The organism is Pseudomonas sp. Van50, from assembly GCF_055390755.1.
Window position 1 is genome coordinate 6,067,437 of record NZ_AP024343.1, and the last position, 56,057, is coordinate 6,123,493.

Here is a 56,057-nt window from a genome sequence, read left to right on the forward strand (position 1 = left end):
GCGTGCCGCTGGTCGAAGCCCTCGACTCGGTATCGGGCGCCACCGGCAACGTGGTGTTCAAGCGCGCTGTGCAGCGCATCCGCCAGGACGTCTCCACTGGCATGCAGTTGAATTTTTCCATGCGCGCGTCAGGGATCTTTCCGAACCTGGCCATCCAGATGACCGCCATCGGCGAGGAATCCGGCGCGCTGGACGACATGCTCGACAAAGTGGCGAGTTTTTATGAGGCCGAAGTGGACAATCTGGTGGACAACCTCACCAGCCTGATGGAACCCTTCATCATGGTGATCCTGGGGGTCGTCGTGGGTGGCCTGGTAGTCGCCATGTACCTGCCCATCTTTCAACTCGGCTCTGCGATCTGACATGCCCCTGAGCGAATTTCTCGTGCTGTATCCCGTGGCTTTCGTGCTTGTTGCGGCATTGCTCGGCCTGATCGTCGGCAGCTTCCTCAACGTGGTGGTGTGGCGCCTGCCGAAGATGCTCAACCGCGAATGGCGCCTGCAAGCCCACGACCTGTTGGGCCTGCCGGCCGAAACCCCGGGCCCGGTCTACAACCTCATGCTGCCCCATTCCCAATGCCCGCACTGCGGCCATCGCATCCGCGCCTGGGAGAACATTCCGCTGTTGAGCTACCTGATGCTGCGTGGCCGCTGTTCGAGCTGCGCCGCGCCCATCGGCAAGCGTTACCCCCTGACCGAAGTGGCCTGCGGCGCATTGTCGGCGTTCGTCGCCTGGCATTTCGGCTTTGGCTGGCACGCCGCGATGGTGATGGTGTTGACCTGGGGCCTGCTGGCCATGAGCCTGATCGACGCCGAGCATCAACTGCTGCCCGATACCCTGGTGTTGCCGTTGTTGTGGCTGGGCTTGATCGTCAACAGCTTCGGGCTGTTCGTTTCCCTGGACCAGGCGATGTGGGGCGCGGTGGCCGGCTACCTGGCGCTGTGGTCGGTATTCTGGGTGTTCAAGCTGATCACCGGCAAGGAAGGCATGGGCTACGGGGATTTCAAGCTGCTGGCGATGCTGGGCGCCTGGGGCGGCTGGCAGGTCCTGCCGCTGACGCTGCTGTTGTCGTCGCTGGTGGGCGCCGTTATCGGGGTCATTGTGCTGCGCTTGCGTGATGCGCCCGGGTCGACGCAGATCCCCTTCGGACCTTATCTGGCCATTGCCGGCTGGATTGCCTTGCTCTGGGGTGGTCAAATAACCGACTTCTATTGGCAGTCTGTCGGTTTCTAATGAATACCCCTCTGGAAAAACCCTGGATTCTCGGCCTGACCGGTGGCATCGGCAGCGGCAAGAGCGCGGCGGCCCAGCATTTCATCGATCTGGGTGTGCACGTCATCGACGCCGATCATGCGGCACGCTGGGTGGTCGAGCCCGGGCGCCCGGCGCTGGCGAAAATCGCCGAGCACTTCGGCCCTGGCGTATTGCAGGCCGACGGCGCCCTGGACCGGGCGGCGCTGCGCAAGCTGATTTTCGAGCATGCCGATGAACGCCGCTGGCTCGAAGCACTGCTGCATCCGCTGATCGCCGAGGAAATCGCCCATCACCTGGCTCAGGCACAATCGCCCTACGCGATCCTGGTGTCGCCGCTGCTGATCGAGTCAGGGCAGTACGCCATGACCCAGCGGATCCTGGTGATCGATGCGCCGGAACAACTGCAGATCGAACGTACGTTGCAGCGCGACCAGACCAGCGAACAGCAGGTCCAGGCGATCCTCAAGGCCCAGTCCAGCCGCCAGGATCGCCTGAGCCATGCCGACGACGTGGTGGTCAATGATCGCGACCTCGCCTGGCTGCACAGCGAGGTCGAGCGCCTGCATCACTTTTACCTTACTTTGCGTGGAGGCCACTCATGAGCCAAACCCCAACCGTTGATTGCCCAACCTGTGGCGCCCCTGTGGAATGGAGCCCGCAGAGCACATTCCGGCCGTTCTGTTCTGATCGCTGCAAACTGATCGACCTCGGCGCCTGGGCGTCGGAAGAACACAAGATCCCGGTCAGCCCCGACGCCGAGGATGAGCTGTTCAGCGAAGATTTCGAGCCTCGCTCACATCACTAAGGCCGCATGAAACCGTAGTCCTGTTCGTCGTCGAGGTTTTCCGCCAGGAAACTCAACTCGTCGGCCAGGTCTTCAGCGCTGCGTACTGTCTTGCTCTGCTGCACGATCGCACTGAGCAAGGCACGCAGGCTCAAGCCCGGGTCGAAACCGATCTCCATTGCGGCATCGTGGCTACGCCTGATCTCTTGCCTGGCCCACTCATAAACACTCATGGTTGTACTCCTGGAAGTTTTCCAGAGCATGCAGGGCGTGCGGTGGGGCAGCCTTGACGTGAATCAAGGCTTGTCATCATCGTTCCACGGTGCCGACAGGTAGCGCGTGCGGTTGAAGGTCTCCAGCCATTCGGGGCTGAACACCACCAACGCACTGATCACCATGCCGTTGATGAACGCTTCGGGAAAAATGATCAGCCAGAGGTAGCCGATGAAGTCCTCCAGCCAGTAAGGCATGGCAAACAGGCCGTCGTACCAGAGCAAACCGAGCCCCAGCAGCAGGCAGGCCAATGCCGAAAGCGCGGCAGCCAGGAACCCCGAACAGAAGATATACACAAACAGGTTACGCGGCTGGGCGCGCTCCACCAGGATTGCGCAACATTCAGTGATCAGCACCGGCAGCAGGATCAGCAGCGCACCGTTGACTCCGACCGCCGCCATGTCCTGACGCCCCAGCAGCACCAGCGCCATCTGCGCGCACAGGCCACCCAGGATCGCCAATGGCCAGTCCAGCAGCAGCGTCACGGCAGTCATGCCAATGAAATGATACGAGACACCCGTATCGAAATCCCGTCGCACCAGCCACAGCATGAACAACGCCAGCACCGTGCCGAACAGCAAATGCTGGCGACGGCTGTCCGTGAACAGCTCGACCCACGGTGCCCGCGCCACAGCCCAGGCCAACACCGGCACATAAACCAGCCAACCGACCGCCAGGGTTTGCGGTGATAGCAGTTCAGCACCGATCATGGACTACTCCTTTCGCTTGCCCTTGTCTCAAACAGGGGTTACTTCAAACCAGCAGTCTACACCCCCACCCATAACGTCCATTAATCCACGCAACGCTTTCAGCTTGTCGCAATTGAACGCTAAGCTTGGGCTCATGGATGATTCCGATTATTTACGCCTGCTGACCATCGCGGCCGAGCAAGCCAACGCCTTTCTCTCCAATGCCCGCAAATGGGAGCGTGAGCGTTGGGTCTGCCAGCGTCTGCTGCAAGGGCTGAACGTGCCTTATCGCGCCGACGAGTTCGCCCCGGCCGGCGAGCCACCGGACGTGCTGTTTCGGGATGCCAATTTCGAGGTGTTTTTCGTGCTCGACGAGGGCCGCCGTCTCAATGACGAATGGCGCGATGAACTGCAACGTCGCCGCAGCGCCTTTTCCCTCAGCCAGCTGGTGCGCCGCGAGGCCAAGCCCCGGCGAATCCCGGCCAATGAATTCCTGATGCGCCTGGCCCCGACCCTGCGCAAGAAAGCCCACAACTACACCGAACGCGGCATGGACCTGGGCGACCTGGACATCATCGCCTTCGCCAGCCTCAAGCGCGAAGTGTTGGACCTCAACAGTCACTTTCCACCGCCGACCGAATACCTGCGCCAGGGCTGGCGCTCGCTGTCGCTGGTGGGGCCGACGTTTGCCCGGGTGCTGTTCGCCCACCCCGACGCGCCGGATTTTTTGCGAGGCAACCTGGGGCGCAGCATCGTGTTCGACGTCGGGATCAGCCTGTGAGCCCATTGCAGGAACTGATCGCCGCCGTGCCGCAGCAGGGCCGCGTACGCTGGATTGGCGTGCGCCCCCAGGGTCACGCGCCGATGATCGAACTGGACGCCGTGGAGGCCCGCCTGGAAGCCGGACTGACCGGCGATCATGCCCGCCCCGGTGTACGCAATGCGCGACAAGTGACGTTGATCCAATGGGAACACCTGGCCGTGATCGGCTCGCTGATGGGCCGCCCCGAGGACCAGCCGGTGCTGCCACAGGAGCTGCGACGCAATATAGTGGTCAGCGGCATCAATCTGTTCAGCCTCAAGGGCCGGCGCTTTCGCATCGGCCAAGCCATCTTCGAAACCACCGGCTGGTGCCAGCCTTGCGCCCGATTGGAGCGCAACCTCGGCGAAGGTACGTTCCAGGCCGTACGCGGCCATGGCGGAATCACCGCCCGGGTGTTAAAAAGTGGAATCATTCGCCTGGACGACAGCCTGAGCGTCGAACCTGTGCCGGCGAGCGGCTACGCTGCTTTCAATGCCGGCTAGCCGGACGCTGTAACGCCTTCACCTTTCGCAACGTCTACCTGACGAGGCCTTTATGACCAGCCGCCTGAACCCAGATGACCAGAAGCATGTCGAAGAGTACCTGCAACTGTCCCAGCACCGAGTCGAGCGCCGGCCTTTCCGGCCGTGGATGCTCCTGGTGGTGGTACTGGCCATCACGATTGGCCTGGGCCTGTTGAGCCGACTGATCAGTTACCTGACGCTATGAGCCGCTTGGCGCTCGCTCGGGTAACGGTACCGAATTCCTTTAGCCTTGCGAGATATCCCCATGACTCATCGTATTGTCATCGTTGGCGGCGGCGCCGGCGGTCTGGAGTTGGCTACCCGTCTGGGTAAGACTCTGGGCAAGCGTGGCACGGCCAGTGTGATGCTGGTCGACGCGAACCTGACCCACATCTGGAAACCCCTGCTGCATGAAGTGGCTGCCGGCTCCCTGAACTCTTCCGAAGACGAACTCAACTACGTCGCCCAGGCAAAATGGAACCATTTCGAGTTCCAGCTTGGGCGCATGAGCGGCCTGGACCGGGAGCGCAAGAGAATCCAGCTGGCCGCCACCTATGACGAGGCGGGCGTCGAGCTGTTGCCGGCTCGGGAATTGGGCTACGACAGCCTGGTGATTGCCGTCGGCAGCACCACCAATGACTTCGGTACCGAAGGCGCGGCGCAGCACTGCCTGTTCCTCGACACGCGCAAGCAGGCCGAGCGCTTCCATCAGCAATTGCTCCACCACTATCTGCGTGCCCACGCCGGACAGACCGATATTGTCGAGCGCATCAGCGTCGCCATCGTCGGCGCCGGTGCGACCGGTGTCGAACTGGCGGCCGAACTGCATAATGCCGCTCACGAACTGCACGCCTATGGCCTGGACCGGATCAAGCCGGAGAACATGCACATCACCCTGATCGAGGCGGGTCCACGGGTCTTGCCAGCGCTGCCGGAGCGTATCGGCGGGCCGGTGCACAAGACCCTGGAGAAACTCGGGGTCAACGTCATGACCAACGCCGCCGTCAGCCAGGTGACCGCCGACAGCCTGATTACCGCGGACGGCCAGGTGATCGACGCGAGCCTGAAAGTCTGGGCCGCCGGGATTCGCGCCCCGGACTTCCTCAAGGACATCGACGGACTGGAGACCAACCGGATCAACCAGTTGCAAGTGCTGCCGACGCTACAAACCACCCGCGACGAGAACATCTTCGCCTTCGGCGATTGCGCCGCCTGCCCGCAACCCGGCAGTGATCGCAATGTTCCGCCCCGCGCCCAGGCCGCGCACCAGCAGGCCTCGCTGCTGGCCAAATCCCTGAAGCTGCGAATCGAAGGCAAGGCCCTGCCCGACTACAAATACACCGACTACGGCTCGCTGATTTCGCTGTCACGGTTCTCGGCGGTGGGCAACCTGATGGGCAACCTGACCGGCAGCGTAATGCTCGAAGGCTGGTTGGCGCGGATGTTCTACGTCTCGCTGTACCGCATGCACCAGATGGCGCTGTACGGGATGTTCCGCACGGCCATGCTGATGCTGGGCAGCAAGATCGGGCGCGGGACCGAACCTAGGCTGAAGTTGCACTGAGGCCTGACTGACGATTGCGCTGGATCAGCAATATCGAGGCTGAATGATCCATCGCAATCGCGAGCAAGCTCGCTCCCACAGTTGATCGCGGTCATCCTGTGGGAGCGAGCTTGCTCGCGATGAGGGCGGCACAGCCAGTGCTTAACCCTCAATCAAACCTGAAACCGCTGCACCATCGTGCGCAGCGAATTCGCCAGTTGCGACAACTCATGGCTGGAGGCACTGGTCTGGTCCGCACCGGAGGCCGAGCGCACCGACAAATCACGAATGTTCACCAGGTTGCGATCCACCTCGCGGGCCACTTGCGCCTGTTCTTCGGCGGCGCTGGCGATGACCAGGTTGCGTTCGTGGATTTCATTGACCGAGGCCGTGATGGTCTGCAGCGCGTCCCCTGCCCGCTCCGCCATGGCCAGGGTGCTGGCGGCGCGACTGGAACTGGCCTGCATGGAATCGAGTGCCTGGGTGGCACCGCTGCGCATGCCCTGGACCATTTGCTCGATTTCCTGGGTCGATTGCTGCGTGCGATAAGCCAGCGCCCGGACTTCGTCCGCCACCACCGCAAACCCACGTCCGCTCTCACCCGCCCGGGCCGCTTCAATGGCGGCGTTGAGGGCCAGCAGGTTGGTCTGCTCGGCGATGGCGCGGATCACGTCCAGCACCTTGCCGATATCCTGCGATTGGTTGGCCAACGATTGCACCAGGCCACCCGTCACCTGCACATCGCTGGCAAGGGCACCGATGGCATCGACTGTGTCGCTGACCCGCTGCTGCCCCAGGGACGCCGATTCACTGGACTGACGCGTGGCATCGGAGGTGGAAACCGCATTGCGCGCGACCTCTTCCACGGCCGTGGTCATTTCAGTGACCGCCGTGGCAGCTTGTTCAATTTCATTATTCTGTTGTTGCAGGCTGTGGGTGCTGTCGAGCGTGACGGCGTTCAGCTCATCAGCGGCGGTGGCCAGCTGTGCAGCCGAGCCGCTGATGCCCTGCAGGGTTTCCCGCAGGTTCTGCTGCATGGTCGCCAGCGCCTTGAGCAAGCGGCTCACTTCGTCGTTGCCATGGGTCTCGATCGGTCGGGTCAGGTCACCTCGGGCCACGCTCTCAGCGGCATTCAGCGCCTCGCCCAAGGGTTTGACGATACTGCGGGTGAGCAGCATGGCCAGCACGACCGTGGCCAGGGCCGCGAGCACCACGAACAGGCTGACGATCATCCGGGAGTTGGTGTAGTGCTCCTGGGACTTCTGGCTCTCGATGGACACCTGTTTGGAGAACAACTCCGCCAGATCGTTGAGCTGCTTGCCGGAACCATCCACCACGGTCTTCATGTCCACCAGCAACAGCTTGATCAGCTCGTCCCGACGCCCCTGCTCCGCCAGGGTGAAGGATTGCGCGATACCGGTACGGTAAGCGGCAAAGGTCTGCTTGAATTGGTCGTAAAGGGCCCTGCCTTCAGGCGTCACGACAAGCTTTTCGTAAGCCGCGATTTTTTCGCCCAGTTCTTTGTCACGGGTGTCCATTTGTCCGCGGTACACCGGGATATTCTTCGGGTCCTGGTCCAGGGCCATGCGCAGGGAAATCGTGCGGATACGCAGCATCCACTCGCGAATCTCATCACCTCCACGGATGCTGGGCAGCCATTGGGTTTCCACGGCGACTTCACTGTCACGGATGCTCGACATCTGCCCCAGCGCGAATACCCCGAGCAACGCCACCAACACGGCAATCAAGGCAAAACCCAACGCGGCACGCGGGGCAATATTCAACTGACGAAGAACCATAAGGGGTGCCTTTTTTTATTGTTGGCCTGAGATGGGGCCACGCCCCTGTCGCTGGGTTATCGGCAGGTCGTACGACGACTTAAGTCAGTCCACTTTATTACGGGCAAAAAAAAATCCCCGTATCTTTCGATACGAGGATTTTCAATATGGTCGGGGTAAGGGGATTCGAACTCCTGACATCCTGCTCCCAAAGCAGGCGCGCTACCGGACTGCGCTATACCCCGGTAAAAAAAAGGCGACCTTCGCAAGTCGCCTTCTCGATCAGCGCTTTTGGCCTCTGATCTTAAGATTCGATTCCAGCGAACTGGTTTCAAAAATGGTGGGTCGTGTGGGATTCGAACCTACGACCAATTGGTTAAAAGCCAACTGCTCTACCAACTGAGCTAACGACCCAAATATGGTCGGGGTAAGGGGATTCGAACTCCTGACATCCTGCTCCCAAAGCAGGCGCGCTACCGGACTGCGCTATACCCCGATTGAAATGGCTCCGTGACCAGGACTCGAACCTGGGACCCAATGATTAACAGTCATTTGCTCTACCGACTGAGCTATCACGGAACTGATATTTCAAGCTACAACGTTGAAGCTAGCTTCAACCTCTTCTACCCTTACGCATCGCTGCGTTCGTGTGTCTGAGGCGCGCTATTCTACAATCTTCAAAACCTCTGTCAACCCCTTAAATTGCTTTCAAGACAATGATTTGCAACTTATTTTGGATTCCTTCTCAGTGAGAAGTCGCCCTTGGGGTGACGTACTGCGGGGCGCACTTTACAAGCCTTTTCCTTTGAGTTCAACGGCCTGATGAAAAAAATGGCCTTGCAAGGCAAGGCCATTTCCATCGCCGACAGAGCCGCCCTTCAGTTGAAGACGATTTCGTCGTTCTCCACCGTACCGGTTACGGTTTCGCCCGGCATGAAGCGACCGGACAGAATCAACTGCGCCAGCGGGTTTTCGATCCAGCGCTGGATCGCTCGTTTGAGCGGCCGCGCACCGTAGACCGGGTCGTAACCCACCGCGATCAGCTTGTCCAAGGCCTCGTCGCTCAATTGCAGCTTGAGCTCGCGCTCGGTGAGACGGCTGCGCAGACGACCCAATTGGATCTCGGTAATGCCGGCAATCTGATCCCGGGCCAACGGCTCGAAGATCACCACCTCGTCGACCCGGTTGATGAATTCCGGGCGGAAGTGGGTAGAGATCGCATCCATCACCGCCGCGCGCTGCGCCTCACGGTCGCCCACCAACTCCTGGATCTGTGTCGAGCCCAGGTTGGAGGTCATCACGATCACCGTGTTGCGGAAGTCCACCGTACGTCCGTGGCTGTCGGTCAGACGACCATCCTCCAGCACTTGCAGCAGGATATTGAACACATCCGGGTGCGCCTTCTCGACCTCATCGAGCAGGATCACCGAGTACGGCTTGCGACGCACAGCCTCGGTCAGGTAACCACCCTCTTCATAGCCGACATAACCCGGTGGCGCACCGATCAGCCGTGCCACGGAATGCTTCTCCATGAACTCGGACATGTCGATGCGCACCATGGCCTCTTCGGTGTCGAAGAGGAACTCGGCCAGCGCCTTGCACAGCTCGGTTTTACCGACGCCGGTCGGGCCGAGGAACATGAACGAGCCACTTGGACGATTAGGGTCCGACAACCCGGCGCGGGACCGGCGCACAGCGTTGGAGACCGCCACTACCGCTTCTTCCTGGCCAATCACGCGCTGGTGCAGCAGGCTTTCCATCTTCAGCAGCTTGTCGCGCTCGCCCTCGAGCATTTTCGAGACCGGAATGCCGGTCCACTTGGACACCACCTCGGCGATTTCTTCCTCGGTGACCTTGCTGCGCAGCAACTGGTTTTCGCTCTTGCCGTGCTGGTCGACCATCTGCAGGCTGCGCTCCAGGTCCGGGATCACCCCGTACTGCAGCTCGGCCATGCGGTTGAGGTCGCCTTTGCGGCGAGCCGCTTCCAGTTCCTGGCGAGACTGTTCGATCTTTTGCTGGATCTGCGCCGAGCCCTGGACCTCGGCTTTCTCCGAGTTCCAGATTTCCTCGAGGTCGGAATACTCGCGTTCGTGACGAACGATTTCTTCCTGCAACCTTTCCAGACGTTTCTTCGCCGCTTCGTCGCTTTCTTTCTTCAGGGCCTGGGACTCGACCTTGAGCTGGATCAGGCGCCGCTCCAGGCGATCCAGCACTTCCGGCTTGGAGTCGATCTCCATGCGGATGCGGCTGGCCGCCTCGTCGATCAGGTCGATGGCCTTGTCCGGCAATTGACGGTCGGTGATGTAGCGGTGGCTGAGCTTGGCCGCGGCGATGATCGCGCCGTCGGTGATCGCCACCTTGTGGTGAACTTCATAGCGCTCTTTAAGGCCGCGCAGGATGGCGATGGTGTCTTCTTCGCTCGGTTCCTCCACCAGCACTTTCTGGAAGCGCCGCTCCAGCGCCGCATCCTTCTCTATATATTGGCGGTACTCGTTGAGCGTGGTCGCGCCGACGCAGTGCAACTCGCCCCGGGCCAACGCAGGCTTGAGCATGTTGCCGGCGTCCATCGAACCCTCGCCCTTGCCCGCACCGACCATGGTGTGCAGTTCGTCGATGAACAGGATGATCTGCCCTTCTTGCTTGGACAGTTCATTGAGCAAAGCCTTGAGCCGTTCTTCGAACTCGCCACGGTACTTGGCACCGGCGATCAAGGCCCCCATGTCCAGGGACAACAGGCGCTTGCCCTTGAGGCCGTCCGGCACTTCGCCGTTGATAATGCGCTGGGCCAGGCCCTCGGCGATGGCGGTTTTACCCACGCCTGGCTCACCGATCAGCACCGGGTTGTTCTTGGTGCGGCGTTGCAGCACCTGGATCGTGCGGCGGATTTCATCGTCGCGACCGATCACCGGGTCGAGCTTGCCTTCCTCGGCGCGCTTGGTCAGGTCGACGGTGTATTTGTCCAGCGCCTGGCGTGACTCCTCGTGATTGGCGTCGTTGACCGCTTCGCCGCCACGCAGGTTGTTGATGGCATTTTCCAGGGCTTTCTTGCTCACCCCTTGGCCGAGCAGCAGCTTGCCGAGCTTGCTGTTCTCGTCCATGGCGGCGAGCAGCACCAATTCGCTGGAAATGAACTGGTCGCCCTTCTGCTGGGCCAGGCGGTCGGCCTGGTTGAGCAGTCGCGCCAGATCCTGGGACATGTTCACGTCACCGGTCGGATTCTGGATCTTGGGTAACTGGTCGAGCTCCTTGGCCAGTTCTTTGCGCAGGCTGTTGACGTCAAAGCCGACCTGCATCAACAGGGGCTTGATGGAGCCGCCCTGCTGTTCAAGCATGGCCTGCATCAAATGCGCCGGTTCGATACCGGGGTGGTCCAGGCCGACGGCCAGGGACTGGGCATCGGACAGGGCCAATTGTAATTTGCTGGTTAAACGATCAATACGCATGGGTCACCTTCCTTTTGAGCAGGCCGGACCTAAACACATCCTGAATGAAGAAACCTGCCAGATACCCTTATAGATGTGGTCGATTCTGGAAGTTTCAAGCAGCGCAGCCTTGATGCAGATCAGGGAAGTCTAGCGTTCGATCCAGATCAACGAGGCAAAGCGGCCGGTGCGCGGGTTGCGCCGGTAGGAGAAGAAACGCGGGTCGTTCACGGTGCAGAGGCCCCCACCGTACACCGCGGTGACACCGCGCGCCGCCAGCCGCAAGCGGGCCAACTGATAGATGTCAGCAAGGAATTTGCCAGCATTGGGGCTCGCGGCAAAGGCTTTTACCGCCTCAGGCAGTTGCGCGATGAAGGCTTCACGCACTTCCGGCCCGACTTCGAACGCTTGCGGCCCGATGGCCGGGCCGAGCCAGGCCAGGATTTCATTCGCGGGCACGGCAAGGTTGTCGAGGGTGGCTTCCAGCACACCGTTCGCCAGCCCACGCCAACCGGCATGGGCCGCCGCGACACGGGTGCCGGCACGGTTGCAGAACAGCACCGGCAGGCAATCGGCGGTCATCGCCGTGCAAGCGATACCCGGCGTGGCGGTCCAACTGGCATCGGCGGTCGCCACCTGGGTCGGGTCAGCCTCGACCACGGCAATGCCGTGGACCTGCTGCAGCCAGGCCGGGGTGATAACGAATTGATCGGTGAGACGACGGCGGTTTTCAGCGACGGCCCTAGGGTCGTCGCCCACATGGTCGCCCAGGTTGAGGCTGTCGAACGGCGCCAGGCTGACGCCGCCCTCGCGGGTGGTGACGCAGGCCTTGACCCGGGCCGGCGCGGGCCAGTCGGGCGTCAGCCAGGCACTCATCCGACGAACGCCTCGCGGTCCTGCTTGAGCAACGTCAGCAGCCAGACGAAATCATCCGGCAACGGCGATTCCCAGCTCATGCGTTTGCCGGTCGTCGGATGATCAAGCTCCAGGAAACGCGCGTGCAGTGCCTGGCGCGGGAAATTCTTCAGCGATTCGACCATGGTCTGGCTGGCGGCTGGCGGAATGCGGAAACGACCGCCATAAGCCGGGTCGCCCACCAACGGGAAGTTGATGTGGGCCATGTGCACACGGATCTGGTGGGTACGACCGGTTTCCAGCTTGACCCGCACGTGGGTGTGGGAACGGAAACGCTCCAGCACACGATAGTGGCTGACCGCCTGCTTGCCACCTTCCATCACCGCCATGCGCTGGCGCTGCTGGCCGTGACGACCGATCGGGGCGTTGATCTTGCCACCGGCGGTGACGACCCCGATCACGATGCATTCATAGATGCGGCTGACACTGCGGCTTTGCAGCTGTGTGACCAGCTGTGTCTGCGCCTGGATGGTCTTGGCCACCACCATCAGGCCGGTGGTGTCCTTGTCCAGGCGATGGACGATGCCGGCACGGGGCACATTGACGATGTCCGGTACGTGGTGCAGCAAGGCGTTGAGCAGCGTGCCGTCGGCATGACCGGCCGCCGGGTGCACCACCAGGCCCGCAGGCTTGTTGATCACCAGGATGTCATCGTCTTCATAGACGATGTCCAGGGCAATGTCCTGGGCGACCCATTCTCCCTGGGCCTCCTGCTCGGCAGTCAGTTCGAGGATAGCGCCGCCATGGACGATGTCGCGCGGACGAATCACCGCCCCATCCACAGTCAGGCGGCCGTCCTTGATCCAGGCGGAAAGGCGCGAGCGAGAGTGCTCGGCAAAGAGTTGTGCGGCGACTTGATCGAGGCGTTGGCCGCCCAATTCGGACGGCACCTCTGCGCGAAGTTCTATTTTATCGGACATGCTCGGACTGGGCGTCGGCACAGCCTTTGGTTTCGGCTGCGCGCTTGTGGTTAAATACGGCGTCTTTTGCCCCGAGGCTTTCAACGGGGCGCTCATCATAACAGGACGGCCCCGCCCAAGACAGCGGCCGTCATAGGGACGCAAGCCGCCATGCAAGTGAAACACCTGCTGCTGATCGCCATCCTCGCATTGACTGCTGCTTGCTCGTCGAAGGAAGTCGTAGACGAAAACCTGAGCGAAGTCGAACTGTACCAACAGGCGCAGAACGACCTGGATAACAACAGCTATACCAGCGCCACCGCCAAGCTGAAGGCGCTGGAGTCGCGGTATCCGTTCGGGCGCTATGCCGATCAGGCCCAATTGGAGCTGATCTACGCCAACTACAAGAACGCCGAGCCGGAAGCCGCCAAATCCGCCGCCGAGCGTTTCATTCGTCTGCACCCGCAGCACCCGAACGTCGATTACGCCTATTACCTCAAGGGCCTGACCTCCTTCGACCAGGACGTCGGCCTGCTGGCGCGCTTCCTGCCGCTGGACATGACCAAGCGTGACCCGGGTGCCGCGCGCGACTCCTACAACGAGTTCGCCCAGCTGACCAGCCGCTTCCCCAACAGCCGCTACTCGCCGGACGCCAAGCAGCGCATGATCTACCTGCGCAACCTGCTGGCCTCCTACGAAATCCACGTAGCCGACTACTACCTGACCCGTCAGGCCTACGTCGCCGCCGCCAACCGTGGCCGCTACGTGGTGGAAAACTTCCAGGAAACCCCTTCGGTGGGTGATGGCCTGGCGGTGATGACCGAAGCCTACCAGCGCCTGCACCTGGACGACCTGGCGGCCACCAGCCTGGAAACCCTCAAGCTGAACTACCCGGATCACCCATCGCTGGTCGATGGCCAGTTCACCCCACGGGTCGACGAAGCCGACAACCGTTCGTGGCTGAGCAAGGCGACCCTGGGCCTGATCGAGTCCCGTCCACCGCTGCCGCCGGGCGAAACCCGCGCCAACCAGGACGTACAGCGTCAGTTCCAGGATGCCAAGGAAGCCATCCCGAACGAACTCAAGCCCAAGGATGAAAATGGCGACGTGATCGAAGAAGAAGAGCCCGAGAACGAGTCCAGCGACCGTTCCTGGTTCAGCTACATGACCTTCGGCGTGTTCGACTGAGGCCAAGGCATCAGTAAAAAAGGGAGACCCTGCGGTCTCCCTTTTTTGTGCCTGGCTTTTATTGCGCTGTGCGCCGTTCCAGTCCTTGGCTAAACTGCCTGATCACTCGCCAGAAAGCCGCCTATCATGCTTCGTTTATTGATCTTGTTCGCTGTCGTTGCCGCCGCCATATGGATCTTTCGCGGGGTGAAAAGCGGGCCCCGCGCATCGCGCGCCACCCAGGAACAGGACGCACCGCCCATGGTGCGCTGCGCCCACTGCGGCGTACACCTGCCCCGTGACCGGGCGCTGGCCCTCGAACAACAATGGTATTGCAGCCAGGCTCATCTCGAGCAAGGCCCGGGCAATCGTGAGCGCTGAGGCCTCAAGCCCACGCGTCAAACAGACGCAGCGCCTGCTGCGCCTCTATCACCTGTACCGCCTGAGTATCGGCATCACCCTGGTGCTGCTGATCTCCAGCAACATGGACAACCGCCTGCTGGAGTTCGCCAACGACGACCTGCTGCGCAGCGGCAGTTGGTTGTACCTGGTGCTGAACATCCTGCTGGTGGTGTTCCTTGAGAACACGCGTCGCCCTGCCCGGCTGTTCGGCCTGGCCCTCACCGACGTGCTGCTGCTTTCGTGGCTGTTTTTCGCCGCCGGCGGCGTGCCCAGTGCCATCGGCAACCTGCTCATTGTCTCGGTGGCCATCGGCAACACGCTGCTGCGAGGCCGGATCGGCCTGTTGATCGCGGCCGTTGCCACCCTCGGCATCGTCGGTTCGAGCCTCTTTCTTGGCTTGAGCGACTCGAACCGTCCCAGCAGTTATCTGCAGGCCGGCACCCTCGGGGCACTGTGCTTTGCCGCCGCGCTGCTGGTGCAAGGCCTGACCCGACGCTTGGAAGCCAGCGAAACCCTGGCTGAGCAACGGGCCAGCGAAGTGATCGGCCTGGAAGCGCTCAACGCCCTGATCCTGCAACGCATGCGCACCGGCATCCTGGTACTTGACCGTGAGCGTCGGGTGCAACTGGCCAACGAGAGCGCGCTGAACCTGCTGGGCATGCACGATCTGGTCGGCCAGCCGCTCGACGATTACTCCACTGCCCTGGTCGAACGCCTGCAATTGTGGCGAAACAACCCCAGCCTGCGCCCGTCCAGCCTGACCGTTACGGGCACGGGCCTGACCCTGCAACCGAGCTTCATCGCCCTGGGGCATCACGATCAGCAGCAGATCCTGGTGTTCCTTGAAGACCTGGCCCAGGTTGCCCAGCAGGCCCAGCAGTTGAAACTCGCGTCCCTCGGGCGCCTCACCGCCGGTATCGCCCATGAAATCCGCAACCCCTTGGGCGCCATCAGTCACGCGGCGCAATTGCTGCGCGAATCCGAGGAACTGAACAACGCGGATCGGCGTCTGACGCAGATTATTCAAGATCACTCCCAACGAATGAATCGCGTCATTGAAAACGTTCTGCAGCTGTCTCGCCGCCAACAAACCACACCCCAACGCCTCGACCTGCGCACCTGGCTCGACCAATTCGTCCGGCAGGCTCGCGAAAGCATGGCCGAGCACCAGCAATTGCACCTGAGCATCGACCCGGGGGACTACACCACGCTGATGGACCCCGACCAGCTCACCCAGGTACTCGACAACCTGCTGCGCAACGCCTGGCGCCACAGCGCAATGGTCCATGAACAGGCCGAGGCCTGGTTGAAACTGTTCATCGACCCCCACAGCCAGCTGTCGACACTGGACATCATCGACAACGGTCCCGGCGTAACGCCCGAGCAGCAGGCGCACTTGTTCGAACCCTTCTTTACCACCAGTAGCCAGGGCACCGGCCTTGGGCTCTATCTGTCCCGTGAGCTGTGCGAAAGCAATCAAGCCCGCCTAGACTTCAAACCACGCCAAGGCGGCGGTTGCTTTCGCATCACCTTTGCTCACGGACGGAAACAGATTTGAATAATCGCTCACGGCAACGAATCCTGATCGTCGATGACGAACCGGACATCCGCGAACTCCTGGACATCACCCTGGGCCGGATGAAACTCGACACCCGCAGCGCCAAGAACCTTGCCGAGGCCCAAGCCCTGCTGACGGGGGATGCCTTTGACCTGTGCCTGACCGACATGCGCTTGCCCGATGGCACCGGCCTAGAGCTGGTGCAGCACATCCAGCAACGTTATCCACAGCTGCCCGTGGCGATGATCACCGCCTATGGCAGCCTGGAAACCGCCATCGACGCCCTCAAGGCCGGCGCTTTCGATTTCCTGACCAAACCGGTCGACCTGGGGCGGCTGCGGGAACTGGTCACCAGTGCCCTGCGCCTGCCACCGGGCGCCACACCGACCAGCACCATCGAGCGCTGCCTGCTGGGCGACTCGCCGCCAATGCGCAACGTGCGCAAACAGATCGAAAAGCTCGCCCGCAGCCAGGCCCCGGTGTACATCAGTGGAGAATCAGGCTGCGGCAAGGAACTGGTCGCCCGGCTGATCCACGAACAAGGCCCCCGAGCCAACCAAGGCTTTGTACCGGTCAACTGTGGGGCGATTCCCACGGAACTGATGGAAAGCGAGTTCTTCGGCCACCGCAAAGGCAGCTTCAGCGGCGCCATCGAAGACAAGCCCGGACTGTTCCAGGCAGCCCACGGCGGGACCTTGTTCCTGGATGAAGTGGCTGACCTGCCTCTGGCGATGCAGGTGAAGCTGTTGCGAGCCATCCAGGAAAAGGCCGTGCGCGCCGTGGGCGGCCAACAGGAAGAAGTGGTGGATGTGCGAATCCTCTGCGCCACCCACAAGGACCTGGACGGCGAAGTGGCCACCGGACGCTTTCGCCAGGATCTGTATTACCGACTGAATGTCATCGAATTGCGCGTCCCGCCCTTGCGCGAACGCCGCGAAGACATCGAACCGCTGGCCAATCACATGCTTCAGCGGCTGGCCAGCAGCACCGGCAGCCCGGCGGCCAAGCTACATCCACAAGCCCTGGAGGCCCTGCAAAACTACCGTTTCCCGGGCAATGTGCGGGAACTGGAGAACATGCTCGAACGGGCCTACACCCTGTGCGAACAACAGCTGATCGAAGCCGACGACCTGCGCCTGGCCGAGGGCAATGCCAGCTCTGAGGCGGGCAACCCCGACTTGATGCAGGTCGACAACCTGGAAGACTACCTCGAAGACGTCGAACGTAAACTCATCCTCCAAGCCCTGGAGGAAACCCGCTGGAACCGCACGGCGGCGGCGCAGCGGTTGAAGTTGTCGTTTCGGTCGATGCGGTATCGGTTGAAGAAGTTGGGGCTGGATTAAAGCGCGGTCCTCAAGCCCCTACTTATCCTGTGGCGAGGGCGCTTGCTCCGCTGGGCTGCGAAGCGGCCCCCAACCTGACACCTTGATATACCAAGGTGATCGAGGCGCTGCTTTTGGGGCTGCTGCGCAACCCAGCGGGAGCAAGCTCCCTCGCCACAGCTCTCTAGCCCTCCAGCACGGGTACCCGCTCGTCCAGCACACGATTGGCCAGTAGTTCGCTCAGCTCAATCAACTGCTGTACCCCCAAGGCAACATGCCGTCGCGAGCCTTCAAGTTCGAAGGCCAGGTCGCTGATCGTTGCGTTGGCGGAGGCCAGGGTTTCGCTGAGGTTGGCGAGGAGGCATTCGGTGTCGATGCCTTCCACTACGGAGATTTTTTCCGACCATTCCCACAAAGCCTGGTCGATTGTGAGGGCGGTGTGTATATCCGTTTCTGCGGTAACGGCTACTTACGGTTCCGCTCTTACAGCGGGTCACTTTCGAAAAGCCGGAATGCCGGCCCAGGCGAAAGTAACCAAAGCGCTTTTGCCCCACCACTCGGTGCCTCGCCTAGGCTCGGCATGCCCGAACGCAGGCATTGCTCCGTGGGCCCGCCGCGAAGGGCCATCCATGGCCCAGCGCGGCTATCCCGGCATCCATGCCGGGATGCCCACTACGCAATACCTGCGTTCGGCCATCGTGGTTAACGGGGCTCCGAGATCAACGTCCACCGCGAGGCGGCCTGATAGCCGACCTGGTTCTGGGTGATCGCGTTTCTCCTGTGGTAGCGGGCTTGCTCGCGAAGAGGCCGGAGCATTCAACATATTCATCGACTGTGCCATCGCCTTCGCGAGCAAGCTCGCTCCCACACTGGATCGGGAACGATCTACAGATTTGCGGCCACTGCAAATCCCTGTGGGAGCAAAGCTTGCTCGCGATAGCAGTGGATCAGCTTGCATCAGCGTTGAATGTGCCATCGCCTTCGCGAGCAAGCTCGCACACATTGGGTCGGTGACGATCTACAGATTTTCGGCCACTGCAAATCCCTGTGGGAGCAAAGCTTGCTCGCGATGGCGGTGGATCAGCTTGCATCAGCGTTGAATGTGCCATCGCCTTCGCGAGCAAGCTCGCACACATTGGGTCGGTGACGATCTACAGATTTTCGGCCACTGCAAATCCCTGTGGGAGCAAAGCTTGCTCGCGATGGCGGTGGATCAGCTTGCATCAGCGTTGGATGTACCGCCGTCTTCGCGAGCAAGCTCGCTCCCACAATGGGATCGCACTAGGACCGGAAGAGCCAGGTCGGCTATAAGGCCGCCTCGCGAGCAAGCTTTGCTCCCACAGATCTGACAGGTGTACGAGCGGGAGAGCCAGGCCGGCTGTCAGGCCGCCTCGCTTTTGATCTTGATCTGGGGCGCCCCGTTAACCACGCTGGCCGAACACAGGCGAGGCACCGAGTGGTGGGGCAAAAGCGCTTTGGTTACTTTCGCCTGGGCCGGCATTCCGGCTTTTCGAAAGTAACCCGCTGTAAGAGCGGAACCGCCAGCAGCCGTACCGCGAAAAGGGATATGCACTCAGTCAACAACATCCCCGCCGACTATCAGGCCGCCATCGCGAGCAAGCTCGCTCCCACAATTGGATCTGAGCACAGGTGCAGTATCAAAGCCGGACCTTACAAGCGCCCAGCCGGCGCATACGGCACAGGATCGATCACCGGCTCACGCCCCAACATCAGATCCGTAAACAACTGACACGACGCCGGCGCCAACACCAGTCCATTACGATAATGCCCACAGTTCAACCACAACCCAGCAACCCCCGGCACCTCGCCGATATAGGGAATACCTTCAGGCGACCCAGGCCGCAACCCGGCCCAATGCCCCACCACCTCTGCACCCGCCAGCGCCGGAATCAGTTGCTGCGCCGAAGTCTTCAGGCTCTCCAACGCAACCTCGGTCGGGGTCTTGTCGAAACCTTCACGCTCCAGCGTACTGCCAACCAGAATGTGCCCATCACGACGCGGGATCGCATAACGCCCCTTGGCCAGCACCATACTCGACAAGAAATCCGACGCGCATTTGTACAGAATCATCTGGCCCTTGACCGGCTCGACCGGCAACTTCAGCCCTAGCGTCTTGAGCAGTTCACCACTCCAGGCCCCCGCCGCCAGCACCACCTGATCGCCACGCATCGGTCCCGCCGAACTGTCCACCCCCACGACACGCCCGCCATCGCGGATGAACCCGTTGACCTCGCAATGCTCATGAAGCGTGACATTGGGCAACGCCTGCAACGCCGCCTTGAGGGATTTCACCAGCCGAGGGTTACGCACGTTGGCCACGCCAGCCATGTAGATCGCCCGGGAAAAACCCGCACCCAGCACCGGCACGGCGTCGTGGACCGTGGAGATATCCACAGCCCGCAGCGGGCGCCCTTCCCGCTCGGCCCAGGCCAGCGCTTCGTCCTGGTCGTCCAGGTCCAGCCAATACAGCCCGGTCACGTGTACTTGTGGATCGATCCCGGTGGCCGCGAACAAGCGCTCACCCAGCTGTGGATAAAAATCCTGCGACCAATGGGCCAGCGCCGTGACCGCCGGGCTGTAGCGCCACGGGTACAACGGCGAAACGATGCCGCCGCCGGCCCAGGACGATTCCTGGCCGACACTGGAGCGGTCCAGCAGCACCACACGTTGCCCTTCGGACGCCAGATTGAACGCCGTCAGCAGGCCAATGACTCCGCCACCGACGATCACCACTTGCTGTTGCCTGGTCATGTTCTGATTCGACTCACTAAAACAAAGGGCGCAAAAGCGCGCCCGAATGAAAGAAACTCAGCGCCCCCAACAATCCTTGGTGGTCAGCCCCGCAGTGGCGTTGAGCATGCTGCGTACGCCGGTATTGTTGAGGGTGAAATCACCGCACTTGTCCGTGGCCATGGACGAACCGCTCTTGCGTACGGCGGTCAGGGTGAAACTCTGGTCCGCCAGCGTCTGGGTAATGGTGTAGAAATCGTTGCCGCTGCTCAGCCCGGTTGCATTGGTGTAGACGTTGTTCTTCGAGTAGTAGCGCTCGAGAATCTGCGCCTGCTCGGATAAGAGCCCGGTAATTTCAGTGCGTCGGCCCTTCTTCATGTATTCGGTCAGGCTCGGATAGCCGATGGTGATCACAATACCGATGATCGCGATCACGATCATGATTTCGATCAAGGTGAAACCCCGGTTGGATCTGCGCATGCCTAGCCCTCATTGTATTTGCCGCCACATGATGCGGCGGCTGCCGCCGACGGTTTTGCCCAGCAGGTCAGTGATACCGCCACTGGAATCGTTCACGATCATATTGGTGGCCCCATTGGCGCTGACGACGGCGCTCAGGGTCGGAATACCGCCGGTGAACACCACGCCGGCGGAAATCGTATCGAGGCTGGTGAGCGAACCATCGTTGTTGGTATCGAGTACCGCATAGTTGAGCATCTTACCGTTGAATGCATCCAATTCGATCAGTTTGCCGGTACCAAAGCTGGCGCAAGGGTCGGTGGTGTCTACGGCGGCCGTGGTAAAGATCACGCGCCCGAGCACCAGGTTGGCCGGGTTGATGACCCGCTCCCCGGTCAGCACATTGTTGTACACCAAAGGCAGGTACCAGCCCTTCTTCGCAGGGTACGTCACGTCGGTCTGGCTGGTGGTCACGAACTGCCCGGTGCTGCCTGAAAACACCCCCGTGATCGACTGGGCCTGCAGGCTCGAGACGGTAATTTGCCCCCCGCCGCCAACGGCGTCCCAGATCGAATAGAACGCTTGCAGATCCTTGTTGAGCTTGTCTGCCGCTTCGTTGAACTTACCGGTACCGAAAAAAACCTGGGTGCCGCCCTGGGGATTGTCTGCCAGCAGAGGCTGCACGGTGATCGGCTGGGTCGCGCCGCCGGGGGCGGTGAACAACGGCTGGCCGGCGAACGCCAGGCCCCACGCGGTGGGCGAGGTGCCGCTGAGGTCGAATTTCCACATCCGCCCCTTCAAATCGCCACCGTACGCGGCCTGCACCACATTCTGGGAGTTGACCCGCAACTTGACCGACGACAGGCCGTTATCGGTCTCACTGCTGTTGATGACGATTTTGCGGATCAGCGAACCGTCACGGATATCCACGACGTACAACGCCGCCACGCCGCTGTTGCTGCCATAGCCGTTGCCGATGAACGCCGCCCAGCGACCGTCCGCCAGGCGCGCGACTTCGGGGCGTGCGTAGGCGTAGCCCAGGTCATTGAAGACGTTGGCGGTGTTGGCAACGGTTGGCGCGCTGATTTCCCACAGCGCCCGAAACGCGTTGCCCGCCGCCGCATCGAACAACTGCACCGCGAAGAACGTCTTGCCGCCGGCACCCGTGCCGCCCAGGGCCACGGTCTTCCAGGCGCTCCCCGATTGCACGTCGTATACACCGACCTGTCCATCCACCAGGAACTTGTGGCTCACGCCGTTGATGTAGCTGGTGTCGGCGATGTCCTGCAACGAGGGCAGCACGTTCGAAGGCATGTAGGCGTAACGCCGCGTGCCGTTTGCACTGTTGATGACACTGAAAAAACCATCGTTGCCGTTCACCACCAGGCTGGCGCTCATGTTCGTCGCCTTGGTCGCCAGGTAGGTGCTATAGCTGGTGTCGTTGAGCAGGTCCGCAGCGGTCTGGTCATTGGGCGATGCCAGCACCAGCGGCGAGTTGATGATGTCCCCCAGCAACGCGCTGCGCACCTTCAGGCCGGTTTTATTGACGCCCTTGCTCCACTCCACCAGGTCATTGCCGGTGATCCCCGTGGGCAGGTTCTGGCTGAGGCTGGTTTGCTGGGCCGGCGAAAAGTTGCCGTAGGCCAGGGTCACCGGCACGTTGGTCGCAGTGTTCCAGGACTGATAGATCGGAGCGGTGGCGCCGGGCACGATGGCGGTATCGGTGGTCCATTGCACCGCTGCCGTGTTGACCGTGCCCGCCGAGGTAAAGCCAAACGCCCGGATGGTGCCGCGCCAGTCCTTGGGGTCATACGTGGTCTGGTAATAGCTGGAGGTGCTCGACAAGGTGGCGGCGTTGGTGGTGCCGCCGCCCCCGGAGCCAGCCTTGGAAGTGATGTCGCTCAGGGCAGAGGCCAACGCCGAGTTCAGGCCTTCGCTGTCGGTCGCCTGGTAATACTTGCCGGCACCATAACGGGCGGCGTCTGACAACATCGGGTTGGCGGCGGTAAAACCCACGGTATAGGTATTGAGGTATTGCCGGGGAAAATCCGTGGCGTTCCAGCTCTTGCCGGTGGCGTCGGTGCCGGTGGAGCGCATGTCGATGTCGAAGGCAAACTTGGCGATGTCGTCCAGGTACAGCGTGTCGCCCTCGCCATCACCATTGAGATCGGCGCCATCGTTGTTGATGCCATCCCAATTCGGCAACCGGGCCAAGCCCAGCGGGTCGTTGGTGGGGAACGTCCGGTCATAGGTGGGCAAGCCGTCGGTGATCACCACGCCGAAATTCTTCTGGCAACGGTACTGGATCGGGCTGGTGTAGGTGGCTGGCGTGCTGTTGTGGTACGGCGCCATGCCCCTGAAGTAGCGGGTGACCTCGTAGTAGCTCTCGGCCAACGGGGTATTGGCGACCGCACCCAGGCCGTTGATGGCGTTGATCAGCGCGCTGTAGTTGCTGTTGGCTTGGGTCTGGGTCACGCTGCCGCTGACCGGTGACAGATCGCTGATGGCGCGCGCGATATATCCCCCGGGGCCGGAGTTGCTGCTGTTCGGCGGGTTGAAGGTAGCAAGGCCGATACGTAGGGCGCGGTTGCTGGCGACCAGGTCGTTGGAAACGTCCCGCGCCACGTTGATGCGGTAGTCGGTGGGAATGGAGCCGGTGGTGAAGTCCCGATTCGAGCCGTTGGCTAGGGTCAACAGGTACGCCAGGTATTTAGTGGTATAGCGCGTGTTGCCGTCACCCACCGGGTCTGGCAATCGCAGACAGACACGTGACAGGACGCCCCGGTAAAAGCCATACCAGCCATTGGAGCAACCACCACGGAACAGACTTGCCAGCAAGACGTTGCCATCGTCTGGATCGAGAGTTGTTCCACCGAAGCAGCTGTTGCTGGAATTGCAATTGAGAACCGCAGGCCGCGAGACATTGGGATCAAACCCCGCCGCCCAGATAATGTTGTTCATGCTTCCCGAATCATCGATCAGCAGCATCACGTTCGGCGTGACGGCGGCCGCACTCAGCAACGGCGAATCCGAAGGCGTGAACGCATAGGCTGGCGCCGCCAGGTAAAGGCTGAGCAAGCCCCCCCACAGCACCTGCCTCCAACTAGCGCGCACCTCAGTACTTCGCATAAATGCTCTCCACCACGCTGCGCTGGTTATTCCCCACCACCGCCACCGCCGTGATCCGGTACAGCGTCGCCGACGTATTGACCGGCACGTTGACCGCCGTGAGCGTCGTGCCGATGTTCTGTACACCATAAAACCCACCGGCGGCGGCAACCCAGAGCACCCCCGACGACGAATTGCGCCCAGCTCCCGTCAGTGTCGCCGACTCCGCCGGCGGCGCGCACTGGGTCGTGGTGGTACACACCGGCAATGAATAGGTCTCGACCTGCACCGCGCTCTCCCCCACCCTCAGCGCCGCCTCGGCCACCTGGAACGACTGGTTGCGCTGCATGACGCTGCTGGTCATTTTTTCCTGGAGGGTGGCGCTCTGCATCGATGACAGACCGATCAGCGTCAGCAGCAACAGGAAGACCAGGCTGACCAGCAATGCCATGCCCCGCTGGCGGTGAACCTGCCCCATCGAGGTCATCTCCTTCATAGCAACCGGTTGCGCAAGGCGGCAACCACATTGAAGGTCTGCTCGCGCACTGCGTTCCTCGGATCAAAAAGCGTCAGGGTCAAGCGCACGCTGCGGATCAGTGCCGGGTCAGGCGGATTGCTGGTATAGCTCGACGCCGCGATGTCCGTCGCGCTGCCGGCCACGCCGAACGTCACGTCGAACGCCCGCACATTGTCCACCAGCACCGACAAGGTCGGGTTGCCGGCGCCGCTGCCCAGCAGCAATTGGTTGTTGTTGAAGCTGTAGATCAGTCGGCGGATCGGGAAGGCCAACTGCCCCGCCGCCGGTAGCCGTGCGTTGGTATAGGCCGTCGCCGAGGTGCGGCAATCGGAGACGACGGTCCAGGTCGGAGCGCTACCGCCACTCCCTACGTCGGCGGTCACCAGGGTCAATCTGCGGTTGGCGTTATCCCAGCGGATCGGGGTGATCTGGCTGGCATTGAAGTCATTGGCCGTGGAAGCATCGGTAATGGTCCCCAGGCAACCGAACATGCCCACCATGCGAATCTCCTGGACCATTTTACTCAGGACGAACCGGGCGTCCTCCTGCATCACCGCCGCCGCACTTTGGCTGATGTAGGTGTTCTTGGCGGCGATGAAAATCTGCACGACACCCAGGATGACGATCAGGCTGAGCACCAGGGCAATCATCAATTCAATCAGGCCGAATCCCCGGCAACGCCTGTTCATGGCGGCGTCCCCGGCGGATCGACGGCGACCCGGCTGGTCAGTACGAAGCTGCGCCGCGCCTCGGCCGCGTTGGTGGTGTTGGCGGCCCGGGCGTCGTCCCAGGCAATGGTGATGGTGTAGACCCGCTGGTTCAGGGCGATGGTGCCGGTGGCCGTGGCGCCGCCGAAGGCGATGATGTTGGTCTTGAAATCGTAGAGGTCCTGGTCCCGGGCCACGTTGAGGTTCGGCGAGCTGGGCGGTGTGACGGTGTAGTCGGCACCGGAGTTGGCGCGAATGCGGTCCAGCAGGTCGTAGGCAATGAAGCTGGCCTGGCTGGTCATGCGCGAACTGTCGGTGTACTTGAGCGCGTTGAGCTGGATCATCGCCGCCCCCAGCAAGCCAACACCGAGAATCAGCACCGCCACCAGCACCTCGATCAGCGTCATGCCCTCCTGCGCCCTTTTACTGCAATCCTTCATCCGCAACTTCCACCCAATACGATTCTCCCATTAAGGCAGACATTCAGCGTCCTGCTCTGCGCCCCTCGTACATAATTGAAACTCACCGGCGTGGCCGGTGCCGATAACCCGCCGAGGTTGTTGAAATCGATGTTGTTCACTGCTGAGGTTAGCGTCAGAGTCGCGCCACTGCTCATCGCTGGAACAACCCGCAATACATTGGCCGGCGTGCCAGTACTGTCATACACCGTCAGTTCGCCGCTCCAGACGCTGCCCTCGGCCGTGGGGCGGATGCGCGTGGTGATACCACGGTCGATCGCCTCCAGCCGGGCAAAGTTCAGCGCCCGGCGCAAGTCGTCAACCTCAGTGTCAGCCTTGGTACTCTGCAGCGAGCCGGTGAATGACGGCACCGCCATGGTAATCAGGATCAGCAGCACGCCAAGGGCCACCAGCACCTCGATCAGCGTGAAACCTTTTGTACGAAGATCCATCGGTGCCCTCCGTTGCCGTCGGCTATACCTGCCTCTACACGCTAGAACAAACCACCGCCTGTGGCGAGGGAGCCTGCTCCCGCTCGGGCGCGTAGCGGCCGCTATTTTGGGGCCGCTGCGCAGCCCAGCGGGAGCAAGCTCCCTCGCCACAGCATGCTTGCTGCCACATTGAGAGCTTGCACTATCGCACCGCTTCACATTCTCCAGGGAGGAGATGTCATGTACCAACAGGGCTTCAGCCTGATCGAACTGCTCATGGGACTGGCAATTGCCGCAATTGTTCTGCCGTGGGCCAACGCGGGCTACAAAGAACTGATCGAGTCCATCGAGCGCAAGGACACCGCGCAGTTGCTGATCAGCGGGTTACGCAGTGCGCGCAGCGAGGCCATCACGCGCAACCGGACGGTCGTGCTCAGGGGGATAGACAACGATTGGGGCCGGGGCTGGCGCATCACCCTGGACGATAAGGAGAAGACCGTGCTGATGGAGCGCAGCGCCAGCGCCCGGGTGGTCGGCAACCAGCCGGTGAAACGCCGGGTGAGGTTCGGCAGCCAAGGGGAAGCCCTGCATCCCAATGGCGCATTCCAGGCAGGCACGCTGCATGTCTGCGCCAAACGCGGGCCGGTCAGCCATCATCAAGTGATACTGGCGCCTTCCGGTCGCGTGCGCCTGGAAAGCGTCGAAGCCAAACAGGCGCTGTGCGAAAAAGGACTTAAAGCAGGGAGCGCACGCGCAGCTCTTTCGGCATCGAGAACGTGATGTTCTCCTCGCGACCGGCCAGTTCATCGGCACCGGTGGCACCCCAAGCCTGCAATTGCTGGATCACGCCACGCACCAGGACTTCCGGGGCGGAAGCACCGGCGGTGATGCCGATACGCTCGATGCCCTCGAACCAGCTGCGTTGCATGTCCTCGGCACCGTCGATCAGGTAAGCGGGCGTGGACATGCGCTCGGCCAGCTCGCGCAAGCGGTTGGAGTTGGAACTGTTCGGGCTGCCGACCACCAGCACCACATCGCATTCGTTGGCCAGTTGCTTGACCGCATCCTGACGGTTCTGGGTGGCGTAGCAGATGTCATCCTTGCGCGGGCCGCCGATGGCCGGAAAACGCGCGCGCAGGGCGTCGATCACCCGGCTGGTGTCGTCCATGGACAGGGTCGTCTGGGTCACGAAAGCCAGGCTATCGGGGTTGCGTACCTGCAAGGCCGCAACGTCATCCTCGTCCTCGACCAGGTAGATCGCACCGCCGTTGCTGGCATCGTATTGGCCCATGGTGCCTTCGACTTCCGGGTGGCCTTCATGGCCGATCAGGATGCACTCGCGACCGTCACGGCTGTAGCGCGCCACTTCGATGTGCACCTTGGTCACCAATGGGCACGTCGCGTCGAACACCTTCAGGCCCCGGCCAGCGGCCTCGCTGCGCACGGCCTGGGAAACCCCGTGGGCACTGAAGATCACGATGACGTCGTCCGGCACCTGGTCCAGTTCCTCGACGAAAATGGCCCCGCGGCTGCGCAGGTCTTCGACGACGAATTTGTTGTGGACCACTTCGTGGCGCACGTAGATCGGCGGCCCGAAGACTTCCAGGGCGCGGTTGACGATTTCGATCGCCCGGTCCACGCCGGCGCAGAAGCCACGGGGGTTGGCGAGTTTGATTTGCATGCTGTGCCTCGTGTCTTGCGCGCAAGAAATTGAATCAGTGCAATCCCGTGTGGGAGCGAGCTTGCTCGCGATGGCGGCGGGTCAGTCACCCCTGTATTGAAAGTGACTCCGTCATCGCGAGCAAGCTCGCTCCCACAGTGGATCGGGTGGCAGCAGAAGCTGCCGGTCAAATGTTAAACCGCCTTGACGTCGAGGATTTCCACTTCGAAGTTCAAGGTCTTACCCGCCAGCGGATGGTTGAAGTCCACGGTCACCTGGGCGTCATCGAACGCCTTCACCACACCCGGCAGCTCGGTATTGGCCGCGTCGTTGAAGATCACCAGCAGGCCCTCGGACAGCTCCATGTCCTGGAACTGGGAGCGTGGCATGGTCTGCACGTTTTGCGGGTTGGGCTGACCAAAGGCGTTTTCCGGTGGCACGACCACGGTGCGCTTGTCGCCGGCTTTGAAACCGAGGATCGCCGCTTCGAAGCCTGGCAGCAGGTTGCCATCACCGACCTTGAACACCGCCGGGGCCTTGTCGAAGGTGCTGTCGACGGTGTCGCCGTTTTCCAGGTGCAGGGCGAAGTGAAGCTTCACTTCGGTGTTTTGAGCGATACGCTGCTCAGTCATGGACGGCTTCTCCGGTTTTCTTGCTCTTGAACATGTCCAGGGCGAGCATCACGGCGCCCACGCTGATGGCACTGTCGGCAAAGTTGAACGCCGGGAAATACCAGCGGTTCTGCCAATGCACCAGGATGAAATCGATAACGTGGCCCAGGGCGATGCGGTCATAGAGATTGCCCAACGCACCACCCAGCACCAAGGCCAGCGCCACGGCCAGCCAGGTCTCATTGCGCCCCAGGCGCTTGAGCCAGACCACCAGCACGGCACTGACCACGACGGCAATCAGGGCGAACAGCCAGCGCTGCCAGCCGGAACTGTCGGCCAGGAAACTGAACGCCGCCCCGGTGTTGTAGGCCAGGGTCCAGCTGAAATAATCAGGGATGATCACGATCTGCTGGTACAGGGTCAACGAGCTTTCAAAGTAGAACTTGCTGGCCTGGTCGATGACCAGTACCAGCACGCTCAACCAGAGCCAGCCCAGCCGTCCGAAACGGCCTGCTGCGTCAGGCGCCACATTAGGCATAGTGGCGAACCTCGCCAGCACCGCTGATGTTGTCGACGCAACGACCGCAGATTTCCGGATGCTCCGGGTTCACGCCGACGTCTTCGCGGCAGTGCCAGCAGCGGGCGCACTTGGTGTGGTTCGACTTGACGATTTTCAGCTTCAGGCCGCTGACTTCGGTGGTCACCGCATCAGCCGGGGCCTGCACAAAAGGTGCAACGCTGGCGGTGGAGGTGATCAGCACGAAGCGCAGTTCGTTGCCCAACTTGGCCAGGTCGGCGCCCAGGGCCTCTTCGGCGTAGAGGGTGACTTCGGCCTGCAGGTTGCCGCCGACGGCCTTGGCCGCCCGCTGGATCTCCATTTCCTTGTTGACCGCGGCCTTGACCGCCATGACGCGGTCCCAATACGCACGGTCCAGCTCGAAGCCTTGCGGCAGTTCGGTCAGGCCTTCGTACCAGGTGTTGAGCATCACCGACTCGTTGCGCTCGCCCGGCAGGTATTGCCACAGCTCATCGGCGGTGAACGCCAGGATCGGCGCGATCCAGCGCACCAGGGCCTCGCTGATGTGGAACAGCGCGGTCTGGCACGAACGACGGGCCTTGCTGTTGGCGCCGGTGGTGTACTGGCGGTCCTTGATGATGTCGAGGTAGAAACCACCGAGTTCCTGCACGCAGAAGTTGTGGATCTTGGAGTAGACGTTCCAGAAGCGGTATTCGCCGTAGTGCTCCTGCAATTCGCGTTGCAGCAACAGGGTACGGTCCACGGCCCAACGGTCCAGCGCGAGCATTTCTTCGGCCGGCAGCAGGTCGGTGGCCGGGTTGAAGCCGGTCAGGTTGGAAAGCAGGAAGCGCGCGGTGTTACGGATCCGCCGGTAGGCGTCCGCGCTGCGCTGCAGGATCTGCTCGGAAACGGCCATCTCGCCGGAATAGTCGGTGGAGGCCACCCACAGGCGCATGATGTCGGCGCCCAGGGTGTCGTTGACCTTTTGCGGCGCGATCACGTTGCCCAGGGACTTGGACATCTTGCGGCCGGACTCGTCGACGGTGAAGCCGTGGGTCAGCAGCTCGCGATACGGCGCGTGGTTGTCGATGGCGCAACCGGTCAGCAGCGACGAGTGGAACCAGCCACGGTGCTGGTCGGAGCCTTCCAGGTACAGGTCGGCGCGCGGGCCGCTCTCGTGGCCCATCGGGTGCGAACCGCGCAGCACGTGCCAATGGGTGGTGCCGGAGTCGAACCAGACGTCCAGGGTGTCGCTGATCTTGTCGTACAGCGGTGCTTCGTCACCCAACAACTCAGCGGCATCGAGCTTGAACCAGGCTTCGATGCCTTCGGCTTCGACACGCTTGGCCACGATTTCCATCAGTTCGACGGTGCGCGGGTGCAACTCGCCGCTTTCCTTGTTCAGGAAGAACGGGATCGGCACGCCCCAGTTGCGCTGGCGGGAGATGCACCAGTCCGGACGATTGGCGATCATCGAGTGCAGGCGCGCCTGGCCCCAGGCCGGTACGAACTGGGTCTCTTCGATGGCCTTGAGCGAACGCTGGCGCAGGGTGTCGCCGCTGGTGGGCTGCTTGTCCATGCCGATGAACCACTGCGCGGTGGCGCGGTAGATCAACGGGGTCTTGTGCCGCCAGCAGTGCATGTAGCTGTGTTCGATGACGGTGGTGTGCAGCAGCGCGCCGACTTCGGTCAACTTGTCGACGATGGCCGGGTTGGCTTTCCAGATGAACTGGCCGCCGAAGAACTCCAGCGACGGCGCGTACACGCCATTGCTCTGCACCGGGTTGAGGATGTCGTCGTTGGCCATGCCGTACTTCTTGCAGGTCACGAAGTCGTCGACGCCATAGGCTGGCGCGGAGTGAACCACGCCAGTGCCTGCGCCCAGTTCCACGTAGTCGGCCAGGTACACCGGCGACAGGCGGTCATAGAACGGATGACGGAAATTGATCAGTTCCAGCGCCGAACCCGGGGCGGTGGCGACCACCGAACCTTCGAGGTTGTAGCGGGCCAGGCAGGCTTCGACCAGCTCTTCGGCCAGCACCAGCAGCTTGTCGCCGACGTCGACCAGGGCGTAGGTGAATTCCGGGTGGACGTTCAGCGCCTGGTTGGCCGGGATGGTCCACGGGGTGGTGGTCCAGATCACGATCGACGCCGGCTTGGCCAGCTTGCCCAGGCCGAACGCGGCGGCGAGCTTGTCTTCATCGGCGATCGGGAACGCGACGTCGATGGTCGAGGACTTCTTGTTCTCGTACTCGACTTCCGCCTCGGCCAGGGCCGAACCGCAATCGAAGCACCAGTTCACTGGCTTGAGGCCCTTGAACACGAAACCACCCTCGACGATTTTCGCCAGGGCACGGATTTCGCCGGCTTCGTTCTTGAAGTCCATGGTCTTGTACGGGTTGGCAAAGTCGCCCAGCACGCCGAGGCGAATGAATTCGGACTTCTGCCCTTCGATCTGCTCGGTGGCGTAGGCACGGCACAGCTCGCGGGTCTTGTCCGCGCCCAGGTTCTTGCCGTGGGTCACTTCGACCTTGTGCTCGATCGGCAGGCCATGGCAGTCCCAGCCCGGGACATACGGCGCATCAAAACCCGACAGGGTCTTGGAGCGGATGATCATGTCCTTGAGAATCTTGTTCAACGCGTGACCGATGTGGATGGTGCCGTTGGCGTACGGAGGGCCGTCGTGCAGGACGAACTTCGGACGATCCTTGCCAATTTCGCGCAACTTTCCGTACAGGCCAATGCTGTCCCAACGCTGCAGAATCTGTGGTTCGCGCTGAGGCAGGCCGGCCTTCATTGGGAAGGCGGTGTCCGGAAGGTTTAGCGTGGCTTTATAGTCGGTCATTTAAGGCTCTTCATTAGCGATTGGCGCTGGTTGCGACAAGGGCACGGGCGGCGGCGATATCTGCATGGATCGCCGTCTTGAGCGCCTCCAGAGAGGCAAAACGCTGCTCTTCACGCAGCTTATGGTGGAAAACCACCGTCAAACGCCGGTCATACAGATCGCCGGCAAAATCCAGAACATGTACTTCAAGGTGGGCCTTGCCATCGCCCTGGACCGTGGGGCGCACGCCGATGTTGGCGACGCCGGGCCAGGTCTTGCCGTCGATCTCGACACTCACCAGGAACACCCCGGTCAGCGGCACGCGACGACGCTTGAGCTGCACGTTGGCCGTCGGCGTGCCCAATTGGCGCGCCAGCTTCTGCCCGTGCAGGATCCGCCCGGCAATCCGGTACGGCCGGCCGAGCAAGCGCTCGGCCAATTCGAAGTCGGCCGCCGCCAGGGCATTGCGGACCTGGGTGCTGCTGACGCGCAAGCCATCCATCTCGACGGTCTGCGCCGCTTCGACGGTGAAACCCTGGACGATACCGGCCTGTTGCAGGTAATCGAAATCCCCAGACCGATCACAGCCGAAACGGAAATCATCGCCGACTTCCAGATGCTTCACATCGAGACCGTCCACCAGGATGGTATCGACGAATTCGGCGGCACTGAGCTTGCTCAGGCGCTGGTTGAAGGCCAGGCACAGGACCCGGTCGACACCTTCGGCGGCCAGCAGTTGCAGTTTGTCCCGCAACCGGGCCAGACGGGCCGGGGCGGTGTCCGGGGCGAAAAACTCCCGTGGCTGCGGCTCGAAAATCACCACGCAGCTGGGCACGCCCAACTCCAGCGCACGCTCGCGCAGTCGCGCCAGGATAGCCTGGTGGCCACGGTGAACACCGTCAAAGTTGCCAATAGTGGCGACACAGCCCCGATGCTGGGGGCGCAGGTTGTGGAGGCCTCGAACCAGCTGCATAACGCGCTTCTTGCTCATAAAGTGGCCGATTATAACCACACCCGGCGGCCGACGACAGGCAACACCGCACCCCAAAGTGATCGAACCGACAAAACCACTGCCCGGCCCGGGATTATCGAGGGCCCGCCCTCAGCTCAAGGCCTTGCGATTGAAGTCGCGCAGACGGAACCCCATCAGCAGCAACATGCCGAAATACGCCACCACACCGGCAACCACCAGCGCACCCAGGCGCAGGAAACGCGCGAGCATCTGCCCCTCGCCCCAGGCCGGCATGAAATGCATCGCCCCCAGCAGGACCGCCGACATCACGGCCACGGCCACCAGCAGCTTGAGGCCGAACTTGCCCCAGCCCGGCTGTGGCTGATACATCTTTTGCTTGCGCAGTTGATAAAACAGCAGCCCGGCGTTGAGGCAAGCGCCGGCACTGATCGCCAGGGCCAGGCCGGCATGAGCCAACGGACCGATCAGCAACAGGTTGAACAACTGGGTCATCACCAGGGTGAAAATGGCGATCTTCACCGGTGTGCGGATGTTCTGCTGGGCGTAGAACCCTGGTGCCAGCACCTTGATCACGATGATCCCGAGCAAGCCCACCGAGTAAGCGATCAGCGCACGCTGGGTCATCAAGGCGTCGAACGCATTGAACTGGCCGTACTGGAACAACGAGACGGTCAACGGCTCGGCCAGGATCCCCAGTGCCAGGGAACACGGCAGCACCAGCACAAAGCACAGGCGCAGGCCCCAATCGAGAATTCGCGAGTATTCGTGGCGGTCCTGGCTGGCGTAGGTCTTGGCCAGGGTGGGCAGCAGGATCGTGCCCAGGGCCACGCCCAGCACGCCGGACGGCAACTCCATCAGGCGGTCGGCGTAGTACATCCACGACACCGAGCCGGCCACCAGGAACGAGGCAAAGATGGTGTTGATGATCAGGGAAATCTGGCTCACCGACACCCCGAGGATTGCCGGCAGCATCTGCTTCATCACCCGCCACACGCCGCTGTCGCGAAGGTTCAGCCGCGGCAGCACCAGCATGCCGATCTTTTTCAGGTGCGGCAGTTGATAGAGCAGTTGCGCCAGGCCACCCACCAGCACCGCCCAGCCCAGGGCCATCACCGGTGGATCGAAGTACGGTGTCAGGAACACGGCGAAGACGATCATGCTGACGTTGAGCAGGGTCGGCACAAAGGCCGGCACGGAAAAGCGGTTCCAGGTGTTGAGGATCGCCCCGGCCAGGGACGACAGGGAAATCAGCAATATATAAGGAAAGGTCACCCGCAGCAGATCCGTGGTGAGCTGGAATTTTTCCGGGGTGTCGGTGAAGCCCGGCGCCGTGGCCCAGATCACCCAGGGCGCGGCGAGCATGCCGGCAGCTGTGACCAGTGCCAGCACCAAGGTCAGCAGACCGGTGACATAGGCAATGAATGTGCGGGTTGCCTCATCGCCTTTCTGGCTTTTATATTCCGCCAGGATCGGCACGAAGGCCTGGGAGAACGCCCCCTCGGCGAAGATCCGCCGCAACAGGTTGGGTAGTTTGAAGGCGATGAAGAAGGCGTCCGTCGCCATCCCGGCGCCGAATATCCGTGCGATCAGCGTATCGCGAACGAACCCCAGGATGCGGGAGAGCATCGTGATAGAGCTGACGGCGGCCAACGATTTGAGCAGATTCATGAAAAGAGTTTTTGCCTGTCGATAAACAGCAGGCGAACAACGCGCCCACTTGTGCGATACTCCGCGCCGCTAAACAGTGCAGAGCCAAAGCCCGCGAGTTTACAGGTCGCACGCCGGAAAGAAATCCTTCGGTGCGCAGCACCTGCCATTCAGCGGAACGCGTCACCCGCCCTTGACAAGACTTCAACTCATCGGCATGATTCGCGGCCTATTTTGTTTGCTATTTCCCAAAAAGTCTTTCGAGGAGCTCGACGGTGGCCAACACACCTTCCGCCAAAAAACGTGCAAAACAGGCTGAGAAGCGTCGCAGCCACAACGCCAGCCTGCGTTCCATGGTCCGTACCTACATCAAGAACGTAGTCAAGGCCATCGACGCAAAAGACGCTGAAAAAGCTCAAGCTGCTTACGTTCTGGCTGTGCCAGTTATCGACCGCATGGCCGATAAAGGCATCATCCACAAGAACAAGGCTGCTCGCCATAAGAGCCGTTTGAATGGCCACGTAAAGGCCCTGAACGTTGCCGCTGCTGCCTAAGCGACACGCTCATTAAAAAACCGACCTCAGGGTCGGTTTTTTATTGCCCGGGATTTAACAGGCACCGCACGAACAATGTGGGGGCAGCCCCCTGTGGGAGCAAGGCTTGCCCGCGACAGCATCGCCTCAGCATTAAGATAGACCGAGGCGCCTGCATCGCGGGCAAGCCTTGCTCCCACACAACTCACAATGAGCGTGCCCGAACTATTGAGTACGAGCCCACGGCAAGATCGGGATAGCCGTCACCGCATTCTGCGGGCTGCCCTCGATCACGCGGTCGCTGTAGACCAGGTACACCAGCGTATTACGCTTCTTGTCGAGAAAGCGCACCACCTGCATGGTCTTGAACACCAGGGAAGTACGCTCCTTGAACACTTCCTCGCCATCCTTGAGCTCACCCTTGAAGTTGATGGGCCCGACCTGGCGACAGGCGATGGACGCTTCGGCGCGATCCTCGGCAAGGCCCAGGCCGCCCTTCACACCGCCGGTCTTGGCCCGCGACAGGTAACAGGTCACGCCATCCACCTTGGGATCATCGAATGCCTCGACCACGATCCGGTCGTTCGGCCCGACAAACTTGAACACCGTCGACACCTGGCCAATTTCCTCGGCCGACGCCAACAGCGGCACCGCCAGCAGCAAGCCGATCAATCCTTTTGCCAAACCCATGATTTTTCCTTAGACGAGGATCAGGTTGTCACGGTGGACCAGTTCAGGCTCCGCCATGTAACCCAACAGACCGACAATCGCATCAGACGATTGACCAATGATTTTCTGCGCTTCCAGGGCGCTGTAGTTGGCCAGGCCACGGGCGATCTCGCGACCGTCCGGCGCCACGCACACGACCATTTCGCCGCGACGGAAACTGCCCTGGACCAGCTTCACACCCACCGGCAGCAGGCTTTTATTGCCTTGGGACAAGGCCGACACGGCACCCGCGTCCAGCACCAGGGTGCCGCGGGTTTGCAGATGCCCGGCCAGCCACTGCTTGCGCGCCGCCAGCATGCCGCGTTCCGGGGAGAGCAAAGTACCCATGCGCTCGCCGGCCTTCAGACGATCCAGCACCCGCTCCAGCCGACCGCCGACAATGATAGTGTGAGCCCCGGAGCGCGCCGCCAGACGCGCCGCACGCAGCTTGGTCTGCATGCCGCCGCGCCCCAGCGCACCGCCCGTGCCACCCGCCACCGCGTCCAGCGCCGGGTCGTCGGCACGGGCTTCGTAGATCAGCTTGGCATCGGGGTTATTGCGTGGATCGGCGTCGAACATGCCGTCGCGATCCGTGAGGATCACCAACAGGTCCGCCTCCACCAGGTTCGCCACCAGCGCGGCCAGGGTGTCGTTATCGCCGAAACGGATCTCGTCGGTGACCACCGTGTCGTTCTCGTTGATCACCGGGATGACCTTCAGCTCCACCAGCGCCCGCAAGGTACTGCGAGCATTGAGGTAGCGCTTGCGGTCGGACAGGTCGTCGTGGGTCAGCAGGATCTGCGCCGTATGGCGACCGTGCTCGGCAAAGCTCGACTCCCAAGCCTGCACCAGGCCCATCTGGCCGATGGCGGCGGCCGCCTGCAGTTCATGCATCGCGCTGGGTCGCGACGTCCAGCCCAAACGGCTCATACCGGCCGCCACAGCCCCTGAAGAGACCAACACCAACTCGACGCCAGCCTCATGCAGGGCCACCATCTGCTCGACCCACACCGCCATTGCCTGGCGATCCAGACCCTTGCCATCCGCCGTCAGCAGTGCGCTACCGATCTTCACGACCCAGCGCCGCGCACCCGTCACCTTGCTCCGCATCATCTTCAACCTTTGCCAGCGAACGGCGCGACCCAGCGCCGCCCATGGGATTATTCGTATTTGCGTTTTACAGATACCAAAACGCCGCTCGAATGAGCGGCGCCTTGGGAACCGGCTTGCCGGCGATGATAACACTGCGCTGAAACACTTGAACCTGTGGGAGCGAGCTTGCTCGCGATAGCGGCGCGTCAGCTAACAACTATGCCAACTGACAGACCGCTTTCGCGAGCAAGCTCGCTCCCACAGGGCTCCTGCAGACCCTGGTTTCAGCTGAGTGGTATCACCACAAGATCAGTCGCGAACGTAGATGATTTCCGGACCGTCTTCGTCATCCACATCCTCTTCATCCCAATCATCGTCACCGATGTCATGGACCGACTTGACGCCACTGCGACGCAGGGCACGCTGGTCGTCCAGCGCCTGCAACTGGGCACGAGCCTCGTCTTCGATGCGCTGGTCGAGCTCGGCCAGCTCTTCCTTGTAGGCCGGATCGTTGGCCAGGCGGTCGACGCGATCTTCCAGGTAACGCATGATGTCGTGGCACAGGCGCTCGGTGCCTTCTTTGGCGATGGCCGAGATCACATAGACCGGACCTTCCCACTCCAGGCGGTCGACGATTTCCTTGACCCGCTCTTCGTGTTCTTCTTCGAGGATCTGGTCGCACTTGTTCAGCACCAGCCAACGATCACGCTCGGCCAGGGCCGGACTGAACTTGGTCAGCTCGTTGACGATGACTTCGGCAGCATCGGCGGCATCGGTTTCATCCAGCGGCGCCATGTCGACGAGGTGCAGCAACAGGCGGGTACGGGACAAGTGCTTGAGGAAACGAATCCCCAGGCCCGCGCCCTCGGAAGCCCCTTCGATCAGCCCTGGAATGTCGGCGATCACGAAACTCTTCCAGCGGTCGACGCTGACCACCCCCAGGTTTGGCACCAGGGTGGTGAACGGGTAATCGGCCACTTTCGGCTTGGCCGCCGACACCGAGCGAATGAAGGTACTTTTACCGGCGTTCGGCAGGCCCAACAGGCCCACGTCGGCCAGCACTTTCATTTCCAGCTTCAGGTCACGCTGCTCGCCGGGCTTGCCTGGCGTGGTCTGGCGCGGCGCACGGTTGGTACTGGACTTGAAACGGGTGTTGCCCAGGCCGTGCCAGCCGCCATGGGCGACCAGCAGACGCTGGCCGGCCTTGGTCAGGTCGCCAATCACTTCCTGGGTAGCCGAATCGATCACCGTGGTGCCGACTGGCACGCGCAGGATCAGGTCTTCGCCCTTCTTGCCGGTGCAGTCGGTGCTGCCGCCGTTGGAGCCACGCTCGGCATCGAAGTGCCGGGTGTAACGGTAGTCCACCAGGGTGTTGAGGTTTTCGTCGGCGAGCATGTAGATCGAGCCGCCGTCACCCCCATCACCACCGTTCGGGCCACCGTTTTCAATGAATTTTTCCCGACGGAAACTCATGCAACCATTGCCGCCGTCGCCGGCCTTCACTCGAATCGATACTTCATCAACAAACTTCATGACACACGCCTCTCGCCATACGGACGAGCCAAAAAAACAAGACATAAGACTCTTGCAAAAATGAGCGCAGCGACCTGATGACACGCCCCAACCGCAGCGCCGACAGCCCATACAAACAGTTTTGCAAGAGACTCACCCCACAAACGAAAAAGCCCCGTCGCAAGACAGGGCTTTTCCAGCGGTCTCGCAATTAAGCTGCGATAACGCTTACGTAACGACGACCGAAGGCGCCTTTTACTTCGAACTTGATCACGCCTTCGACTTTAGCGAAGAGGGTGTGATCTTTACCCATGCCCACGCCGTAGCCAGCGTGGAATTGGGTGCCGCGCTGACGCACGATGATGTTGCCTGCTTTGATAGCCTGGCCGCCATACATCTTCACGCCAAGGCGTTTGGCTTCTGAGTCGCGACCGTTACGGGTACTACCACCAGCTTTTTTGTGTGCCATGAGTTCAATTCTCCTAGTGAGGAATTAGGCTGAAATTAAGCCTGAATACCGGTGATTTTGATCTCGGTGTACCACTGGCGGTGGCCCATACGCTTCATGTGGTGCTTACGACGACGGAACTTGATGATGCGGACTTTATCGTGACGACCTTGGGAGATCACTTCAGCCACAACGGTAGCGCCAGCAACGACTGGAGCGCCGATATTCACGTCATCGCCATTGGCGACCAACAGAACGCGATCAAAAGTCACGGATTCGCCGGTAGCGATTTCCAGTTTTTCGATCTTCAGGTATTCACCTGGGGCGACCTTGTATTGCTTGCCACCAGTAACAATTACTGCGTACGACATGGTATTTCTCCGATAATCCTGCTCACCCAGCGCTTTATAAGAAGAGGTATTGGCTGGCATGGCTGCATGGGCTGGAAGGCCCGGATGCAATTGCGTAAGGCAGGTGCTGCCCAGGAAGTTCAGGGTGCGCGATTGTACGCAAGCCACGAGAGCCTTGCAAGTAGCCGTCTATCGCGCCTTGACACCTGCGGACGTGGGTCCTAGCATGCCGCGCAACCCTTCTGGAGCACCTGTCGCTGATGCAACCCCAAGCTTTCTACCGCGCGGTGGCGGACGATTTTAGCGCCGTCGACGGCATCATCAAGAAGCAGCTGACTTCCCGCGTGCCTCTGGTATCGAAAATCGGCGACTACATCACTTCGGCGGGCGGTAAACGCCTGCGTCCTTTATTGGTGCTGCTGTGCGGCAAGGCCCTGGGTCGCGAAGGCGACGACATGCGCCTGCTGGCCGCCACCATCGAATTCCTGCACACCGCGACCCTGCTGCACGACGACGTGGTCGACATGTCCGGCATGCGCCGTGGCCGTTCGACCGCCAACGCCATGTGGGGCAATGCCCCGAGCGTGCTGGTGGGCGACTTCCTGTATTCGCGCTCGTTCGAAATGATGGTCGAGCTGGGCTCGATGCCGGTGATGAAGATCCTGTCCCAGGCCACGCGCATCATCGCCGAAGGCGAAGTGCTGCAGTTGTCCAAGGTACGCGATGCCAGCACCACCGAAGAGACCTACATGGAAGTCATCCGCGGCAAGACCGCGATGCTCTTCGAAGCCTCGACCCACAGCGCCGCTGCCCTGGCCGGCGCCAGCGCCGAGCAGAGCGAAGCGTTGCGCACCTTTGGCGACCACCTGGGCGTGGCCTTCCAGTTGGTGGACGACCTGCTCGACTACAAGGGCGACGCCGAGACCCTGGGCAAGAACGTCGGTGACGACCTGGCCGAAGGCAAGCCGACCCTGCCGCTGATCTACACCATGCGCGAAGGCACGCCAGAACAGGCGGCACTGGTACGCCAGGCGATCCAGAAAGGCGGGATCGAAGACCTGGAAAGCATCCGTATCGCGGTCGAAGCTTCCGGCTCGCTGGAGTACACCGCGAAACTGGCCCGGGACTACGTCGCCCGCGCGATCAAATGCCTCGACGCCCTGCCGCCCAGCGAATACCGCGATGCACTGGTGGAATTGAGCGAATTTGCGGTGGCTCGTACCCACTGATTGCATGAAAACCTGTGGGAGCGAGCTTGCTCGCGATAGCGGTGTGTCAATCAGCGCCAATGTTGCTGATCCAGCGCTATCGCGAGCAAGCTCGCTCCCACAGGGGATTTCACCGCCCTGCCCTTTGCGGCCTAAAACCCTATATAATGTGCGCCCTTTTGCCCTCCTGATACCCAAGGAACCTTAGTGAGCACGTTGCCTCCCTGCCCGAAATGCAATTCCGAATACACCTACGAAGACGGCACCCAGCTGGTCTGCCCGGAGTGTGCCCACGAATGGTCCGCCAGCGGCGAAGCTGAAGCGGCGTCCGACGACACCGTGAAGAAAGATTCGGTCGGCAATGTCTTGCAGGACGGCGACACCATCACCGTGATCAAGGACCTCAAGGTCAAGGGCACCTCGCTGGTGGTCAAGGTCGGCACCAAGGTCAAGAACATCCGCCTATGCGATGGCGACCACGATATCGATTGCAAGATCGACGGCATCGGCCCGATGAAACTCAAATCCGAGTTCGTCAGAAAAGTCTGATTCGGCTGTATTCCATCCCATGCCCCGCGTGTGGGATGGAGCTGCACCCTCCCCGCTTCAGCCCCATTTCTCGGCCGTTAGCCAAGTGCCAACCGCCTTGAGCGGGCACAACCCATCGTCAGAAAAACAATCGCAACGCCAATAGAGACTTGCTATTTAGCGAATAAGAATTATTCTCATCGAACCCATCAAGGAGATGAGAACCATGACTTATTTGATCGATGCCTGGCTGGACCGCCCACATCCCTACCTCAGGATCCTGCATCGGGAAACCGGGGAAGTCTGTGCGGTGCTTGAAGAAGAAGCCTTGAACGAACTGCAGGACCAAGGAGACCTGGACCTCAACAGCCTCAATTCCAGTGAGCCGCTGGTGCTCAAGGAGCTGGTGCGCAATCTGTTCCTGTTCTGCTATGCCCGGGCGTTGCGCCCGACGGGTGATTTCAGCGGCAGGTTTCACGGATGAGCAAAAATAACCTGTGGGAGCGAGCTTGCTCGCGATGGCGGTGTGTCAGCAACGAGCATGTCGACTGACTGTCCGCTTTCGCGAGCAAGCTCGCTCCCACAGTTTTTTGTCCGGCGGTAAAACCGGACAGGGTCTTACAGGACGTCCAGCAACTCGACGTCGAACACCAACACGCTGTGCGGCGGGATGCTGCCAACGCCTTGAGCGCCGTAAGCCAGTTCGCTCGGCACGTACAGGCGCCATTTGCTGCCGGCATTCATCAGTTGCAGTGCTTCGGTCCAGCCTGGGATCACGCCGCCTACCGGGAATTCGGCTGGCTGGCCACGATCGTAGGAGCTGTCGAACACAGTGCCGTCGATCAGGGTGCCGTGGTAGTGGGTACGCACCTGGTCTTCACGGGTCGGCTTGGCGCCTTCACCCTGGGTCAGCACTTCGAATTGCAGGCCGGAAGCCAGGGTGGTGATGCCTTCACGCTTGGCGTTTTCCGCCAGGAATGCACGGCCTTCACCCGCAGCGGCTTCAGCCTTGGCGGCTGCTTCGGCTTGCATGATTTCACGAATGACCTTGAAGCTGGCGGACATCTCGTCCTGGCCCACGCGGCTTGGCTTGCCGGCAAACGCGTCGGTCAGGCCGGCCAGGATCGCGTCCAGGCTGACACCCGGTGGCGGGTTGTCGCGCAGTTGGTCGCCCAACTGACGGCCAATGCCGTAGCTGACGCGGGTTTCGTCGGTGGACAGGTTAACTTCGGACATGATGCTGCTCCGCTGTGCGGACGGCTCGAGAGTTGCCGTGCGTGACACAGCGCCTCCCGGAGCGCCCGGAACCAAAAGGGCGAGCAGACTAGCACAGATGCCACGGCGGGTGACGAGCCCTCACGTCAAAGCAACCCGCCAGAAACGACAACGCCCGCCTGCAGTTCGCCAGGCGGGCGTTGCGCCAGCGCGAGGAACGGGCCTCAGTGCTTGGTCAGTTTGTCCAGGTAGCCCATGGCAAAGGCCGAGACCACGAAGGTCATGTGAATGATCACGTACCACATCAGATGCTCGGGATCGACGTTCTTGGCGTCCATGAAAATGCGCAGCAGGTGGATGGAGGAAATGGCCACGATCGAGGCGGCGACTTTCATCTTCAGCGATGAAGAGTCCATGGTGCCCAGCCAGTTGAGCTTTTCCTTGTCGGAGTCGATGTCCAGTTGCGAAACGAAGTTCTCGTAGCCGGAAATCATCACCATCACCAGCAGGCCACCCACCAGCGCCATGTCGATCAGCGACAGCAGCACCAGGATCAGCTCGGACTCGGCCATGGCGAACACATTGGGGATGATGTGAAAGACTTCCTGGAAGAATTTCAGCGCCAAGGCCAGCAAGCCCAGGGACAGCCCGAAATAGATCGGCGCCAGCAGCCAACGGGAGGCATACATTGCATTTTCGATAAAGCGTTCCATTGAGTCTCACACCTGGGCTGAAAAATCGCGGCGAGTATATCAGCCACGACCTGCCCCACAAATGCCGGGGCCATCCCTGGTCCCTGCTCTTGTGTCAAAATTTTTCTGCGAGTGCCCGTGCGGCGATGGCCTTCAATGCAGCGGACGAAACTCGAAGCCGCCGACATTGCGACAACGGCCTCCATTGATTTCACGCAGTTGGGCCTGCATGTGCAAGGACCAGATCTGCGGGTCGTCGGCCAGCTCATAGCCGTGCAAGGTCAGGCTCTGCACAATGGTGTCGAGGATGGATTCGGCGGCAGTCGGGCCGGGGAATGGCCCCTGGGCCTTGATGGCGGAGGGTTGTTCGCCAGCCATTCCGGCGGCGAAGAGCAAGGTCCACATACCGGTATCTCCCGCCAGGGGGCGGATGGCGCATTCGATACGGGTGACAAGGCCCAGGCATTGACGAGTGAGGCAAAGGTTGCGCGACATGGCGGCGCCCCTCGGTAGATCCGGTATTCAGTCTCGGGAAGAGGCTGTTTCGATCCAATGATGACTCTCGTTATCCTTGAGCTGAGGATAGAAGAAAAGTTCCGGCCTCACGGGCTTTCAAGACCAGAATGCGCCGAGCGGTCATAGTGTGAATATTGACGCCAAAGTGGCGACACTTTTGAAACATAATCCACAAAACATTGATTGTGAGAGCAAGCCTGTGGGAGCAAAGCTTGCTCGCGATGAGGTTGCCACATGCAACACTTCTGCTGACTGGACAAATGCTATCGCGAGCAAGCTTTGCTCCCACAAGCCCGCTCCCACAGGGCTTATCGGCGGTCAGGAGAACATCAAGCCGGCTTGGCCTCCGCCAAGGCCTGCTGTGCCAGTTCCTTTTCCGCTTCCTTGATGTCGTCTTCGCTGATCATTTCCGCGATCACCCGCAGCCGCTCCACCACCCGGGCGTTGACGCTGCCCTCCGGGAACTCGCCGTTTTCATCCGGCTCACCGGCAGGCTCGCCCACCAGCAGGCTCAGGGCTTCGTCGGCCTGACGCACCGCATAGACGTGGAACTGCCCGGCGCGCACGGCGGCCAGCACTTTCTCGTCGAGCATCAGCGTCGCGACGTTGGCCTGGGGAATGATCGCCCCCTGCTCCCCGGTCAACCCCCGGGCTTCGCAGAGGCGGAAGAAGCCTTCGATCTTCTCGTTGACCCCACCCACCGCCTGCACTTCACCGAACTGGTTGATCGAGCCGGTGATGGCGAAGCATTGCTTCAGCGGCGTCTTCGACAGGGCCGAGATCAGCGTACACGCCTCGCCCAGGGATGCACTGTCGCCGTCCACGTAGCCGTAGGATTGCTCCAGGGCAATGCTGGCCGAGATCGCCAGCGGGAATTCCTGGGCATAACGGCTGCCCAGGTAACCGGTGAGGATCATCACGCCCTTGGAGTGGATCGGTTGGCCAAGGTTGACCTCCCGCTCGATGTCGACGATGCCGCTGCCGCCCGGGTACACCGTGGCGGAAATCCGCGCCGGCACGCCAAACGCCGAATCGCCGACCTCCAACACCGTCAGGCCGTTGCATTTGCCCACGGCCGCACCCGCGGTGTCGATCAGGATGATCCCCGCCAGCATGTCGTCGAGGATCCGCGCCGAGACGCGTCCGGTGCGGGTGGCCTTGGCCTTTAGGGCGCGTTCGATATGGCCGGCATCGGTCATCTCGTCACCGGCCAGTTGGCGAATGAAGTCCGCCTCGCTGACCAGTTGGAACAGATCGCCGATACGCGCCGACAAGCGCCCCTGGTGTTCGGCCAGCCGGGCACTGTAGGTCGCCAGGCGCGCCACTGCATCGGCGGTCAGTGGCGCCATGCCTTCTTCTGAAGTGCGAGTCTTGAGCAACTGGGCGAACTGCTCCAGGCTCTCGTCGCCCATCGGGATGTCTTCGTCGAAATCCACCAGCACGCGAAACATTTCCTGGAAGTCCGGATCCAGGTCCTGCAAGGCGTAATAGAGCTGACGGGCGCCGATGATCACGACCTTGACCTGCAACGGGATGTGTTGCGGCGTCAGGGTCACCGTGGCCAGGCGTCCCAGCTCACCCAGGGGCGACTCCATCTTCAGCTTGCGCGATTGCAGGGCGCGCTTGAGCGCATCCCATACGAACGGCTCGCCAAGCATTTTTTCCGCTTCAAGGATCAGGAAACCACCATTGGCCCGGTGCAAGGCACCCGGACGCAGCTGTCGGTACGTGGTGTAGAGCGCGCCCTGGTCGGTGCTGTACTCAATCCGGCCAAACAGGTTGTCGTAGGTCGGGTGCGGCTCGAACACCACCGGCGCGCCACCGCTGGACGGATGCCCGACCACCAGGCTTGGCGCGTACTGCTCTTCCAGCAGCTTGCGAGCGATGGCGTCGGTCTTGCTGTCGTCCACCAGTTGCTCGACCACGGTCTTGAGCAGATAGACCTGCATGGCTTGCAGGTAGCCACAGACCGCGGCGTTCTCCGCGTACTTTTCCGACAGCGGCGCCAGCAACGGTTGCAGGGCCAGGGTGATGGTTTCTTCGTTGAGCTGGCGCAACTGGTTGCTGGACTCGCGCTTCCATTGCGGCAGGCTGGCGAGCTCTTCGTTCAAACGCTCTTCCAGGCCGGAGATGTCCTCGTGGAAACGCTCGCGCTCGGCCTCCGGCAACTGGGCGAATTCCGCCTCGTCCAGGGCCTTGCCTTCGCTCATCGGCGTGAAGGCGATGTTGCTGCTGTCACGGTACAGCGCGACATCCTTCTCCAGCGCCAGGCGCTCGATCACATCCAGGGCCCGGTCGTAGCGCTGGTTGAAAGCGCGGTCGATGGCGCTTTTTTTCTGCTGGTAGGACGGGTGCTCGAACACCGCCGGGAAGGTCGCCAGCAGGTTGTCGATCAAGCCGTTGATGTCACCGATGAACGCACCGGCCGTGCCGGACGGCAGCTCCAGGGCACGAGGCTCGCGGGGCTCATCGAAATTGTTGACGTAGACCCAGTCCGCCGGGGTCTGCAGGCGCTTGCCTTCGGCCTTGAGGTAGCGTTTGACGAAGGAAAACCGGCCAGTGCCGGGCTCGCCCATGACAAATACGTTGTAACCGGGGCGCGGCATGGCCACGCCGAACTGCAAGGCTTCGACCGCACGTTCCTGGCCGAGCACACCGCGGAAGGGCTCCAGATCATTGGTGGTAGAGAAGCTGAACTGTTCAGCGGAAAACGGACGGGTCAGCGCTTCGGGCGCTAGACGCAAGCTGGCAGCAACAGGATCAGGCATCGGGCTTCCTTACATCAGGCGGGGCAGATAGCGGCATTCTGGCGCTGCCTGCACCTGACTGGCAAGGAGCGCCTCAGACCAAAGCATAGTCAATGGGAAAACCCCGGGCGCAGCCCCGTAAACAGGCGATCCCCGTAATGTTTTTGCAAAATGTCACGGAACCCTGGGATCGTGCCTAAACTCCAAAGTGCGCGGCTGGAACAATAACCGGCCCACTGGCAGCTGTAGGGGCCAGACCCTGTCCATTGGTATGCACATAAAGAGAACATAGCTATGAAACGGATTCTTCTCGGTACTCTCTTCACCGCTGTATCCCTCAACGCCATGGCTCAGGCGCCGGGCGGCCCGGATTGCGGCTGGGGCAACATGCTGTTCGAAGGTCAGCGTGGCACTCCGGCACACTTCCTGGCATCCACCACCAACGGCACTTCCGGTAACGCAACCTTCGGCATGACCTCCGGCACCAACGGCTGCTCGACCAACGCGGCACTGACCTACGGTGGCAAGTCCTGGCTGGCCATGAATGGCATGATGAACGAGCTGTCCGAAGACATGGCCAAGGGTCAGGGCGAAGCGCTGACCACCTATGCCGTGGTACTGGGCGTGGCGCCGGAAGATCGCGCACACTTCTCCGCTGTTACCCACGAGCACTTCCAGCAGATCTTCAGCAAGGCTGACGTGACCGCAGAAGATGTGCATACCAACACCCTGGCCGTACTGAAAAGCGACCCTCGCCTGGCCAAGTACGCCACTCAAGCTTAAGCTCGGCACCACTCGCTCCTCTCGGGGAGCGGGTTTTCTTTTTGGGGCCCCTTCGGTCTTTATTTTTTCGACTTTCCAAGTAGCCGACTATGCTCAAACGCCTTGCCTGGCTGGCGCTCTGTGTGTGCGCCCCGCTGTCCGCCGCGCCTCATATCGACCCTCAACGTTTGCAGCAACTGGCCAATGACCGCTTCTGGATCTCCCTGGGCCACTACGAAACCGCCAAATTGGGTGGCTGGCGCAGCTATATCAGCGACAAAAAATTCTTCCTCGCCCCCGACGGCAACGAACACCCTGACCGTGAACTGACCGCCACGCTGCAAGCCTTGTATGGCCCGGTCAGTGCCGGCCAGCAACATGCCCAGTGCGTGTACCCGGCGCGCACCCGCTGGCTGAAGGCGCAGCTCAACCTGACAGACCTGCCGGCGGTCAACTGCAGCGACTTCACCCAGTGGTTCAAGGATGTGTCGCCCCACAGTGCGGTGATGATTTTCCCCGCCGCGTACCTCAACAGTCCGTCCTCGATGTTCGGCCACACCCTGTTACGCATCGACCAGGCCGATGTGCAAAGCGACAAGACCGCCCTGCTCAGCTACGCGATCAACTTTGGCGCCTACATCGAAGGTTCGGACAACAGCATCCTCTATGCCTGGAAGGGCCTGATGGGCGGCTATCCCGGCCTGTTCGCCCTGGTGCCGTACCAGGAAAAACTCTCCGAGTACCGTAGCCTGGAGAACCGCGACCTGTGGGAATACCGCCTCAACCTGAGCCAGGCGGAAACCGAGCGCATGGTCGAGCACGTCTGGGAACTCAAGCAGATCCAGTTCGACTATTTCTTTTTCGACGAAAACTGCTCCTATCGCCTGCTTGAATTGCTCCAAGTGGCTCGCCCCAGCCTGCGCCTGACCGAACAATTCCCGCTGACGGCGATTCCCACCGACACCGTCAAGGCGGTGAAAGAAGCCGGCCTGGTGGAAAGCATCCAGTATCGGCCGTCCCGGGAACGGGAACTGCTCAGCCGCGCCGAACCGCTCAGCGATGACGAACAACAATGGGTACTGAACGTCAGCGCCGATCAGCAGCAACTGCAAGCACCGGCATTCAAGGCGCTGCCCCGCGAACGCCAGGCACTGATCATCGACGCGGCGTATCGCCTGGAACGCTATCGTGCCAACGGCCAGGAACGCGATCCGCAACGGGCCCAGCGCAGCTTCGAGCTGTTGCGGGCGATCAACCAGAACCCCGCACCGGAACTCGACATCCCGCAACCGGGCCTGCCCGAGGACGGTCACCAATCCCGCACCTGGCAGGCCGGCCTCGGCACACGGGGCGACCGGGCGTTCGGCGAATACGGCTTGCGCATGGCCTATCACGACCTCAACGACAACGCCGAAAGTTTCCCCCTGGGAGCACAGATCGAAATCCTGCAATTGAAACTGCGCCAGTACGAAGGCAATGACTGGCAGGTGCAGCAACTGGATCTGGCGACCATTCGCTCCCTGACCCCACGCAACGAGCTGCTGCAACCGCTGTCCTGGCAGGTTACCGGCGGCCTGGAGCGGGTGCCGGGCAAACACGACGATGAAACCTTGGTCAGCCACGTCAACGGCGGTGCCGGTGGTACCTGGGCGCTGGGCGAAGATGTGCTGGGCTTTGCCCTGGGCACGGTGCGGGTGGAGCACAACAACGATTTCGCCCAGTTCATCGCCCCGGCCGCCGGCTTCAACAGCGGCGTGCTGTGGAAAAACCCGCTGGGCAACTTGAGCCTGGAAGCCAAGGGCGATTATTTCGTCAACGGCGAAGTGCGTCGTAGCCTGAGCCTCAACCAGCAGTGGGAATTGTCCCGCAACCTCGGCCTGCGCTTGAGTGCCCAGCGAGAGTTCAGCCACCTGGCTTCGCCGGAGAACGAGGTGATGCTCGAGGTGAAGTGGTATCACTATTGAGCCACACCGCTCTGCACGCGCACAGAGACGAACGGATTAATCACAGGGCTTTCACATCGGCCTGACGAATCCGCTTCTAGACTTCTCGTATAAGTGGATACGGCAGGAAGGCTCAAATGAGGCGTGCGGCAGTGGTACTGGGTGTATTGATGTTGCTCGGTGGCTGTGAAACCACTCATGAAGACCTGATCGCCCGAGGTTACCCACCGGCGTTCGCCGACGGCTACGACGACGGTTGCAGCAGTGGTCGGCAAGCGGCGGGGGTGATCACCGGCCAGTTCAGGAAAGACGTGCCACGGTACCTCAAGGATCCGCGCTACGCCGAAGGCTGGAGCGATGGTTTCCGGCAGTGCCAGGCGATGCGCGAAAGCGAGGAGCGCAATGCCTACCGCGATCGTCATTGGGATGACCACGAACGTGCCTGGCAACAAGAAAAGGATCGGGACGCCGCCCGGGCTTATCGCTCGCCGTGAGTCGCGCATAGACATTCGTCGAAACCAAAAGCCTGCGACCATGGACCAAACTCCAATAGAGGAGAACACCATGAGCCGCGCTTTCGTCAACGAAGACAACGCCGCTGCCCAGGCCGACCAGCCGGTCGAACGTCAGGTCAGTGCGCAACCCAATTACGTCACGCCCACCGGGCTTGCCCTGCTCCAGGCCCGGTTCGCCGAGTTGCAGGCCCTGCACAGCCAGCAGGCGACCCGAGGGGAACTGGCGGACAAACAACGGATCGCCGACCTTGAACGGGATCTGCGCTATTTCAAGCAGCGCCTGCAAAGCGCCCAGGTCGTTGCACCGACGTCGTCCGACCAAGTGCGGATCGGGCATTGGGTGACCTTTGTCGATGAACAGGATCATGAGCAACGAGTGCAGTTAGTGGGGGAAGACCAGGCCGATGCGGCCAGTGGCTTGATCAACTGGGGCTCGCCGCTGGGGCGGGCGTTGCTGGGGGCGAAGGTTGGGGATGAAGTGACATGGAAGCGACCGCTGGGAGATCTCGCCATCGAGGTCGTGGCGATAGACCTCCCATGATGTTGCCGGTTTCTTTAATCATGATTAAAGCTTCTAACATCAAGACCCGACAACAATCTGTTACTTGCCTGTAGCTATATGTAACTGCAACATGAGGTCATAACAACAAGTTTGCGTTAAATAAGGACCATGCTACTGTTTTTCCCGCACCGTAATCGGCGCACTGTAAAAACAGAAAGGAGATGCACTAATGAGCGAACAAATACTGGCAATGTCAGGTGACTTCGACAGCGACTTCAAGTTCTACCAACAGGTAACTGATCTCGGCTCCGAGTCAGCAGCACTGACCATTGTCGAATGCGGAACCATAAACTGCACCGCTCTTTTATGCTAAATTCTTTCCCATCAAAATAGACCTGCACAACAGGCCCTTGATACTTCCTAACCCCACCTATACAACAACATCATCAACATCCTACCGTTCGGATGCGCTTACTCGCGCCCAACCGACTGTACTTGATGTTTGATAACTGATGAGGAAAACACTATGAGCGAACAAATCCTGAACATGTCCGGCGATGTCTATGGCGAGTTCGACGCTTACCAAGCCCCCACCAACAACACGGGGTCGATCCTGGCAACGACGATGGAGTGCAACACCTTTGGAACGTGCACCAATCTGGAATGCTCGACACTCGGGTGTTAAGCCCTTCAACTGATCGAAACAGGCAACACCTATAAACATAGAGCAGGCAACGCCTGCTCTATCCATGTCAGGAGCAACGGCATGCTTGTTAACGCTTTGCAGTTGAATCAGCGAGGCCGGTACAGATTCTCTTCCGACGGCGACATCGCCCTTTTTGAAAACAACCTGACCCGCCTGCATGCTGATGATCAGGCCTTGCTGGATCATTTCGGGTTGAACAGGGACCAACTGGCATCGTATGCCCAGGAGCCCATCAACCACCCGTCCCTGCCTGTCGACGGCGAAACCGTCTTGATGGACCTGAAGAACAAGCTCACTCGGCTTGACAGCATTCACGTCGACACAGAGACCATGAGCGGCAAAGACAATTTTTATTGGTTTGGCTACCGTTTTTTTCTTTATTTCATCGACACGTTCAAGGCGGATGGGCGCTACGCCAAAGCGTCACTGCACATTGATGAAACCGCCCTGTTGGCAAGCCTTGAGCGCTATATCCTGGCCCGAGTCGGACGCACCTCGGAACAAAGCCTGGTCCATTTTCTGAATACGCAAATTGCCGACGGCGACGACCTTGATCTGGACGGATTCAACGAACACCTGCGCACATTGCCGTTGTTGAAATTTTTCGAATCCTATCCCGTACTGGCGACACTGCTGCTGGATTTGCTGGAAGACACTCTCAATTACCTTTATGCGGTCATTCTCGATTTCGCCGACGATGTTGAAGCACTGGAGGCGGAATTCTCGATCCCGTCCCGGAAAATCGAGGCCATCGAGTTCGGCCTGGGTGACCCCCACGGTCGCGGCGAAACGGTCTGCCAGGTTAAGGTCTGCGCGATTTCATTGGTCTACAAGCCACGGGCAAGCCGCGAAGCACTTTTTTTCAATCAACTGCTTGGACAACTACGTGAGTGGACAGGCGCGGATTGCTTTGCCATCCACGCGCCAAGAATCCTCAGCCGTGAGCGCCATAGCTGGATAGAAAAGGTCGACAACACGCCTTGTGCCAACGCAGCGGACGTGGCGCTGTTCTATAAAAAGATGGGCGCACAGATCGCCGTCATTCATGCCCTCAACGGCATCGACTTCCATTACGAGAACATCATTGCGTGTGGCAGCAGCCCTGTCATGATCGATCTTGAGTGCTTGTTCACTGCGTCCACCAGCGACCTGTTACTCGAACTGCCACTCGATAGCGCACTGTCCAACACCTTCAAATTGATCCAGCAGTCGGTGTGCTCCAGCGGCTTCGTACCCTTTTCCCAAAAATCCAATAACGACCAGAGCGGGCTGACTCGGCAAGCGCTATTCATTTCCACCCGCCATACCCTGGTTTTCGAAGATGGCTTTTACCATTTACGTAAAGTCGAGTTCGAACACCTTCTGCAGCAAAAGCATTTGCCGCTTTTGCAGGGTGAACGCAAGGGGCATGAAACGTATAAAGCCGAACTTGTCCACGGCTTTGAATATGCGTATGGCGAACTGCTGACGCATCGGCACACGATCATGCAGATGCTTGAGCAATCCGCAGGCGAATTATCAACCCGCGTATTGCTCAAAAACTCTCAACGTTATGCGGACTTGATCGGCCTGAGCCGTCATCCACGCTTCATGAAAAACATGTTGGACCGGGAGCTTCTGCTTGCAACCCTGTGGAAAGACTTGAAAGAGCCCTATCGAGCAAAGGGCATCCCACGCCATGAAATAGCCGACCTGCAAAGATCCAGCATTCCGTGTTTCACCATGCCGCTCAATTCCAATGCGTTGATGAGCGCCCAAGGTGAAACAATAGACATGACGAAAGTACAACCCCCGATAAAAAGCTGCTTACAGAAAATAGCCAATCTGTCCGCAGCCGACAGGGCATTACAACTCACACTGCTTGAAATGTGTCTGTATCCGGAGTCGAACGGACAGCCGTCATCACGTGCCCCCCTAAAAGCGCCCCAAGCGGATCGACTCGACGCAATACTCGGCATCAGTTCCCGCCTCGAAGCACTCGCGATCAAGGGAACGGCAACGGACGTCAGTTGGTTGGCGTTCCATACGCACCCAACGACTCGTGGAAAATACCCTTCACCCATGGATCATGGGTTGTACTCCGGTATCGCCGGGATTGGGTTGTTTTATCTGAGCCTGTTCAAGGTAAGCGGCAAACCACGCTTACTGTCGCTCCTGGATCAGGTACTGGCTTCACTGGAACAACACTTTGGCTTTTTCAAAGCCGACCTGACCGTCAGTGCCTATCATGGCCTGGGCTCTTATCTCTATCTGCTCATCAATCGTCGCCAAATCACCGGCGATTCACAACACGATGAGAAAATTGCCAGCCTGCTGACCCAACTGATTGATGTACCCCCTGAAGACTACGATTTCGACTTCCTGGGCGGCTGTTGTGGTGCGGTGACGCTGCTGGCCAATATCCATGGGTTATCGGCGCAAGCGGATGTGCGGCCGGCCATTCGGCGCATGGTTGCCTACATAAAGGACCAGATACTGATCGAAGAAAGCCAGCTTCTTCGACGCGATGACCGCTCCGTCATTTTAACGGGCCTGTCCCATGGTCTCTCCGGCGTCATCCTGGCCTTGTGCAAAGCCTATGATGTGACCGGCGATGGGGCGTTGGTGCCCTTGGCCATCCAGGTACTGGAGGGTGAAAATCGCTTGAGCCGAGAGGGTTTCTGGCTGGATCTGAGAGGCCTGGGCCCTGTCGACCATGCCACCAAGTGGTGTCACGGAGACGGCGGCATCCTCATCGCCAGGCGACAACTCATGAAGTCGATGGGCGAGGTCTTGGACGAAACCACCCGGCAGACGGTGCTCGACGACATCCAGCGTTGCGAGAACAATCTTTGGCAGCACGGCTTGGGCGATGGCTATAACCTGTGCCATGGCGATTTCGGCAATCTGATCTGCCTGTATGACTTGTATCGTCACGCCGATGACCCCGAGGGCATCAGCAGGGTCAAGCAGGCCCTTGGCAAAGTCGCCCGGCAGTTTTTCGCAGGCCCCTTTCTCGACAGCGGTCGGGTTCCCGACGTCAGCCTGCTGACGGGCATTACGGGGGCAGGTTATGCCTTGCTGTATGAGATCGATCCAACGATCCCCAACATACTCTCGCTCGATTTCGCGCTGCAGACGTAGGCTAGAACTGTGGGAGCGAGCTCGCTCGCGATAGCGGTGGATCAGTCAACCCCAATGTCGCTGACCACCGCCATCGCGAGCAAGCTCGCTCCCACATTTCCGATCCCTATCAGGCCAGTTTCTTGTGCCGTACACGATGCGGCTGGGCGGCCGCTTCGCCGAGGCGTTTCTTGCGATCGGCTTCGTATTCGGTGTAGTTGCCTTCGAAGAATACCGCTTGGGAGTCGTCTTCGTACGCCAGGATGTGGGTCGCCACACGGTCGAGGAACCACCGATCGTGGGAGATCACAATGGCGGCGCCCGGGAAGTCCAGCAAGGCTTCTTCCAGGGAGCGCAGGGTTTCGACGTCGAGGTCGTTGGACGGTTCGTCGAGCAGCAGGACGTTGCCGCCCTCCTTCAAGGTCAACGCCAGGTGCAAGCGACCGCGCTCACCGCCGGACAGGTCCTTGACGAACTTCTGCTGGTCGCCGCCCTTGAAGTTGAAGCGGCCGACGTAAGTGCGCGACGGGATTTCATAGTTGCCGATGCGGATCTGGTCGGAACCGTCGGAGATCTGCTGGAACACGGTCTTGCTGCCGTCCAGGTCCTCGCGGCTCTGGTCGACGCAAGCCAGTTGCACGGTTTCACCGATTTCGATGCTGCCCGAATCCGGGGTTTCCTTGCCCATCAGCATGCGGAACAACGTGGATTTACCCGCGCCGTTACCACCGATCACACCGACGATGGCACCTTTGGGCATGGAGAACGACAGGTTGTCGATCAGCACGCGGTCGCCATAACCCTTGGTGACGTTCTTGAACTCGATGACCTTGTCACCCAGGCGCGGACCGGCCGGGATGTAGATCTCGTTGGTTTCGCTGCGCTTCTGGAATTCCTGGGACTGCATTTCCTCGAAGCGCTGCAGACGTGCCTTGGATTTGGACTGGCGGGCCTTGGCGCCTTTGCGCACCCACTCCAGTTCTTCCTTCATGGCTTTTTCATGAGCCGACTGCTGCTTGGATTCCTGGGCCAGACGATCGGACTTGGCTTCCAGCCAGCCCGAATAGTTGCCCTCGTACGGAATGCCTGCGCCGCGGTCGAGTTCGAGGATCCAGCCGGCGACGTTGTCCAGGAAGTAACGGTCGTGCGTGATCGCAACCACGGTGCCCGGGAAGTCATGCAGGAAGTGTTCGAGCCAGGCGACGGAATCGGCGTCCAAGTGGTTGGTCGGTTCGTCGAGCAGCAGCATGTCCGGGGCCGACAGCAGCAGGCGGCACAAGGCCACGCGGCGCTTTTCACCACCGGAGAGGTGTTCGACCTTCGCGTCCCAGGCCGGCAGGCGCAGTGCATCGGCGGCAACTTCCAGCTGGCGATCCAGGTTGTGGCCGTCGCTGGCCTGCAGGATCGCTTCGAGCTTGGCCTGTTCGGCGGCCAGCTTGTCGAAGTCGGCATCCGGGTCGGCGTAGGCGGCATAGACCTCGTCGAGGCGCGCCTGGGCGTCCTTGATCACGCTGACCGCTTCCTCGACCACTTCACGCACGGTCTTGCTCGGGTCCAGTTGCGGTTCCTGGGGCAGGTAGCCGATATTCAGGTCCGGCATCGGACGGGCTTCACCGTCGAATTCGCTATCGACGCCGGCCATGATTTTCAGCAGCGTGGACTTACCCGAGCCGTTGAGACCCAGTACGCCGATCTTGGCCCCGGGGAAGAACGACAATGAAATGTTTTTCAGGATTTCCCGCTTCGGCGGAACAACTTTGCTCAGCCGATGCATGGTGAAGACGTATTGAGCCATGGTGAACCTAGCGTCAGTGACAGGTGAAAAGAACGAGCCAGGCCATGCGCGGCGCCGGCACTTGACGGTCATCAATGCCTGCGGGCGGATAGAGCCTGGGAATCTGGAGCTGGAACGCTCTTGTTTGACCGGCAAAGCTACCTCAACCGTCGGTCAAGGTCCAGCCGCCAGGGGCTGGCACTTTGCCACAAGTCAAGGCATGCTAGCCGCCCTTCGGGCGTCCGGCTTATAGTGCACGTCGCGCCAGTCCAGCAAACTGCAGGATTACAGCTTGTCCAACGTCACTCCGCCCCTGTCCCCTCGCGCACCCGCTGTCGTGCCCGGCTCGCCCCTGCGCGGGACACTGAAGGGCGCGCTGGCCACGCTGGTGCTGCTGTTGCTCGGTTTGCTGTTCTGGCAACTGCTCGACCAACTGCGTGAAACCCAACAGCAACAGCGCCAATACACCATCGACTACACCGCCGATCTCGCCGCGCAAGTCAGCCTGAACATGGCCCTGAACGCGCAAATCGCCCTCAATCTGCTACCGATCGTCGAACAGCCACAAAGTGCCGACGAACAGCAGGCCCTGGTTCGTAAACTCCAGCAATCGTTACCCGAATTGTGCAGCCTGGCACTGCTGAGCCCTTCCGGCCGGGTGCTCAGTGACAGCGACGCCGACAGCCATGACGCCGACTACCTGGGTGAGCTGGTGCGGCGCAGCCGGGCCCAGGCCCATTATTTCAGCAATGCCGAAGACGGCTCCGTGGTGCATCTGTTGTTGCACCAGGCCAGCGGCAGCAGCCGTGGCTATTGGGCCCTGCGCCTGACCCCGAATTTTTTCGCCACCCTGACCAAGCAAGCCGATGTGGGGCTGCGCCCGCTGTGGCTGGTGGAAAACCGCCTCAACCAGCAGATCGTCAGCCGCGACGAGAGCCTGCCATCGATCAGCCCTACCCACCTGTCGCCGGATGACCTGGAAAATACGGTACTGACCGTGCCCCTGAGCAGCAGCGACTGGCAACTGCGGGGGCTGTTCGACCGGCGCCAGGTGATCGAGCAACTGCTGCCGGCCTTCATCGGCAAGTGCCTGCTGGGCCTGGCGTTCTCGTTGTTGCCGGTGATCGCGCTCTTGAACATGCGCCGGCGCCAGCGGCAGTTGCACGAAGGTCGACGGCGTTACCAGGATATTTTCGAAGGCACCGGCGT

Annotated in this window: 54 protein-coding genes, 4 tRNA genes and 1 pseudogene (2 of these 59 cut by a window edge); 25 read left to right on the forward strand and 34 right to left on the reverse strand. The window is 60.9% G+C overall.

The window, feature by feature from the left end; all coding sequences use genetic code 11:
- The 4 genes in view from ACZ5M5_RS26195 to yacG are tightly spaced (at most 1 nt apart) and all read left to right on the forward strand, a layout consistent with a single transcriptional unit that may run on beyond the window.
- On the forward strand, positions 1-362 hold the 3' end of the coding sequence (locus ACZ5M5_RS26195; protein WP_060740579.1) for a type II secretion system F family protein. 856 nt of this gene lie to the left of the window's left edge; 362 of the gene's 1,218 nt are visible here — the last part of the coding sequence; its start codon lies off the left edge, out of view; the stop codon is at positions 360-362.
- A gap of 1 nt (position 363) precedes the next feature.
- The gene (locus ACZ5M5_RS26200) at positions 364-1,233 is read left to right on the forward strand and encodes a prepilin peptidase (RefSeq protein ID WP_060740578.1); all 870 of its coding nucleotides are present in this window, start codon (positions 364-366) and stop codon (positions 1,231-1,233) included.
- Positions 1,233-1,856 carry a dephospho-CoA kinase gene (gene coaE, locus ACZ5M5_RS26205; protein ID WP_060740577.1) on the forward strand — a complete coding sequence of 208 codons (624 nt, stop codon included), beginning with the start codon at positions 1,233-1,235 and terminating at the stop codon, positions 1,854-1,856. Before ACZ5M5_RS26200 ends, coaE begins: the two co-directional genes overlap by 1 nt.
- Positions 1,853-2,059 carry a DNA gyrase inhibitor YacG gene (gene yacG / locus ACZ5M5_RS26210; protein WP_057450865.1) on the forward strand — a complete coding sequence of 69 codons (207 nt, stop codon included), beginning with the start codon at positions 1,853-1,855 and terminating at the stop codon, positions 2,057-2,059. Before coaE ends, yacG begins: the two co-directional genes overlap by 4 nt.
- Here the strand turns inward: yacG and ACZ5M5_RS26215 are convergent.
- A complete protein-coding gene (locus ACZ5M5_RS26215; RefSeq protein WP_053125334.1) occupies positions 2,056-2,271 on the reverse strand; it encodes a hypothetical protein in 216 nt (71 codons plus the stop codon). The genes yacG and ACZ5M5_RS26215 overlap by 4 nt on opposite strands.
- Positions 2,272-2,334: 63 nt before the next feature.
- Entirely contained in the window at positions 2,335-3,021 is a 687-nt protein-coding gene (locus ACZ5M5_RS26220) for an energy-coupling factor ABC transporter permease (protein WP_060740576.1), read from the reverse strand.
- 133 nt (positions 3,022-3,154) lie between these two features.
- On the opposite strand from ACZ5M5_RS26220, the gene ACZ5M5_RS26225 reads away from it, so the two are divergent.
- From ACZ5M5_RS26225 to ACZ5M5_RS26240, 4 genes are read left to right on the forward strand one after another with little or no spacing between them, the layout of a single operon-like run.
- Positions 3,155-3,781, forward strand: coding sequence for a DUF1780 domain-containing protein (locus tag ACZ5M5_RS26225; RefSeq protein WP_025215531.1), 627 nt, complete (start codon positions 3,155-3,157; stop codon positions 3,779-3,781).
- Complete coding sequence (locus tag ACZ5M5_RS26230) at positions 3,778-4,305, forward strand: MOSC domain-containing protein (protein WP_060740575.1); 528 nt, start codon at positions 3,778-3,780, stop codon at positions 4,303-4,305. The genes ACZ5M5_RS26225 and ACZ5M5_RS26230 overlap by 4 nt, the downstream gene beginning before the upstream one ends.
- 52 nt (positions 4,306-4,357) lie before the next feature.
- The gene (locus ACZ5M5_RS26235; RefSeq protein ID WP_039593877.1) at positions 4,358-4,531 is read left to right on the forward strand and encodes a DUF3094 family protein; all 174 of its coding nucleotides are present in this window, start codon (positions 4,358-4,360) and stop codon (positions 4,529-4,531) included.
- A gap of 60 nt (positions 4,532-4,591) precedes the next feature.
- Complete coding sequence (locus tag ACZ5M5_RS26240; protein WP_103310596.1) at positions 4,592-5,890, forward strand: NAD(P)/FAD-dependent oxidoreductase; 1,299 nt, start codon at positions 4,592-4,594, stop codon at positions 5,888-5,890.
- A 152-nt stretch (positions 5,891-6,042) separates the two neighbouring features.
- Here ACZ5M5_RS26240 and ACZ5M5_RS26245 read toward each other — a convergent pair whose 3' ends face one another.
- The 8 genes from ACZ5M5_RS26245 to rluD all read right to left on the reverse strand — a co-directional run bounded on the left by ACZ5M5_RS26245 (position 6,043) and on the right by rluD (position 12,904).
- Positions 6,043-7,668, reverse strand: coding sequence for a methyl-accepting chemotaxis protein (locus ACZ5M5_RS26245; RefSeq protein ID WP_103311138.1), 1,626 nt, complete (start codon positions 7,666-7,668; stop codon positions 6,043-6,045).
- Between the two features lie 147 nt (positions 7,669-7,815).
- Positions 7,816-7,892, reverse strand: a tRNA-Pro gene (locus ACZ5M5_RS26250).
- Positions 7,893-7,985: 93 nt separating this feature from the next.
- Positions 7,986-8,061, reverse strand: a tRNA-Lys gene (locus tag ACZ5M5_RS26255).
- 5 nt (positions 8,062-8,066) lie between these two features.
- Positions 8,067-8,143, reverse strand: a tRNA-Pro gene (locus tag ACZ5M5_RS26260).
- Between the two features lie 7 nt (positions 8,144-8,150).
- A tRNA-Asn gene (locus ACZ5M5_RS26265) sits at positions 8,151-8,226 on the reverse strand.
- A gap of 299 nt (positions 8,227-8,525) precedes the next feature.
- Positions 8,526-11,090: an ATP-dependent chaperone ClpB gene (gene clpB / locus ACZ5M5_RS26270; protein WP_053125348.1), complete on the reverse strand. Its 2,565-nt coding sequence runs from the start codon at positions 11,088-11,090 to the stop codon at positions 8,526-8,528.
- Between the two features lie 129 nt (positions 11,091-11,219).
- A complete protein-coding gene (pgeF, locus tag ACZ5M5_RS26275; protein WP_464738181.1) occupies positions 11,220-11,945 on the reverse strand; it encodes a peptidoglycan editing factor PgeF in 726 nt (241 codons plus the stop codon).
- On the reverse strand, positions 11,942-12,904 hold the full coding sequence (gene rluD, locus ACZ5M5_RS26280; protein WP_060740571.1) for a 23S rRNA pseudouridine(1911/1915/1917) synthase RluD: 963 nt from the start codon (positions 12,902-12,904) through the stop codon (positions 11,942-11,944). Before rluD ends, pgeF begins: the two co-directional genes overlap by 4 nt.
- 150 nt (positions 12,905-13,054) lie before the next feature.
- Between rluD and ACZ5M5_RS26285 the strand changes: the two genes are divergently transcribed.
- The 4 genes from ACZ5M5_RS26285 to ACZ5M5_RS26300 all read left to right on the forward strand — a co-directional run bounded on the left by ACZ5M5_RS26285 (position 13,055) and on the right by ACZ5M5_RS26300 (position 17,353).
- Positions 13,055-14,071 carry an outer membrane protein assembly factor BamD gene (locus tag ACZ5M5_RS26285; protein WP_046065043.1) on the forward strand — a complete coding sequence of 339 codons (1,017 nt, stop codon included), beginning with the start codon at positions 13,055-13,057 and terminating at the stop codon, positions 14,069-14,071.
- 126 nt (positions 14,072-14,197) lie between these two features.
- Complete coding sequence (locus tag ACZ5M5_RS26290) at positions 14,198-14,431, forward strand: PP0621 family protein (RefSeq protein ID WP_060740570.1); 234 nt, start codon at positions 14,198-14,200, stop codon at positions 14,429-14,431.
- On the forward strand, positions 14,421-16,010 hold the full coding sequence (locus ACZ5M5_RS26295; protein WP_060740569.1) for an ATP-binding protein: 1,590 nt from the start codon (positions 14,421-14,423) through the stop codon (positions 16,008-16,010). Before ACZ5M5_RS26290 ends, ACZ5M5_RS26295 begins: the two co-directional genes overlap by 11 nt.
- A complete protein-coding gene (locus ACZ5M5_RS26300; protein WP_464738182.1) occupies positions 16,007-17,353 on the forward strand; it encodes a sigma-54-dependent transcriptional regulator in 1,347 nt (448 codons plus the stop codon). The genes ACZ5M5_RS26295 and ACZ5M5_RS26300 overlap by 4 nt, the downstream gene beginning before the upstream one ends.
- Before the next feature lie 163 nt (positions 17,354-17,516).
- Here the strand turns inward: ACZ5M5_RS26300 and ACZ5M5_RS26305 are convergent.
- The 8 genes and pseudogenes from ACZ5M5_RS26305 to ACZ5M5_RS26340 all read right to left on the reverse strand — a co-directional run.
- A pseudogene (locus tag ACZ5M5_RS26305) lies at positions 17,517-17,720 on the reverse strand (DUF6124 family protein); the annotation flags it as partial.
- Between the two features lie 1,283 nt (positions 17,721-19,003).
- Positions 19,004-20,104 (reverse strand): glycine oxidase ThiO, encoded by a 1,101-nt coding sequence (thiO, locus tag ACZ5M5_RS26310; RefSeq protein WP_060740567.1) that lies wholly within the window; start codon positions 20,102-20,104, stop codon positions 19,004-19,006.
- 57 nt (positions 20,105-20,161) lie between these two features.
- Complete coding sequence (locus ACZ5M5_RS26315; RefSeq protein WP_060740566.1) at positions 20,162-20,563, reverse strand: type IV pilin protein; 402 nt, start codon at positions 20,561-20,563, stop codon at positions 20,162-20,164.
- 9 nt (positions 20,564-20,572) lie between these two features.
- The gene (locus ACZ5M5_RS26320; protein WP_464738183.1) at positions 20,573-23,671 is read right to left on the reverse strand and encodes a pilus assembly protein; all 3,099 of its coding nucleotides are present in this window, start codon (positions 23,669-23,671) and stop codon (positions 20,573-20,575) included.
- A complete protein-coding gene (locus ACZ5M5_RS26325; RefSeq protein WP_371856646.1) occupies positions 23,658-24,137 on the reverse strand; it encodes a pilus assembly PilX family protein in 480 nt (159 codons plus the stop codon). The genes ACZ5M5_RS26320 and ACZ5M5_RS26325 overlap by 14 nt, the downstream gene beginning before the upstream one ends.
- A 5-nt stretch (positions 24,138-24,142) precedes the next feature.
- On the reverse strand, positions 24,143-24,856 hold the full coding sequence (locus ACZ5M5_RS26330; RefSeq protein WP_060740563.1) for a PilW family protein: 714 nt from the start codon (positions 24,854-24,856) through the stop codon (positions 24,143-24,145).
- Positions 24,853-25,314: a type IV pilus modification protein PilV gene (gene pilV / locus ACZ5M5_RS26335; RefSeq protein ID WP_060740562.1), complete on the reverse strand. Its 462-nt coding sequence runs from the start codon at positions 25,312-25,314 to the stop codon at positions 24,853-24,855. Before pilV ends, ACZ5M5_RS26330 begins: the two co-directional genes overlap by 4 nt.
- Complete coding sequence (locus ACZ5M5_RS26340) at positions 25,311-25,784, reverse strand: GspH/FimT family pseudopilin (protein WP_103310654.1); 474 nt, start codon at positions 25,782-25,784, stop codon at positions 25,311-25,313. Before ACZ5M5_RS26340 ends, pilV begins: the two co-directional genes overlap by 4 nt.
- 219 nt (positions 25,785-26,003) lie before the next feature.
- Here ACZ5M5_RS26340 and ACZ5M5_RS26345 point away from each other — a divergent pair, with 219 nt between their 5' ends.
- Positions 26,004-26,543: a GspH/FimT family pseudopilin gene (locus tag ACZ5M5_RS26345; RefSeq protein ID WP_464738184.1), complete on the forward strand. Its 540-nt coding sequence runs from the start codon at positions 26,004-26,006 to the stop codon at positions 26,541-26,543.
- Here ACZ5M5_RS26345 and ispH read toward each other — a convergent pair.
- From ispH to murJ, 6 genes are all read right to left on the reverse strand, one after another.
- Positions 26,497-27,444 carry a 4-hydroxy-3-methylbut-2-enyl diphosphate reductase gene (ispH, locus tag ACZ5M5_RS26350; protein WP_060740559.1) on the reverse strand — a complete coding sequence of 316 codons (948 nt, stop codon included), beginning with the start codon at positions 27,442-27,444 and terminating at the stop codon, positions 26,497-26,499. The two genes, ACZ5M5_RS26345 and ispH, sit on opposite strands and share 47 nt — an antisense overlap.
- Before the next feature lie 173 nt (positions 27,445-27,617).
- The gene (gene fkpB, locus ACZ5M5_RS26355; protein ID WP_060740558.1) at positions 27,618-28,055 is read right to left on the reverse strand and encodes an FKBP-type peptidyl-prolyl cis-trans isomerase; all 438 of its coding nucleotides are present in this window, start codon (positions 28,053-28,055) and stop codon (positions 27,618-27,620) included.
- The gene (lspA, locus tag ACZ5M5_RS26360) at positions 28,048-28,572 is read right to left on the reverse strand and encodes a signal peptidase II (protein WP_464738185.1); all 525 of its coding nucleotides are present in this window, start codon (positions 28,570-28,572) and stop codon (positions 28,048-28,050) included. The genes fkpB and lspA overlap by 8 nt, the downstream gene beginning before the upstream one ends.
- Positions 28,565-31,396, reverse strand: a complete 2,832-nt coding sequence (gene ileS / locus ACZ5M5_RS26365; RefSeq protein WP_464738186.1) for an isoleucine--tRNA ligase — start codon at positions 31,394-31,396, stop codon at positions 28,565-28,567. The genes lspA and ileS overlap by 8 nt, the downstream gene beginning before the upstream one ends.
- 13 nt (positions 31,397-31,409) lie before the next feature.
- Positions 31,410-32,348 (reverse strand): bifunctional riboflavin kinase/FAD synthetase, encoded by a 939-nt coding sequence (ribF, locus tag ACZ5M5_RS26370; protein ID WP_060740555.1) that lies wholly within the window; start codon positions 32,346-32,348, stop codon positions 31,410-31,412.
- Between the two features lie 129 nt (positions 32,349-32,477).
- Entirely contained in the window at positions 32,478-34,016 is a 1,539-nt protein-coding gene (gene murJ, locus ACZ5M5_RS26375; protein ID WP_060740554.1) for a murein biosynthesis integral membrane protein MurJ, read from the reverse strand.
- Between the two features lie 254 nt (positions 34,017-34,270).
- On the opposite strand from murJ, the gene rpsT reads away from it, so the two are divergent.
- Positions 34,271-34,549, forward strand: a complete 279-nt coding sequence (gene rpsT / locus ACZ5M5_RS26380) for a 30S ribosomal protein S20 (RefSeq protein ID WP_003185593.1) — start codon at positions 34,271-34,273, stop codon at positions 34,547-34,549.
- A gap of 204 nt (positions 34,550-34,753) precedes the next feature.
- Here the strand turns inward: rpsT and ACZ5M5_RS26385 are convergent, their stop codons facing one another.
- The 5 genes from ACZ5M5_RS26385 to rplU form a co-directional block, all read right to left on the reverse strand.
- Positions 34,754-35,218, reverse strand: a complete 465-nt coding sequence (locus ACZ5M5_RS26385; RefSeq protein WP_192263796.1) for a CreA family protein — start codon at positions 35,216-35,218, stop codon at positions 34,754-34,756.
- 9 nt (positions 35,219-35,227) lie between these two features.
- The gene (gene proB / locus ACZ5M5_RS26390; RefSeq protein ID WP_060740552.1) at positions 35,228-36,346 is read right to left on the reverse strand and encodes a glutamate 5-kinase; all 1,119 of its coding nucleotides are present in this window, start codon (positions 36,344-36,346) and stop codon (positions 35,228-35,230) included.
- A 291-nt stretch (positions 36,347-36,637) separates the two neighbouring features.
- Positions 36,638-37,861: an Obg family GTPase CgtA gene (gene cgtA, locus ACZ5M5_RS26395; RefSeq protein ID WP_103310809.1), complete on the reverse strand. Its 1,224-nt coding sequence runs from the start codon at positions 37,859-37,861 to the stop codon at positions 36,638-36,640.
- 190 nt (positions 37,862-38,051) lie between these two features.
- Positions 38,052-38,309: a 50S ribosomal protein L27 gene (gene rpmA, locus ACZ5M5_RS26400; protein WP_003205738.1), complete on the reverse strand. Its 258-nt coding sequence runs from the start codon at positions 38,307-38,309 to the stop codon at positions 38,052-38,054.
- A gap of 35 nt (positions 38,310-38,344) precedes the next feature.
- Positions 38,345-38,659: a 50S ribosomal protein L21 gene (gene rplU / locus ACZ5M5_RS26405; protein ID WP_003176051.1), complete on the reverse strand. Its 315-nt coding sequence runs from the start codon at positions 38,657-38,659 to the stop codon at positions 38,345-38,347.
- Between the two features lie 239 nt (positions 38,660-38,898).
- On the opposite strand from rplU, the gene ACZ5M5_RS26410 reads away from it, so the two are divergent.
- From ACZ5M5_RS26410 to ACZ5M5_RS26420, 3 genes are all read left to right on the forward strand, one after another.
- Positions 38,899-39,867, forward strand: coding sequence for a polyprenyl synthetase family protein (locus ACZ5M5_RS26410; protein ID WP_072411888.1), 969 nt, complete (start codon positions 38,899-38,901; stop codon positions 39,865-39,867).
- A 186-nt stretch (positions 39,868-40,053) separates the two neighbouring features.
- On the forward strand, positions 40,054-40,395 hold the full coding sequence (locus ACZ5M5_RS26415; protein ID WP_053123983.1) for a zinc ribbon domain-containing protein YjdM: 342 nt from the start codon (positions 40,054-40,056) through the stop codon (positions 40,393-40,395).
- A gap of 205 nt (positions 40,396-40,600) precedes the next feature.
- Positions 40,601-40,858 (forward strand): PA4570 family protein, encoded by a 258-nt coding sequence (locus ACZ5M5_RS26420; RefSeq protein WP_003205743.1) that lies wholly within the window; start codon positions 40,601-40,603, stop codon positions 40,856-40,858.
- A 134-nt stretch (positions 40,859-40,992) separates the two neighbouring features.
- Here the strand turns inward: ACZ5M5_RS26420 and ACZ5M5_RS26425 are convergent, their stop codons facing one another.
- From ACZ5M5_RS26425 to ACZ5M5_RS26440, 4 genes are all read right to left on the reverse strand, one after another.
- Complete coding sequence (locus ACZ5M5_RS26425) at positions 40,993-41,610, reverse strand: FKBP-type peptidyl-prolyl cis-trans isomerase (RefSeq protein WP_003205746.1); 618 nt, start codon at positions 41,608-41,610, stop codon at positions 40,993-40,995.
- Positions 41,611-41,813: 203 nt separating this feature from the next.
- On the reverse strand, positions 41,814-42,302 hold the full coding sequence (locus ACZ5M5_RS26430; protein WP_047230159.1) for a TIGR00645 family protein: 489 nt from the start codon (positions 42,300-42,302) through the stop codon (positions 41,814-41,816).
- A 132-nt stretch (positions 42,303-42,434) separates the two neighbouring features.
- Positions 42,435-42,776, reverse strand: coding sequence for a PA4575 family protein (locus ACZ5M5_RS26435; protein WP_013694243.1), 342 nt, complete (start codon positions 42,774-42,776; stop codon positions 42,435-42,437).
- A 350-nt stretch (positions 42,777-43,126) separates the two neighbouring features.
- Positions 43,127-45,565 carry a Lon protease family protein gene (locus ACZ5M5_RS26440; protein WP_060740549.1) on the reverse strand — a complete coding sequence of 813 codons (2,439 nt, stop codon included), beginning with the start codon at positions 45,563-45,565 and terminating at the stop codon, positions 43,127-43,129.
- A 273-nt stretch (positions 45,566-45,838) separates the two neighbouring features.
- Here ACZ5M5_RS26440 and ACZ5M5_RS26445 point away from each other — a divergent pair, with 273 nt between their 5' ends.
- The 7 genes from ACZ5M5_RS26445 to lanM all read left to right on the forward strand — a co-directional run bounded on the left by ACZ5M5_RS26445 (position 45,839) and on the right by lanM (position 53,095).
- Positions 45,839-46,327, forward strand: coding sequence for a DUF3015 domain-containing protein (locus ACZ5M5_RS26445; protein WP_057451579.1), 489 nt, complete (start codon positions 45,839-45,841; stop codon positions 46,325-46,327).
- An 89-nt stretch (positions 46,328-46,416) separates the two neighbouring features.
- Positions 46,417-48,270, forward strand: coding sequence for an Lnb N-terminal periplasmic domain-containing protein (locus tag ACZ5M5_RS26450; RefSeq protein ID WP_464738187.1), 1,854 nt, complete (start codon positions 46,417-46,419; stop codon positions 48,268-48,270).
- Between the two features lie 116 nt (positions 48,271-48,386).
- Positions 48,387-48,743: a hypothetical protein gene (locus ACZ5M5_RS26455; RefSeq protein ID WP_103310810.1), complete on the forward strand. Its 357-nt coding sequence runs from the start codon at positions 48,387-48,389 to the stop codon at positions 48,741-48,743.
- A 70-nt stretch (positions 48,744-48,813) separates the two neighbouring features.
- Positions 48,814-49,305, forward strand: a complete 492-nt coding sequence (locus ACZ5M5_RS26460; RefSeq protein ID WP_060740546.1) for a GreA/GreB family elongation factor — start codon at positions 48,814-48,816, stop codon at positions 49,303-49,305.
- Between the two features lie 190 nt (positions 49,306-49,495).
- Positions 49,496-49,639, forward strand: coding sequence for a hypothetical protein (locus ACZ5M5_RS26465; protein WP_175534988.1), 144 nt, complete (start codon positions 49,496-49,498; stop codon positions 49,637-49,639).
- A 153-nt stretch (positions 49,640-49,792) separates the two neighbouring features.
- Complete coding sequence (locus ACZ5M5_RS26470; RefSeq protein WP_177431746.1) at positions 49,793-49,951, forward strand: hypothetical protein; 159 nt, start codon at positions 49,793-49,795, stop codon at positions 49,949-49,951.
- 81 nt (positions 49,952-50,032) lie between these two features.
- Entirely contained in the window at positions 50,033-53,095 is a 3,063-nt protein-coding gene (lanM, locus tag ACZ5M5_RS26475; protein WP_464738188.1) for a type 2 lanthipeptide synthetase LanM, read from the forward strand.
- Between the two features lie 109 nt (positions 53,096-53,204).
- On the opposite strand, the gene ettA is transcribed toward lanM, so the two are convergent.
- Positions 53,205-54,869 (reverse strand): energy-dependent translational throttle protein EttA, encoded by a 1,665-nt coding sequence (ettA, locus tag ACZ5M5_RS26480; RefSeq protein ID WP_464738189.1) that lies wholly within the window; start codon positions 54,867-54,869, stop codon positions 53,205-53,207.
- A 271-nt stretch (positions 54,870-55,140) separates the two neighbouring features.
- On the opposite strand from ettA, the gene ACZ5M5_RS26485 reads away from it, so the two are divergent.
- On the forward strand, positions 55,141-56,057 hold the 5' end (the start) of the coding sequence (locus ACZ5M5_RS26485) for a sensor domain-containing protein (RefSeq protein WP_464738190.1). It continues 2,932 nt past the right edge of the window; only the first 917 of its 3,849 coding nucleotides appear in the window; its start codon is at positions 55,141-55,143; the stop codon falls past the right edge of the window.

Excerpts from the sequence above, each read along its gene's own strand:
- rplU (WP_003176051.1), bottom strand. The coding sequence starts at position 38,659 with ATGTCGTACGCAGTAATTGTTACTGGTGGCAAGCAATACAAGGTCGCC.
- ACZ5M5_RS26325 (WP_371856646.1), bottom strand. The coding sequence starts at position 24,137 with ATGACCTCGATGGGGCAGGTTCACCGCCAGCGGGGCATGGCATTGCTG.
- ACZ5M5_RS26220 (WP_060740576.1), bottom strand. The coding sequence starts at position 3,021 with ATGATCGGTGCTGAACTGCTATCACCGCAAACCCTGGCGGTCGGTTGG.
- ACZ5M5_RS26440 (WP_060740549.1), bottom strand. The coding sequence starts at position 45,565 with ATGCCTGATCCTGTTGCTGCCAGCTTGCGTCTAGCGCCCGAAGCGCTG.
- ACZ5M5_RS26290 (WP_060740570.1), top strand. The coding sequence starts at position 14,198 with ATGCTTCGTTTATTGATCTTGTTCGCTGTCGTTGCCGCCGCCATATGG.
- ACZ5M5_RS26435 (WP_013694243.1), bottom strand. The coding sequence starts at position 42,776 with ATGTCGCGCAACCTTTGCCTCACTCGTCAATGCCTGGGCCTTGTCACC.
- ACZ5M5_RS26240 (WP_103310596.1), top strand. The coding sequence starts at position 4,592 with ATGACTCATCGTATTGTCATCGTTGGCGGCGGCGCCGGCGGTCTGGAG.
- ACZ5M5_RS26420 (WP_003205743.1), top strand. The coding sequence starts at position 40,601 with ATGACTTATTTGATCGATGCCTGGCTGGACCGCCCACATCCCTACCTC.
- ACZ5M5_RS26200 (WP_060740578.1), top strand. The coding sequence starts at position 364 with ATGCCCCTGAGCGAATTTCTCGTGCTGTATCCCGTGGCTTTCGTGCTT.
- ACZ5M5_RS26215 (WP_053125334.1), bottom strand. The coding sequence starts at position 2,271 with ATGAGTGTTTATGAGTGGGCCAGGCAAGAGATCAGGCGTAGCCACGAT.
- rpmA (WP_003205738.1), bottom strand. The coding sequence starts at position 38,309 with ATGGCACACAAAAAAGCTGGTGGTAGTACCCGTAACGGTCGCGACTCA.
- lanM (WP_464738188.1), top strand. The coding sequence starts at position 50,033 with ATGCTTGTTAACGCTTTGCAGTTGAATCAGCGAGGCCGGTACAGATTC.
- coaE (WP_060740577.1), top strand. The coding sequence starts at position 1,233 with ATGAATACCCCTCTGGAAAAACCCTGGATTCTCGGCCTGACCGGTGGC.
- ispH (WP_060740559.1), bottom strand. The coding sequence starts at position 27,444 with ATGCAAATCAAACTCGCCAACCCCCGTGGCTTCTGCGCCGGCGTGGAC.
- ACZ5M5_RS26225 (WP_025215531.1), top strand. The coding sequence starts at position 3,155 with ATGGATGATTCCGATTATTTACGCCTGCTGACCATCGCGGCCGAGCAA.
- ACZ5M5_RS26245 (WP_103311138.1), bottom strand. The coding sequence starts at position 7,668 with ATGGTTCTTCGTCAGTTGAATATTGCCCCGCGTGCCGCGTTGGGTTTT.
- ACZ5M5_RS26285 (WP_046065043.1), top strand. The coding sequence starts at position 13,055 with ATGCAAGTGAAACACCTGCTGCTGATCGCCATCCTCGCATTGACTGCT.
- ACZ5M5_RS26235 (WP_039593877.1), top strand. The coding sequence starts at position 4,358 with ATGACCAGCCGCCTGAACCCAGATGACCAGAAGCATGTCGAAGAGTAC.
- ACZ5M5_RS26425 (WP_003205746.1), bottom strand. The coding sequence starts at position 41,610 with ATGTCCGAAGTTAACCTGTCCACCGACGAAACCCGCGTCAGCTACGGC.
- ACZ5M5_RS26445 (WP_057451579.1), top strand. The coding sequence starts at position 45,839 with ATGAAACGGATTCTTCTCGGTACTCTCTTCACCGCTGTATCCCTCAAC.
- ACZ5M5_RS26460 (WP_060740546.1), top strand. The coding sequence starts at position 48,814 with ATGAGCCGCGCTTTCGTCAACGAAGACAACGCCGCTGCCCAGGCCGAC.
- ileS (WP_464738186.1), bottom strand. The coding sequence starts at position 31,396 with ATGACCGACTATAAAGCCACGCTAAACCTTCCGGACACCGCCTTCCCA.
- rluD (WP_060740571.1), bottom strand. The coding sequence starts at position 12,904 with ATGTCCGATAAAATAGAACTTCGCGCAGAGGTGCCGTCCGAATTGGGC.
- ettA (WP_464738189.1), bottom strand. The coding sequence starts at position 54,869 with ATGGCTCAATACGTCTTCACCATGCATCGGCTGAGCAAAGTTGTTCCG.
- fkpB (WP_060740558.1), bottom strand. The coding sequence starts at position 28,055 with ATGACTGAGCAGCGTATCGCTCAAAACACCGAAGTGAAGCTTCACTTC.
- clpB (WP_053125348.1), bottom strand. The coding sequence starts at position 11,090 with ATGCGTATTGATCGTTTAACCAGCAAATTACAATTGGCCCTGTCCGAT.
- ACZ5M5_RS26320 (WP_464738183.1), bottom strand. The coding sequence starts at position 23,671 with ATGCGAAGTACTGAGGTGCGCGCTAGTTGGAGGCAGGTGCTGTGGGGG.
- lspA (WP_464738185.1), bottom strand. The coding sequence starts at position 28,572 with ATGCCTAATGTGGCGCCTGACGCAGCAGGCCGTTTCGGACGGCTGGGC.
- yacG (WP_057450865.1), top strand. The coding sequence starts at position 1,853 with ATGAGCCAAACCCCAACCGTTGATTGCCCAACCTGTGGCGCCCCTGTG.
- ACZ5M5_RS26330 (WP_060740563.1), bottom strand. The coding sequence starts at position 24,856 with ATGAACAGGCGTTGCCGGGGATTCGGCCTGATTGAATTGATGATTGCC.
- ACZ5M5_RS26345 (WP_464738184.1), top strand. The coding sequence starts at position 26,004 with ATGTACCAACAGGGCTTCAGCCTGATCGAACTGCTCATGGGACTGGCA.
- proB (WP_060740552.1), bottom strand. The coding sequence starts at position 36,346 with ATGCGGAGCAAGGTGACGGGTGCGCGGCGCTGGGTCGTGAAGATCGGT.
- ACZ5M5_RS26455 (WP_103310810.1), top strand. The coding sequence starts at position 48,387 with ATGAGGCGTGCGGCAGTGGTACTGGGTGTATTGATGTTGCTCGGTGGC.
- cgtA (WP_103310809.1), bottom strand. The coding sequence starts at position 37,861 with ATGAAGTTTGTTGATGAAGTATCGATTCGAGTGAAGGCCGGCGACGGC.
- ACZ5M5_RS26465 (WP_175534988.1), top strand. The coding sequence starts at position 49,496 with ATGAGCGAACAAATACTGGCAATGTCAGGTGACTTCGACAGCGACTTC.
- ACZ5M5_RS26385 (WP_192263796.1), bottom strand. The coding sequence starts at position 35,218 with ATGGGTTTGGCAAAAGGATTGATCGGCTTGCTGCTGGCGGTGCCGCTG.
- murJ (WP_060740554.1), bottom strand. The coding sequence starts at position 34,016 with ATGAATCTGCTCAAATCGTTGGCCGCCGTCAGCTCTATCACGATGCTC.
- ACZ5M5_RS26410 (WP_072411888.1), top strand. The coding sequence starts at position 38,899 with ATGCAACCCCAAGCTTTCTACCGCGCGGTGGCGGACGATTTTAGCGCC.
- ACZ5M5_RS26340 (WP_103310654.1), bottom strand. The coding sequence starts at position 25,784 with ATGGATCTTCGTACAAAAGGTTTCACGCTGATCGAGGTGCTGGTGGCC.
- pgeF (WP_464738181.1), bottom strand. The coding sequence starts at position 11,945 with ATGAGTGCCTGGCTGACGCCCGACTGGCCCGCGCCGGCCCGGGTCAAG.
- thiO (WP_060740567.1), bottom strand. The coding sequence starts at position 20,104 with ATGACCAGGCAACAGCAAGTGGTGATCGTCGGTGGCGGAGTCATTGGC.
- ACZ5M5_RS26430 (WP_047230159.1), bottom strand. The coding sequence starts at position 42,302 with ATGGAACGCTTTATCGAAAATGCAATGTATGCCTCCCGTTGGCTGCTG.
- ACZ5M5_RS26450 (WP_464738187.1), top strand. The coding sequence starts at position 46,417 with ATGCTCAAACGCCTTGCCTGGCTGGCGCTCTGTGTGTGCGCCCCGCTG.
- ACZ5M5_RS26315 (WP_060740566.1), bottom strand. The coding sequence starts at position 20,563 with ATGCGCAGATCCAACCGGGGTTTCACCTTGATCGAAATCATGATCGTG.
- pilV (WP_060740562.1), bottom strand. The coding sequence starts at position 25,314 with ATGAAGGATTGCAGTAAAAGGGCGCAGGAGGGCATGACGCTGATCGAG.
- ribF (WP_060740555.1), bottom strand. The coding sequence starts at position 32,348 with ATGCAGCTGGTTCGAGGCCTCCACAACCTGCGCCCCCAGCATCGGGGC.
- ACZ5M5_RS26470 (WP_177431746.1), top strand. The coding sequence starts at position 49,793 with ATGAGCGAACAAATCCTGAACATGTCCGGCGATGTCTATGGCGAGTTC.